General features: G+C 52.0%; 56 protein-coding genes, 2 rRNA genes and 1 riboswitch (2 of these 59 only partly in view). Of the genes, 3 read left to right on the top strand and 55 right to left on the bottom strand.

Annotated elements, in window-relative coordinates; genetic code table 11:
• The 29 genes from R70723_RS00340 to pth all read right to left on the bottom strand — a co-directional run.
• Positions 1 to 434, bottom strand: the 5' end (the start) of a protein-coding gene (locus tag R70723_RS00340; RefSeq protein WP_039868915.1) for an aminotransferase class IV. The gene continues 448 nt to the left of window position 1, outside the view; 434 of the gene's 882 nt are visible here — the first part of the coding sequence; the start codon lies at positions 432 to 434; the stop codon falls past the left edge of the window.
• Entirely contained in the window at positions 431 to 1,012 is a 582-nt protein-coding gene (pabA, locus tag R70723_RS00335; protein ID WP_039868914.1) for an aminodeoxychorismate/anthranilate synthase component II, read from the bottom strand. Before pabA ends, R70723_RS00340 begins: the two co-directional genes overlap by 4 nt.
• Positions 1,009 to 2,640, bottom strand: coding sequence for an anthranilate synthase component I family protein (locus R70723_RS00330; protein WP_039868913.1), 1,632 nt, complete (start codon positions 2,638 to 2,640; stop codon positions 1,009 to 1,011). Before R70723_RS00330 ends, pabA begins: the two co-directional genes overlap by 4 nt.
• Positions 2,641 to 2,911: 271 nt before the next feature.
• Positions 2,912 to 3,850 (bottom strand): cysteine synthase A, encoded by a 939-nt coding sequence (cysK, locus tag R70723_RS00325; RefSeq protein ID WP_039868911.1) that lies wholly within the window; start codon positions 3,848 to 3,850, stop codon positions 2,912 to 2,914.
• Between the two features lie 196 nt (positions 3,851 to 4,046).
• The gene (locus tag R70723_RS00320; protein ID WP_081957125.1) at positions 4,047 to 5,003 is read right to left on the bottom strand and encodes a peptidylprolyl isomerase; all 957 of its coding nucleotides are present in this window, start codon (positions 5,001 to 5,003) and stop codon (positions 4,047 to 4,049) included.
• Between the two features lie 9 nt (positions 5,004 to 5,012).
• Entirely contained in the window at positions 5,013 to 5,897 is an 885-nt protein-coding gene (hslO, locus tag R70723_RS00315; protein ID WP_039868910.1) for an Hsp33 family molecular chaperone HslO, read from the bottom strand.
• 47 nt (positions 5,898 to 5,944) lie between these two features.
• Entirely contained in the window at positions 5,945 to 6,712 is a 768-nt protein-coding gene (locus R70723_RS00310) for a type III pantothenate kinase (RefSeq protein WP_039868909.1), read from the bottom strand.
• Complete coding sequence (gene nadC, locus R70723_RS00305; RefSeq protein ID WP_039868907.1) at positions 6,709 to 7,584, bottom strand: carboxylating nicotinate-nucleotide diphosphorylase; 876 nt, start codon at positions 7,582 to 7,584, stop codon at positions 6,709 to 6,711. Before nadC ends, R70723_RS00310 begins: the two co-directional genes overlap by 4 nt.
• Positions 7,574 to 9,190 carry an L-aspartate oxidase gene (gene nadB, locus R70723_RS00300; protein WP_039868906.1) on the bottom strand — a complete coding sequence of 539 codons (1,617 nt, stop codon included), beginning with the start codon at positions 9,188 to 9,190 and terminating at the stop codon, positions 7,574 to 7,576. Before nadB ends, nadC begins: the two co-directional genes overlap by 11 nt.
• A gap of 39 nt (positions 9,191 to 9,229) precedes the next feature.
• Positions 9,230 to 10,168: a quinolinate synthase NadA gene (gene nadA, locus R70723_RS00295; RefSeq protein ID WP_039868905.1), complete on the bottom strand. Its 939-nt coding sequence runs from the start codon at positions 10,166 to 10,168 to the stop codon at positions 9,230 to 9,232.
• 252 nt (positions 10,169 to 10,420) lie between these two features.
• Positions 10,421 to 12,475, bottom strand: coding sequence for an ATP-dependent zinc metalloprotease FtsH (ftsH, locus tag R70723_RS00290; RefSeq protein ID WP_039868904.1), 2,055 nt, complete (start codon positions 12,473 to 12,475; stop codon positions 10,421 to 10,423).
• 110 nt (positions 12,476 to 12,585) lie between these two features.
• On the bottom strand, positions 12,586 to 13,125 hold the full coding sequence (gene hpt, locus R70723_RS00285) for a hypoxanthine phosphoribosyltransferase (RefSeq protein WP_039868902.1): 540 nt from the start codon (positions 13,123 to 13,125) through the stop codon (positions 12,586 to 12,588).
• Positions 13,126 to 13,170: 45 nt separating this feature from the next.
• A complete protein-coding gene (gene tilS / locus R70723_RS00280; protein WP_039868900.1) occupies positions 13,171 to 14,613 on the bottom strand; it encodes a tRNA lysidine(34) synthetase TilS in 1,443 nt (480 codons plus the stop codon).
• A gap of 40 nt (positions 14,614 to 14,653) precedes the next feature.
• The gene (locus tag R70723_RS00275) at positions 14,654 to 15,592 is read right to left on the bottom strand and encodes a serine/threonine protein kinase (RefSeq protein ID WP_039868898.1); all 939 of its coding nucleotides are present in this window, start codon (positions 15,590 to 15,592) and stop codon (positions 14,654 to 14,656) included.
• Positions 15,582 to 16,313 carry a vWA domain-containing protein gene (locus R70723_RS00270; protein ID WP_039868897.1) on the bottom strand — a complete coding sequence of 244 codons (732 nt, stop codon included), beginning with the start codon at positions 16,311 to 16,313 and terminating at the stop codon, positions 15,582 to 15,584. Before R70723_RS00270 ends, R70723_RS00275 begins: the two co-directional genes overlap by 11 nt.
• Positions 16,314 to 16,750: 437 nt before the next feature.
• Positions 16,751 to 19,261, bottom strand: a complete 2,511-nt coding sequence (gene spoIIE, locus R70723_RS00265) for a stage II sporulation protein E (protein WP_039868895.1) — start codon at positions 19,259 to 19,261, stop codon at positions 16,751 to 16,753.
• A 435-nt stretch (positions 19,262 to 19,696) separates the two neighbouring features.
• Complete coding sequence (locus tag R70723_RS00260; RefSeq protein WP_039868893.1) at positions 19,697 to 20,197, bottom strand: S1 domain-containing RNA-binding protein; 501 nt, start codon at positions 20,195 to 20,197, stop codon at positions 19,697 to 19,699.
• Between the two features lie 124 nt (positions 20,198 to 20,321).
• Positions 20,322 to 20,657, bottom strand: a complete 336-nt coding sequence (locus tag R70723_RS00255; protein ID WP_039868892.1) for an FtsB family cell division protein — start codon at positions 20,655 to 20,657, stop codon at positions 20,322 to 20,324.
• Positions 20,658 to 20,679: 22 nt separating this feature from the next.
• A complete protein-coding gene (gene yabQ, locus R70723_RS00250; RefSeq protein ID WP_039868891.1) occupies positions 20,680 to 21,243 on the bottom strand; it encodes a spore cortex biosynthesis protein YabQ in 564 nt (187 codons plus the stop codon).
• Positions 21,240 to 21,524, bottom strand: a complete 285-nt coding sequence (gene yabP, locus R70723_RS00245; protein ID WP_039868889.1) for a sporulation protein YabP — start codon at positions 21,522 to 21,524, stop codon at positions 21,240 to 21,242. Before yabP ends, yabQ begins: the two co-directional genes overlap by 4 nt.
• 135 nt (positions 21,525 to 21,659) lie before the next feature.
• Positions 21,660 to 21,938 carry an RNA-binding S4 domain-containing protein gene (locus R70723_RS00240; RefSeq protein WP_039868885.1) on the bottom strand — a complete coding sequence of 93 codons (279 nt, stop codon included), beginning with the start codon at positions 21,936 to 21,938 and terminating at the stop codon, positions 21,660 to 21,662.
• The gene (locus R70723_RS00235; RefSeq protein ID WP_039868883.1) at positions 21,938 to 22,210 is read right to left on the bottom strand and encodes an HU family DNA-binding protein; all 273 of its coding nucleotides are present in this window, start codon (positions 22,208 to 22,210) and stop codon (positions 21,938 to 21,940) included. Before R70723_RS00235 ends, R70723_RS00240 begins: the two co-directional genes overlap by 1 nt.
• Positions 22,211 to 22,533: 323 nt before the next feature.
• Positions 22,534 to 24,030 carry a bifunctional methyltransferase/pyrophosphohydrolase YabN gene (gene mazG, locus R70723_RS00230; protein WP_039868881.1) on the bottom strand — a complete coding sequence of 499 codons (1,497 nt, stop codon included), beginning with the start codon at positions 24,028 to 24,030 and terminating at the stop codon, positions 22,534 to 22,536.
• Positions 24,031 to 24,073: 43 nt separating this feature from the next.
• Positions 24,074 to 25,759, bottom strand: a complete 1,686-nt coding sequence (locus R70723_RS00225) for a putative polysaccharide biosynthesis protein (protein ID WP_039868880.1) — start codon at positions 25,757 to 25,759, stop codon at positions 24,074 to 24,076.
• 138 nt (positions 25,760 to 25,897) lie between these two features.
• Positions 25,898 to 26,440: a stage V sporulation protein T gene (gene spoVT / locus R70723_RS00220; RefSeq protein WP_039868879.1), complete on the bottom strand. Its 543-nt coding sequence runs from the start codon at positions 26,438 to 26,440 to the stop codon at positions 25,898 to 25,900.
• Positions 26,441 to 26,721: 281 nt separating this feature from the next.
• Positions 26,722 to 27,771 (bottom strand): peptidylprolyl isomerase, encoded by a 1,050-nt coding sequence (locus R70723_RS00215; RefSeq protein WP_039868878.1) that lies wholly within the window; start codon positions 27,769 to 27,771, stop codon positions 26,722 to 26,724.
• On the bottom strand, positions 27,758 to 31,282 hold the full coding sequence (gene mfd / locus R70723_RS00210) for a transcription-repair coupling factor (RefSeq protein ID WP_039868877.1): 3,525 nt from the start codon (positions 31,280 to 31,282) through the stop codon (positions 27,758 to 27,760). The genes R70723_RS00215 and mfd overlap by 14 nt, the downstream gene beginning before the upstream one ends.
• Before the next feature lie 136 nt (positions 31,283 to 31,418).
• Positions 31,419 to 31,649 carry an anti-sigma-F factor Fin gene (locus tag R70723_RS00205; protein WP_039868876.1) on the bottom strand — a complete coding sequence of 77 codons (231 nt, stop codon included), beginning with the start codon at positions 31,647 to 31,649 and terminating at the stop codon, positions 31,419 to 31,421.
• A gap of 91 nt (positions 31,650 to 31,740) precedes the next feature.
• A complete protein-coding gene (pth, locus tag R70723_RS00200; protein WP_039868874.1) occupies positions 31,741 to 32,301 on the bottom strand; it encodes an aminoacyl-tRNA hydrolase in 561 nt (186 codons plus the stop codon).
• Between the two features lie 93 nt (positions 32,302 to 32,394).
• Here pth and R70723_RS00195 point away from each other — a divergent pair, with 93 nt between their 5' ends.
• The gene (locus tag R70723_RS00195) at positions 32,395 to 32,595 is read left to right on the top strand and encodes a hypothetical protein (protein WP_039868872.1); all 201 of its coding nucleotides are present in this window, start codon (positions 32,395 to 32,397) and stop codon (positions 32,593 to 32,595) included.
• 107 nt (positions 32,596 to 32,702) lie between these two features.
• On the opposite strand, the gene R70723_RS00190 is transcribed toward R70723_RS00195, so the two are convergent.
• The 13 genes from R70723_RS00190 to R70723_RS00130 all read right to left on the bottom strand — a co-directional run bounded on the left by R70723_RS00190 (position 32,703) and on the right by R70723_RS00130 (position 45,200).
• On the bottom strand, positions 32,703 to 33,656 hold the full coding sequence (locus tag R70723_RS00190; RefSeq protein WP_039868871.1) for a ribose-phosphate diphosphokinase: 954 nt from the start codon (positions 33,654 to 33,656) through the stop codon (positions 32,703 to 32,705).
• 98 nt (positions 33,657 to 33,754) lie between these two features.
• Positions 33,755 to 35,146, bottom strand: coding sequence for a bifunctional UDP-N-acetylglucosamine diphosphorylase/glucosamine-1-phosphate N-acetyltransferase GlmU (gene glmU / locus R70723_RS00185; RefSeq protein ID WP_039868868.1), 1,392 nt, complete (start codon positions 35,144 to 35,146; stop codon positions 33,755 to 33,757).
• A 171-nt stretch (positions 35,147 to 35,317) separates the two neighbouring features.
• The gene (gene spoVG / locus R70723_RS00180; protein WP_020425826.1) at positions 35,318 to 35,605 is read right to left on the bottom strand and encodes a septation regulator SpoVG; all 288 of its coding nucleotides are present in this window, start codon (positions 35,603 to 35,605) and stop codon (positions 35,318 to 35,320) included.
• A gap of 210 nt (positions 35,606 to 35,815) precedes the next feature.
• Positions 35,816 to 36,643 (bottom strand): pur operon repressor, encoded by an 828-nt coding sequence (purR, locus tag R70723_RS00175; protein WP_039868860.1) that lies wholly within the window; start codon positions 36,641 to 36,643, stop codon positions 35,816 to 35,818.
• A 116-nt stretch (positions 36,644 to 36,759) separates the two neighbouring features.
• Positions 36,760 to 37,614: a 4-(cytidine 5'-diphospho)-2-C-methyl-D-erythritol kinase gene (ispE, locus tag R70723_RS00170; protein ID WP_039868858.1), complete on the bottom strand. Its 855-nt coding sequence runs from the start codon at positions 37,612 to 37,614 to the stop codon at positions 36,760 to 36,762.
• A gap of 156 nt (positions 37,615 to 37,770) precedes the next feature.
• The gene (locus R70723_RS00165; protein ID WP_039868856.1) at positions 37,771 to 37,953 is read right to left on the bottom strand and encodes a small, acid-soluble spore protein, alpha/beta type; all 183 of its coding nucleotides are present in this window, start codon (positions 37,951 to 37,953) and stop codon (positions 37,771 to 37,773) included.
• A 153-nt stretch (positions 37,954 to 38,106) separates the two neighbouring features.
• Positions 38,107 to 38,382 (bottom strand): biofilm formation stimulator Veg, encoded by a 276-nt coding sequence (veg, locus tag R70723_RS00160; protein WP_039868855.1) that lies wholly within the window; start codon positions 38,380 to 38,382, stop codon positions 38,107 to 38,109.
• Between the two features lie 275 nt (positions 38,383 to 38,657).
• Positions 38,658 to 39,557, bottom strand: a complete 900-nt coding sequence (gene yabG / locus R70723_RS00155) for a sporulation peptidase YabG (RefSeq protein WP_039868853.1) — start codon at positions 39,555 to 39,557, stop codon at positions 38,658 to 38,660.
• 60 nt (positions 39,558 to 39,617) lie between these two features.
• The gene (gene rsmA / locus R70723_RS00150; RefSeq protein WP_039868852.1) at positions 39,618 to 40,502 is read right to left on the bottom strand and encodes a 16S rRNA (adenine(1518)-N(6)/adenine(1519)-N(6))-dimethyltransferase RsmA; all 885 of its coding nucleotides are present in this window, start codon (positions 40,500 to 40,502) and stop codon (positions 39,618 to 39,620) included.
• A complete protein-coding gene (gene rnmV / locus R70723_RS00145; protein WP_039868850.1) occupies positions 40,499 to 41,050 on the bottom strand; it encodes a ribonuclease M5 in 552 nt (183 codons plus the stop codon). Before rnmV ends, rsmA begins: the two co-directional genes overlap by 4 nt.
• 156 nt (positions 41,051 to 41,206) lie before the next feature.
• Entirely contained in the window at positions 41,207 to 42,373 is a 1,167-nt protein-coding gene (locus R70723_RS00140) for a resuscitation-promoting factor (protein WP_039868849.1), read from the bottom strand.
• Positions 42,374 to 42,664: 291 nt separating this feature from the next.
• Positions 42,665 to 42,893: riboswitch (cyclic di-AMP (ydaO/yuaA leader) on the bottom strand.
• Positions 42,894 to 43,091: 198 nt separating this feature from the next.
• On the bottom strand, positions 43,092 to 43,862 hold the full coding sequence (locus tag R70723_RS00135) for a TatD family hydrolase (protein WP_039868848.1): 771 nt from the start codon (positions 43,860 to 43,862) through the stop codon (positions 43,092 to 43,094).
• A gap of 54 nt (positions 43,863 to 43,916) precedes the next feature.
• A complete protein-coding gene (locus R70723_RS00130; RefSeq protein WP_039868846.1) occupies positions 43,917 to 45,200 on the bottom strand; it encodes an HD domain-containing protein in 1,284 nt (427 codons plus the stop codon).
• A gap of 306 nt (positions 45,201 to 45,506) precedes the next feature.
• Here R70723_RS00130 and R70723_RS00125 point away from each other — a divergent pair, with 306 nt between their 5' ends.
• The gene (locus R70723_RS00125) at positions 45,507 to 45,761 is read left to right on the top strand and encodes an AbrB/MazE/SpoVT family DNA-binding domain-containing protein (RefSeq protein WP_019914502.1); all 255 of its coding nucleotides are present in this window, start codon (positions 45,507 to 45,509) and stop codon (positions 45,759 to 45,761) included.
• A 762-nt stretch (positions 45,762 to 46,523) separates the two neighbouring features.
• Here the strand turns inward: R70723_RS00125 and rsmI are convergent.
• The 10 genes from rsmI to R70723_RS00075 form a co-directional block, all read right to left on the bottom strand.
• Positions 46,524 to 47,435, bottom strand: a complete 912-nt coding sequence (gene rsmI / locus R70723_RS00120; protein ID WP_039868842.1) for a 16S rRNA (cytidine(1402)-2'-O)-methyltransferase — start codon at positions 47,433 to 47,435, stop codon at positions 46,524 to 46,526.
• Positions 47,432 to 48,208: a tRNA1(Val) (adenine(37)-N6)-methyltransferase gene (locus R70723_RS00115; protein WP_047170983.1), complete on the bottom strand. Its 777-nt coding sequence runs from the start codon at positions 48,206 to 48,208 to the stop codon at positions 47,432 to 47,434. The genes rsmI and R70723_RS00115 overlap by 4 nt, the downstream gene beginning before the upstream one ends.
• A gap of 68 nt (positions 48,209 to 48,276) precedes the next feature.
• Positions 48,277 to 48,642 carry a DNA replication initiation control protein YabA gene (yabA, locus tag R70723_RS00110; RefSeq protein ID WP_039868839.1) on the bottom strand — a complete coding sequence of 122 codons (366 nt, stop codon included), beginning with the start codon at positions 48,640 to 48,642 and terminating at the stop codon, positions 48,277 to 48,279.
• Between the two features lie 28 nt (positions 48,643 to 48,670).
• A complete protein-coding gene (locus tag R70723_RS00105; protein WP_039868836.1) occupies positions 48,671 to 49,471 on the bottom strand; it encodes a PSP1 domain-containing protein in 801 nt (266 codons plus the stop codon).
• A 142-nt stretch (positions 49,472 to 49,613) separates the two neighbouring features.
• Entirely contained in the window at positions 49,614 to 50,588 is a 975-nt protein-coding gene (gene holB / locus R70723_RS00100; RefSeq protein WP_039868833.1) for a DNA polymerase III subunit delta', read from the bottom strand.
• Positions 50,589 to 50,606: 18 nt separating this feature from the next.
• A complete protein-coding gene (locus R70723_RS00095; RefSeq protein WP_039868832.1) occupies positions 50,607 to 51,050 on the bottom strand; it encodes a YaaR family protein in 444 nt (147 codons plus the stop codon).
• Between the two features lie 24 nt (positions 51,051 to 51,074).
• Positions 51,075 to 51,404, bottom strand: a complete 330-nt coding sequence (locus R70723_RS00090) for a cyclic di-AMP receptor DarA (RefSeq protein ID WP_039868830.1) — start codon at positions 51,402 to 51,404, stop codon at positions 51,075 to 51,077.
• Positions 51,405 to 51,481: 77 nt separating this feature from the next.
• Positions 51,482 to 52,123, bottom strand: coding sequence for a dTMP kinase (gene tmk, locus R70723_RS00085; RefSeq protein ID WP_039868828.1), 642 nt, complete (start codon positions 52,121 to 52,123; stop codon positions 51,482 to 51,484).
• Positions 52,124 to 53,878, bottom strand: coding sequence for an aminotransferase class I/II-fold pyridoxal phosphate-dependent enzyme (locus tag R70723_RS00080; protein ID WP_039868826.1), 1,755 nt, complete (start codon positions 53,876 to 53,878; stop codon positions 52,124 to 52,126).
• 209 nt (positions 53,879 to 54,087) lie between these two features.
• Positions 54,088 to 54,273 carry a sigma factor G inhibitor Gin gene (locus R70723_RS00075; RefSeq protein WP_039868824.1) on the bottom strand — a complete coding sequence of 62 codons (186 nt, stop codon included), beginning with the start codon at positions 54,271 to 54,273 and terminating at the stop codon, positions 54,088 to 54,090.
• Between the two features lie 206 nt (positions 54,274 to 54,479).
• Between R70723_RS00075 and R70723_RS00070 the strand changes: the two genes are divergently transcribed.
• A complete protein-coding gene (locus R70723_RS00070; RefSeq protein WP_039868821.1) occupies positions 54,480 to 55,004 on the top strand; it encodes a hypothetical protein in 525 nt (174 codons plus the stop codon).
• Positions 55,005 to 55,098: 94 nt separating this feature from the next.
• Here the strand turns inward: R70723_RS00070 and R70723_RS00065 are convergent, their stop codons facing one another.
• The 3 genes from R70723_RS00065 to R70723_RS00055 form a co-directional block, all read right to left on the bottom strand.
• Positions 55,099 to 55,515 carry a hypothetical protein gene (locus R70723_RS00065; protein WP_039868819.1) on the bottom strand — a complete coding sequence of 139 codons (417 nt, stop codon included), beginning with the start codon at positions 55,513 to 55,515 and terminating at the stop codon, positions 55,099 to 55,101.
• A gap of 248 nt (positions 55,516 to 55,763) precedes the next feature.
• Positions 55,764 to 55,880, bottom strand: a 5S ribosomal RNA gene (gene rrf / locus R70723_RS00060).
• A 76-nt stretch (positions 55,881 to 55,956) separates the two neighbouring features.
• Positions 55,957 to 57,671: ribosomal RNA gene (locus R70723_RS00055) — 23S ribosomal RNA — on the bottom strand; it runs 1,212 nt beyond the window's last position.

Genomic DNA, 57,671 nt, shown 5'->3' with positions numbered 1-57,671 from the left:
GGACCTTCCGGTGTATTGCGCGGTGTGTTCAGTAATTGCAGCCCTTTGCCTTCCAGGTATAGCGCCGGATCCAGCTTTGGCAGCTCCTTGATGTACAGCAGATGATTAGGCTGGCGGTACTCTCCCGCCGGAAGCCCCAGTATATCCTCTCCCGCAGTAACGGTATAACGGATATATGCTTCCTCCAGCCCGTTAGCCTCCATCACTTGCGTAATCCATTTGCTGAGAGATGCTTCATCCGCCTCAAAGGGAATGCCCAGCTGTCTGCAGCCGTCAGCGAGTCTCTCTAAATGCTGCTGCAGCAAAAAAGGAACTCCGCCGTAGGTGCGGAAGGTTTCAAACAGACCCATGCCGTACAAAAAGCCGTGATCCAGAGCGGACACCACGGCGTCTTTGGCTTCAACTGCTGTATGGTTTAATCCTATATATTTCATGCCGGCTCTCCGGCTCTCCGTTTCAGGAAGTTGCGGAGCATCGTATGCCCATGATCGGTAATGATGGATTCCGGGTGGAATTGTACGCCTTCAATCGGGTATTCCTTATGGCGCAGCGCCATAATTTCACCTTCGGCTGTCTCTGCAGTAATCTCCAGGCAGTCCGGCAGGCTCTCCCGCTCAACGATCAGCGAGTGGTATCTTGTAGCCGTGAACGGCGATTCCATACCCTCGAAGACAGAGGTGCCGTTATGGTGGATCGGCGAGGTTTTGCCGTGCATCAGGCGCTCCGCACGGATCACATTCCCGCCAAAGGCCTGTCCGATTGCCTGGTGTCCCAGACATACGCCAAAGATCGGGATTACACCCTTAAAGTGCTGCAGCAGCTCAAGGCTGATCCCCGCTTCATTCGGTGTACACGGTCCCGGTGAAATCAGGATATGATCAGGCGCCATGGCTTCAATCTCCCCGATTGTAATCTCATCATTGCGGTGCACCTTCACATCCTCCCCAAGCTCTCCCAAGTATTGCACCAGGTTATAGGTAAAGGAATCATAGTTATCGATGACCAAGATCATAGTGCTGCTCCCCCTTTGGCTCTGCTAGCGGCCAGGGATTCTTGCTGCAGCTCGCTGCAGAGAACCGCCTTGACCACTGCTTTGGCTTTGTTATGGCATTCCCGGTATTCGCGGTACGGCTCGGAATCGATCACAATGCCCGCACCTGTCTGAATGTAGCCTGTCCCGTCCTTCACAGCCAGTGTTCTTATTATAATATTTAATTCCATATTGCCGTTATAGTCAATCCAGCCCATGGAGCCCGTATACGGCCCGCGGCGTACCGGCTCCAGCTCTTCGATGATTTCCATTGTGCGCACCTTGGGCGCGCCGGTAATGGTGCCGCCGGGGAATAAGGCGGCCATCACAGCATAAGCATCCTTGCCGGAGGCGATGCGGCCCTCCACCTGCGAGACGAGATGCATCACATGCGAGTATCGCTCGACGGTCAGCAGCTCAGGCACGCTGACCGACCCGTACGCAGCGACACGTCCGATGTCGTTGCGCTCCAGATCGACAAGCATGATATGCTCGGCGATCTCCTTCTCGCTCCCGCGCAGCTCCGCCTCCATGGCGGCGTCTTCCGCGGGAGTAAGGCCCCGGCGCCGGGTGCCGGCAATGGGGCGGGCAGAGACCTTGTCCCCGTGCAGCTTGACGAGCAGCTCCGGCGAAGCGCTGGAAAGCGCGAAGCCAGGCGAGCGGAGCAGCCCCATGTACGGGGATGGGTTGAGCCTGCGCAGCCATTCATAAACATCCTCCGGTGGGGATTTCAGCTGCGCCTCCTGACGCAGCGAGAGGTTCACCTGGAATACGTCGCCCTGGCGGATGTATTCCTGAACATCCTGCACAGCCTGCTGAAACTGCTCCGGAGAGAAGTCTGACTGCATGCCCGGCCATTGACCGGTCAGGCTCCCGTTTTCTTCAACTGCAGCAATGATGCGGCTGTAATCCTGCGATAAATATTCCTCCGGCACCGAAGCAGCGCTGAGCTGCTTCCACTCTCCAAGCATCTCTTCTGCGCGTATCACCGCCGCTTCATAGAGAGCCTGCAGCGCTGACGGATTCTGTCTGGAATCATCAGTAACCGGGCTATGAACCGTGCAGTAAAGGCTATTATCCTCATGGTCATAGATCCAGAGCTCTTCAAAGCGCATAAACAGATAATCGGGAAAACCCGGGTTGTCTGCAGCCAGAGAAGGCAGCAGCTCAAGGGAGCGGACTACATCATAGCCAAGAAAGCCGATACAGCCCCCGGCAAACGGCGGCAGCCCTGGTGTATTCACAGACGGAGATAGATATGGCTTCATCCAGCCATTCAGCACATCCAGCGGTTTGCCATGCAGCTCAGCAGGGTCCGCCTGAAAAGCATCAGCAGCGTTGTCTGCTGTCATCTGCAGTATCCGGACCTCCGCTCGTCCGTCCTTCCCCTCCAGTACAGAAACAGGCTGCAGTCCCAAATAGGTATACCGGCCGCCCTTTCCGCTCTCCAGCACTACTGAGTAAGGTGAGGCCTGCTCCCAGGCGCTTATCCACGATGCCGGAAGTCCAGGCTGCTCCTGCACCGACCGTATAATTAAAGGCAGAAGGCTCCAGCTGCCGTCAGCCCATTGTTCCCAATCCTGATACGCTGTTAAAATCTCCAAAGCCATCCTCCTAAAAGTTTTGTGAAGCTGACGCTTCTTTGTTCTACTTCGCAGCAAAACTCATCTCGTTCATCATATATTGCCTGTCAGTATACTGTACTTCCGGCTGGTTTGAAAGCCCCGGATGATGATTTCAGCAAAAATAAACAGGATTGTGCACAAAATCATTTTTCTAAAAAAGCAATCACTTCATTTTCATCTACAGCATACACCAAAAAGAGCCCTCACTATCCTGCATAAGCAGATAGGAGGGCCCCCGTTACATATTCGCCACGAATTAAACTTCGAAGTTATAGAGTGGAGTGCTCAGGTAACGCTCGCCGTTACTTGGAATGACAACAACCACTTTCTTGCCTGCGCCAAGCTCCTTGGCAACCTTCAGCGCCGCGAAAACAGCAGCACCGGAGGAAATACCGGACAGTACGCCTTCTTCTTTAGCTACACGGCGCGCTGTTTCGAATGCTTCGTCGTTCTCAACATGAATGATCTCATCATAAACGTTCTGGTTGAGGATCTCAGGAATGAAGTTAGCACCAATACCCTGAATTTTGTGTGGACCGGGCTTGCCGCCGGCCAGAATCGGAGAGGCTGCTGGTTCTACAGCATAAACCTTCACTCCAGGATATTGTTTCTTCAGCACTTCGCCGGCACCGGAAATTGTTCCGCCTGTACCGATACCTGCAACGAAGGCATCCAGAGGCCCGCCGATGGATTCGATTGCTTCTACAATTTCAGGACCTGTAGTTTCAAGGTGAATCTTAAGATTGGCTTTATTCTTAAACTGGTCTGCAAGGAAGTAATCCGGATTCTCGGCCAGGATCTGCTCGGCTTTCTTAACTGCGCCGTTCATCCCTTCGGAGCCCGGAGTCAGTACGAGTTCAGCACCATAGGCACGAAGCAGGTTCCGGCGCTCAAGGCTCATCGTTTCAGGCATAACAATGATCGCTTTATAGCCTTTGGCAGCAGCAACCAGCGCAAGACCTATACCGGTGTTACCGCTTGTAGCTTCCACGATCGTGCCGCCCGGCTTAAGCAGCCCTTCCTTCTCAGCCTCTTCAACGATGCTGAGGGCAATGCGGTCCTTAACGCTGGAGCCCGGGTTCTGGTATTCCAGCTTCAAATAGATCTCTGCTGAACCTTCCTGAGCAAGGCGGTTCAGACGGACGAGCGGGGTGCCACCGATCAGATCTGTTACACTGTTAACGACTTTAGCCATGAGCAAAAAACCTCCTTGGAATAGTAAATGATATATGAGTACATAACTTGTGACAGATGTCTTCAGTATGTAATACCTTCACCAGGATATCAGTACCGCAGCGCCAAGTTATAACGCTGTACAGCGGCTATCTTGTGTCTTCTGCCGCCGATCATTCCCGACTAAAACAGTAGGTTTTACATTTATCCTCATATTATCAATCTTGCAGGCCATTGTCAATATCATTGTCAATATATATCGCTGTATCATATTTCTTGCGCAGGTCGCTTTCCACCTGCTGAAGCGGGGCTGCCTGCCCCAGCGCCAGCTCCTGCCTTACCTGCTCCCGGATCTCTGCCTTATCCGCCCCGGGAGGCTCGATAATCCGTTCAAGCCGGATTACAGCATAATCCTCCCCGGCGGATAGGGGCCCCGCAATATCACCGGATTCAAGCCCGGCTGCTGTCCTCAGCAGCTCGGCCGGCCAGAACGGATCATCTTCCTCCACCGTCCCGATGCTCCCGCCGTGCTCTCTGCTCTCGGCATCCGTTGAGACCTCAGCGGCTACAGCCGCGAATTGCTCACCCTGCGCCAGCCGGTCCATTACAAGATCGGCCTCTTCATAGGTATTCACTCTAATGATGGACAGCTGCAGCTGTTTCTTAGGTGCAAAGCGCTCTGCATTCTCCAACAGATATCGGTCAATTGCCGAATCGCTAATCGTTATGTCCGCTGTCGCCACTGCCTGAAGCGTAAGCCGGTAAACCGTCTCTTCGCGTACCTCCTGGCGGGACAAGCCCAGCTCTGACAGCATTTGCGCGTAATACTGCTCCTCAGACCCGTATCCGGCCATGCTGCGCCGGAGCTCCTCCTCAATATCAGCATCCGTTACAGTAATGCCAAGCGCTTTGGCTTCTTTTGCAACTACAATGTGATTGAGCATGGCCAGCAGTACTTCATCTCCGTGTTTTTTGGCAAGCTCATCCATCCATTCCCGGTCCGTTACCGGCTGTCCGCCCGCTGTGGCAATGTCTGCCGGCTCTCCCTCCACAGCTTCTCCCTTCAGAACAGCCATAGCCCGCAGGCTCCAGAAGAGCAGTCCGCCAAGCACCATAGTACCGACCGCAAGGATAACAACGGCATTTCGCAGCACGCGCTCCTGTCTAGTCATCATCGCACAGCCCTACGATCTTGCTTGATCCAGGATCGCCTGCATTTCGTCCTTCTTAAATAAATAGGCTTCGTTGCAAAAATGGCATACAACCTCCGCCTCATCATCCTCTTCAATTAACCGCTCCAGCTCAGCCTCGCCCAGACTGATCAGAGTCTGCTCAACCCGCTCGCGCGAGCATTGGCACTTAAACACAATATCAAGCCCGTCAAGAATAACCGCATCCGGCAAAAGATAGGTCAGCATCTCCTCAGGCTCAAGTCCCTGATCCAGCAGCGCCGTAACAGAAGGCATCGTGCTCAGTGTCTGCTCAATTTCGCTGATTTCGGCATCTGTAAGACCCGGAAGCAGCTGAATAATAAAGCCGCCTGCTACACGTACCGAGTTATCAGTCTCAACCAGCACGCCAAGCCCGACTGCTGCAGGTGTCTGTTCAGAAATAGCAAAATAGTACGTAAAATCATCGCCCAGCTCACCGGAAACAATAGGTACACTGCCGCGATACGGCTCCTTAAGCCCCAGATCCTTGCTGACATCGATGAACCCTTCCGTTCCCACAGCGCCTGCGACATCCAGCTTCCCAAGGCTGTTGCTCGGCAAATGAACATGCGGATTGCTTACATAGCCCCGCACTTCCCCCCGGGCATTAGACTCAGCGGTAATCTGTCCAATCGGACCGTTGCCTTTAACCATTACTGTGAGCTTCTCTTCTCCCTTAAGCATAGCGCCCATCATGGCTGCAGCGGTTGCTGTACGGCCCAGCGCAGCCGTGGCTGTCGGGTAAGTGTCATGTCTGCGCCGCAGCTCATCAACAAGCTCTGTCGTCCGGACCGCAAATGCCCTCACTCTGCCGTGGAGTGCAGTTCCCCGTACCAGCCGGTCTTTTTTATTATCCATTGGGTCATACCCTCCTGTCTCTGAGCCTGATTCAGGCTTCTTTATCTTTATTGATTACGGTCATAAATAATACGCAGACCTTCAAGTGTAAGCATCGGGTTCACTTCATCTATGCAATCCGTCTCTCCGGCAATAAGTGTAGCCAGCCCTCCGGTCGCGATAACCTTCAGCACGGGTGCGTTCATCTCCTGCTTGATTCTCCGTACAATTCCCTCAACCTGTCCGGCATAGCCAAAAATAATTCCGGCCTGCATAGCATGCACGGTATTGCGCCCGATCACTTTCTTGGGCTTCTCCAGCTCAATGCGCGGCAGCTTTGATGCCCGCTGGTACAAGGCTTCGGTAGAAATCACAAGGCCCGGAACAATGGCCCCGCCCAGGTAATTGGCACCGGCATCAATACAGTCGAATGTAGTCGCTGTCCCGAAGTCTACCACCACTAGCGGGCATTTGTATTGTTCGATGGCGGCAACGGCATTTACAATCCGGTCAGCACCGACTTCACGGGGATTCTCATACCGCAGGTTAAGCCCGGTCTTGATACCGGGACCTACAAGCAGAGGGTCCTTGCCGATATATTTTACACACATCTCCACAATGACCTGAACAAGCGGAGGTACGACAGAGGAGATAATGACACCTTCCACGTCCTTAAAGGACATATTCGACATCTGGAACAGATTGTGAATCAGCACACCGTATTCATCAACTGTGGACTGGCGGGCCGTGCTGAGCCGGAAATGATGCAGCAGTTCACGCTTCCGGTATATGCCGAGTACGATGTTAGTATTGCCGATATCGACTACAAGCATCATGAGAGCGTTCCCTCCTTCCGGGCATTCAGATCCAGACTGATATCCAGACTGTTAAAGGAATATGTCAGTCGTCCTACAGAAATCACATCCACACCAGATTCAGCTATGCCGCGTATGGTTTCAAGCGTTACGTTGCCGGAAGCTTCTGTTTTGACATGAGGAGCTTTGGTTTTAATTCTCCGGACTGCTTCCTTCATCAGATCGGGCGCCATATTGTCCAGCATAATAATATCTGCACCGGCTGCAAGCGCCTCTTCCACCTGCTCAAGGCTCTCTGTCTCCACTTCAATAGTCATGGTATGCGGGATATTCGCTCGGGCCCGGCCGACTGCCTGAAGAATGCCGCCGGCTCCCTTGATATGATTGTCCTTAATCATTACGGCATCATATAAACCGAACCGGTGATTGGCACCGCCCCCGACGCGGACAGCATACTTCTCCAGCATCCGGTGACCCGGCGTTGTTTTGCGAGTATCTACCAGCCTTGTCTTTAGACCATCGAGCTCTTCAACAAAAGCGGCAGTCCGGGTAGCTATACCTGATAACCGCTGCATTAGATTAAGCGCAAGCCGCTCACCGGTCAAAATGGCATGCGTACTTCCTTCCACCTCGGCAATTACTGTCCCTTTCGACACAGCCTGGCCATCCTGAACCTTGGCTGTGAATCTGAGCGACGGGTCGACTACTTCAAACACCAGCTCAGCTACAGGCAGACCGCAGATGACACCGGCTTCCTTCACATGGATTATACCTTTAGATTCATGGCCTGCCGGTATCGTTGTCCGGGTTGTAATATCACCCGAGCCCACATCCTCCTGCAGCCAGCTTTTAATCAGCTGTACCAGCTCTTCATTATAACCGTTAAACATCATCGCTAAATTCCTCCACTATGCCCAGATCACGGATCTGGAGCAAATGTTTCTGCCAGTTTGCATCATCCCGCAGCGGATAATCCTCCCGGTAATGGGCTCCGCGGCTCTCCTGCCGTGCCAATGCAGACTCTGTAATCAGCAGACAGCAGGTAAGCATATTGGCGAACTCATATTCCTCACGTCTGGTGAGTGCAGCACCGAATATCGGCAGCTGCCGCTTCAGCTCATCCAGCCCTTTATTAAGCATTCCCTCATTACGCCGCAAGCCGGCATAACGCACCATAACCTTCTGCAGCTTCAGCCTGCGCTCCACAATAGCCTGAATCGGAGCTTCTGTACGTCCTTGATTGCAGCCGGCAGAAAGGCTGGTCCAATCAGCCGGAGCAAGCCCGCGGATGCGTTCCGTAATCCGCCGTCCGAATACAATGGCTTCAGACAAAGAGTTGCTGGCCAAACGGTTCGCTCCCTGCACTCCGGTCGAGGACACCTCACCGCAGGCAAACAGCCGGGCGATATTGCTTTCACCGTTCAGATCAGTTTTGATGCCCCCCATCATATAATGCGCAGCAGGAGCCACAGGAATCCAGTCACTCGTAATATCGAGTCCATAGCCCATACAGGTCTCATAAATAGTCGGAAAACGGTGCTTCACCATATCAGCTGGCTCATGGGTAATATCAAGGTAGACGAAGGTTGACTTGGTCAGCTCCATCTCACTGACAATAGCCCGGGCGACAATATCACGCGGTGCAAGCTCAAGCAGCTCATGATACCGCTCCATAAAGCGTTCTCCATGAATATTCCGCAGTACAGCACCCTCCCCGCGCAAGGCCTCCGAGATCAGAAACCGCGGTGCTCCGGGATAGCTCAGCGCAGTCGGATGGAACTGGATAAACTCCATATCACGCACATGGGCCCCTGCCCGGTAAGCTATCGCAACGCCGTCACCGGTGGCTACTTCAGGATTGGTTGTATATCGGTATAACTGACCTGCTCCTCCCGAGCAGAGCACGGTGGCGTCTGCCTGCAGGAACAGCCGCTCCCCGTTAGGCCGCAGCACCAGCGCTCCGGCACATTCACCGTTGTCTGTAATCAGATCGATGACGAAATGATCATCCCAGACCTCAATATTCTTTTCCTGCTTCACCTGCTCTATAAGCGCACGTACAATCTCATACCCGGTAGCATCTCCGTTGGCATGCAAAATACGGCGGTGGCTATGCGCCCCTTCCTGGGTTAAAGCCAATACACCGTTCTCTTCATCGAATATGGTGCCCAGCCGGATTAGCTCATGTACACCCGCGGGCCCTTCATGAACCAGTACATCAACTGCCGATGAAGAGTTAAGCCCGGCACCTGCCAGCAAAGTATCCTGCCGGTGATATGCCGGTGAATCCTCCTTGGAGAACACCGCGGCAATCCCGCCTTGTGCATACCGGGTATTGCTCTCCATCAGCGATTTCTTGGTAATCACAATGACCTTCCGGTCCTCCGCGGCTTTAATTGCAGTGAACAAGCCTGCTATTCCTGAACCGATTACAATAACATCTGTCTTGACTGAAGGAAGCTCGCGAACATTGAAATCTACTAAATATTGTGGAATCATGACCGCTAATCACCTGTTTCAACGAAAGAGTAGCGCATGCTACCGGACTTGTAGCATGCGCTCTAAGGAGGTTCTGGCTTTGTCGGCGACAGCGGGCGGTACGTAAATCTGCGGCTTCATCGTCTCCAGGCATTTTACCAGTTTTTTTAGGTTGTTTACCTTCATATTAGGGCAGACAAGGAATTTTGTAGCAAAATGGAATTCCTTATCCGGACTGTCCTTGCGCAGCTGGTAGCCTGTTCCGTCCTCTGTTCCAACGATGAACTGCCGGCGGTCCGATTTCCGGCAATAATCGATAATCGACGTCGTGCTGCCAACATAGTCTCCCATTGCAACCACTTCAGGCCGGCACTCCGGATGAACCACAAATTCAGCCTCCGGATATTTGGCTTTCATCTCGATCACATCTTTAACCGTAAGCATATCATGCGTGTTGCAGTAGCCTTCCCAGATAATCAGCTTCTTGCCGGTCTTCTCCTGGACGTAATGTCCGAGATTCTTATCCGGTACCCAGATAATTTCTTCCGCATCCAGTGATTCTATGACCCGGACAGCATTCGCCGAGGTACAGCAAATATCCGTCTCTGCTTTGATTTCGGCGGATGAGTTGATGTACGTTACAACCTTGGCATTCGGATGCTGGGCCTTGAGCCTGCGAAGTCCGTCCACGTTGACCATATCGGCCATCGGGCAGCCCGCGCGTTCATCAGGAATGATTACTGTTTTGTTCGGAGCAAGAATCTTAGCGCTTTCCCCCATAAAATGAACGCCGCAGAACACGATAACCTCTGCATCCGTCTCCGCCGCCTTTTGAGCAAGCAAAAAAGAATCGCCCCGGAAATCCGCTACCTCCTGAATTTCATCACGCTGATAATAATGAGCCAGAATAATTGCATTACGTTCCTTCTTAAGCTGTTCGAGGCGCCCACGAAGTTCGCGGTTCATTTCCTGCTTGCGCTCAAGCGCCAGAGCTTCCACGGTTAAATTTCCCCCTTAATTCTATTGGCTTCTACGCCTATTTCATGGATTTTATATAATTTAATAGTTAATCACTAATGTACACAACGTAATCCCCACTGTCAATGTAACGAAACGGAATCTGCATGCTTCCGGAATAACAAAATGTCAGAATGACAATTAGCGGCGAAGCAAGCTCCAGCCTTTTACTCCATAAAAAAACCGGAGAACCAACTGGTTCTCCGGTGTGCGATCCTTCCGTATTACTATACCTTAGACGAGGTTGCCGCCTCCGTCTTTGTTGCCGCCGTTCGGATCATTATCTTCTCCGGAATCCGGCTTGTTCGGAATGTCCTTGGTCAGATCCGGCAAGGACGATGGTGTTTCGTCGTTTTTGCCTTGGATACGTACCTTTACATCACCGATTGAATCAATAACAGGCTCGCCTGCTTCATGAGTTACGGCCGGAACCTCTGACGGCTCGCCGTCTTCAGTTAGGTAGCCCTGCTCAATCAGCTCTCTGATCTGATCAAGCTCCAGCGTTTCCTTCTCAAGAAGCGTGTTCGCGATCAGATGCATTTCCTTGGAGTACTTGGTCAGCAGCTCACGGCAGCGCTCATAGCAGCTGCGGATAAAGTTCTGCATTTCCTGATCGATTTCATATGCGATGGAATCACTGTAGTTCTGCTCATGCCCGATATCACGGCCCAGGAATACCTGGCCCTGGGAAGTTCCGAACTGCATTGGTCCCAGCTTATCACTCATACCGTACTGCATAATCATGCTGCGCACGATGCTTGTTGCCTGCTGGAAGTCACTATATGCGCCAGTACCGATTTCACCGATGAACATCTCTTCGGCAACACGTCCGCCGAGGAGTCCGGTTACCTTATCAAGCAGCTCCTGCTTGGTAACCAGCATCCGGTCTTCCTTCGGAAGCATAATGACATATCCGCCTGCGCGTCCGCGCGGGATAATAGTAACCTTATGAACCATGTCCGCGTGCTCCAGGAAGTAGCCTGCAATCGTGTGGCCTGCTTCGTGGTAAGCCACGATGCGTTTCTCACGGTCGCTGATAATCCGGCTGCGTTTCTCTGTACCAACGATTACACGGTCGATTGCTTCATCTACCTCGCGCATGCCGATATCCTTGCGGTTACGGCGGGCAGCGAGCAGGGCTGCTTCATTAAGCAGGTTCTCAAGGTCCGCACCGGTAAAGCCGGTAGTACGCTTCGCAATGACATCAAGCTTAACATCCTTGGTCAGCGGCTTGTTGCGGGAGTGAACCTTCAGTACAGCTTCACGGCCTTTTACGTCAGGGCGGTCAACCGTAATCTGACGGTCAAAACGTCCCGGACGGAGCAGCGCCGGATCCAGTATGTCTGCGCGGTTGGTTGCCGCGACGATGATAATGCCTTCGTTACCGCCAAAGCCGTCCATTTCAACGAGCAATTGGTTGAGTGTCTGTTCACGTTCATCATGTCCGCCGCCGAGTCCGGCGCCGCGTTGACGGCCCACTGCATCAATTTCATCGATGAAAATGATACATGGAGCATTCTTCTTGGCGTTCTCGAACAGGTCACGTACACGGGAAGCACCGACACCGACGAACATTTCTACAAAGTCGGAACCGGAAATGCTGAAGAATGGAACGCCTGCTTCACCGGCTACTGCACGGGCAAGCAAGGTTTTACCTGTACCCGGAGGGCCGACGAGCAGCACCCCTTTAGGGATACGCGCACCCACTGCAGCAAACTTGCGCGGGTCCTTGAGGAATTCAACAACCTCGACGAGCTCCTGCTTCTCTTCATCCGCACCGGCAACATCCTCGAAGCTGATCTTCTTCTTTTCTTCATTGTACAGGCGGGCTTTGCTCTTGCCAAAGTTCATCACTTTGCCGCCGCCGCCCTGTGCATTGTTGAACAGGAAGAAGAACAGGATGAACATAATTACCAGCGGGATAATGGAGGACAGGAATGTCAGCCAGATGCTGTCACCCTCCATTTTCTTCTGGGTCAGCTCCACGCCCTGGGAATCACTGGCGGCAATGAGCTCATTGATCGCTGCATCTGTAGGAGGGACATATGTGGAAAAGTTTTTCGATTTGGTATCAGCCGGCAAATTTTTGTATTCACCGGTAACCAGGAAGGCGTTGCCTTCAAACTGAATCGTCATGCTCTTCACATTGTTAGCCTTGATCTCCTGCCGCAACTCATCGTATCTAGGGAAATCGGCGGATTCATTTCCATTGCTTACAAACTGGACAATGCCCACCACGACTAAAAATAAAATCAAATAAAAACCAGAATTCCGGATGAACCGATTCATCCCCTACCTCCTCTCACAACGCTCAAGTTATTGTACCATAGCCTGCCCGGGGTCCTCAAATAACGTCAGGCCCGGGAATCTGATCCTTGGATCTAAGGCTGTCGAATCGATTATTTAGTGTAAATTTCAGGCTTCAGCACACCGACATAAGGGAGGTTCCGGTACAGCTCGGCATAGTCCAGACCATAGCCTACCAGGAAAGCATCAGGAATCACAAAACCGGTGTATTCGGCTTCAAGAGTAACTGCGCGGCCTGACGGCTTGTCGAACAGGGTCACTACTTTAATGGAAGCAGCATTACGGCCCTGCAGCATATCAATCAGGTAGCTGAGCGTGAGACCACTGTCAATAATGTCCTCTACAATCAGAACATCGCGGCCTTCCACCGAGGTATCCAGATCCTTAATGATTTTGACGATGCCGGACGACTTGGTCGTACCGCCGTAGCTGGATACTGCCATGAAATCCATTTCAACAGGTACTGTAATGACTTTAACCAGATCTGCCATAAAGATAAACGCGCCTTTAAGTACACAAATGACTAAAGGCGTGCGTCCTGCGTATTCTTCGCTCAGCTGGGCGCCAAGCTCCCTGATTCTTTGTTGAATTTCCTCTTCGCTGATCAAGATTTCCTGAATATCATTCTGCAACTTGCGAACCTCCTAAGTTATACTATGAAAGACTTACTTCGACCATTACGCTTCTTCGCTTTTCTCCAGATCTTCCAGAGTCAAGAGCAGAACCGAGGCCGTGTGCCGCCCTACTGCGGCATGCATCGAGCGCCTAACGCCCGGAATCCAGACGATATTGCCTGCAGCATCACAAACAAGGGGAATCACAGAGCGTTCGGAAGAAGGTATTTTATCATCAATATAAATATCTTTTACCTTTTTGCTTCCGTTTAATCCCATAACCCTTATGGTATCTCCAGGCAATCGGGAACGGACGGTCAGCGGCATGGCCAGCTCATCACTGTCAAACCAGGCTGATGTCTTCCCGGAATCCTCCCCCTGCAAAGCAAAGCTTTCCCTCTCCAGCACCGTCATCGTCATTGCTTTTCCAATCTCCTCAATGTCAAGGCGGGAATGCGGCAAAGACAACCGATATGTATAGCTAACCTTCCGAGGCTGAGGCTTGGACGAGAACAAAATAGTATCGTACTGCCGCACACAGATCATTCCCCCGCCCAAATCAAGATTCCATCCGGTGGGTTGTTCCTGCAGCGTTCCCCGGCGTACTGCTTCGATCTTGGAAAAATCGGGTGATAATGCATCCGCCGACAGATAATTTAATATTAGTTTAATCAAACGCCGTTGTAAAGCGGACGGCAGCGCAGTAAATGAAGCTCTTTTCAAGGTGTATTTTCCATGCTCCGCCAAAACAAGCTCCTGGAAGCATTTTTGCACATTCGCCTCCATATACTCGTCTTCTGCCCCGGTAATTTCGGATAGCTGCAGCAGCGACTGCTTCACTCTGGGATTATATCTCTCCAGCATAGGAAGCAGGTCCAGCCGGACAGCATTACGCGTATAATGGGTCAGCAGATTGCTGGCATCCAGGACGTAGTCATACCCCTGCTCCTGGCATAGGCCGGTAAGAGCTGTTTTGTTAATACGAAGGAAGGGCCGGATGAGTTCCACCTTTTTTTCGGTCCGTTTCCAGCGCATTCCGGCAAGTCCTCCAGGACCGCTCCCGCGCAGCAGCCGCATAAGCACTGTCTCTGCCTGATCATCCGCATGATGCGCCAGCGCGACCGCACGCGCACCGTAACGCCGGGCTGTTTCAATCAGAAATCCATACCGCTTCTCCCTTGCTGTCCCCTCCGGCCCGAGTCCGCTGCCTTTTGCAATTGCAGGGATATCGAACTCAGCCAGCTCAAACGGGATTCCGAGCCCTTCGGCAAGTGTGCGGACAAATTCGGCCTCTTTGGCCGATTCCTCCCTGAAGCCATGGTTTACATGGGCACACACCAGCTTTAGAGGTGTCCATTTCTGTGATATTTCATGCAGAATACGCAAAAGAGCCACAGAGTCCGGTCCTCCGGAAACTGCGACTACGAGGGTGTCATGGGGCGACCACAGCTCATGCTCCTCCGCGGACTCCATTACGGACTGCACCAGTTCATTCATCTGCTCCATCTGCGGATTCCTTTCCTGCCTGTTAATCTTATGTATAATGTCAAAACCGGATTACCCAGTAAATCGTAAAGGCCAGCACAAATAATGATATGGCAAAAGCATTCTTAAGCCAGCGGGGTGTAACTGCAGTTTGTCTTTCCGGCTTGCGCTGCCCGTAGATATGCTGCTTCCAGACCGCGGCTGCCTGTGCGGATCCTGGGAATCCGCCCTTCAGTGCAAGACAAAGCCAGGAGGACAGCTTTTTGTCGGGAAGATTTCTGGCCAGCCTCATCAGATCGTCCACACTCCGGGTCTGCGGCAGCTGCTGGGCACAAGCCTTCAGTGCACTCTCATTTAAAAGGCGCAGACATAATACAGCAAAAGAAAACAGGTCATAGCTCTCATCACCCGTACGGCTGCCTGCATTCCAGAACCCGCGGTCATGCCATTCGGTAAACTGCTTTACGCTGCGCCCCATCGGGCTGGCCCCGCCATAATCAATCAGCTCGGCCTCCCCGTAATCCGACACCATCACATTCTCCGGCTTCAAATCGCCAAACACAAAGCCGCATTCATGCAGCTTCTCCAGCTTCTCCAGCACCCGGAGGCCGACCAGCCCAAGCCATGATGCGCCTTGTCTTGCCAGAAAATGATGCAGCGGCCTCCCTTCAACGTAACGCATAACGTAGAACGGCTCATTCACCTTGTCCTTAAAATCATCTGATTCCAGTAAATAGGAAGATAGCGGAGATTCACGGCGGGCCCGGTGCTCACTGCGCTTCCGGCAGGATTGAAGGGTTGTAAGCACGTTGATCTCCGACTGCAGCTCAAGCGTATCGTTACCGACCTTAAGCGCATACTTCTCCCGTCTGCCTTCCCGCTGTACAAGATATACGGTTCCGTTCGCCCCTTTACCCAGCAGCCGTTCGACGACATAGCGGTTGCCCCGCCATTTGCCTGTAATTACCGTGCCGACTGGATAGGGTGGATTAGACAACATACCCACCAATCATCCCTTCCCGTTCATCCTGCTCCCTGCGGTGTTCATCCAGTTTATCATATCGGTAATGCTCAAGCACTCTGAAAATTGCCGGTCCGGTCGGAGTAGCCCCCCTCATCTTCATTCTGCTGAAAAGCGAGCGCACCTCCGATACGTTGCTGCTCCAGTCCATATCAAGCGCCGCATCCTCACTGCTGCTGCGCCCCGGGAAATGGAATACGGCAATTTCGCTGCTTCCCTCGCGCGCTTCCAGGCTAAGCGCCAAGTCGCGGATGGCTTCTTCCACCGCTGCAAGCTTGGGCTTCATGCTGGCACTGGCATCAATCAGCAGCGCAATGCGCAGCGGCGTTGTTTCGGTAAGCTCATCCACGACAGTAACAACCTGGGAACGCTTTGCCGGCGGCAGATCCTCCAGCGAGCCTTCACCCAGAATTTTTTTTACCTCTTTATTAACCGCCTGCTGAATGGTCTGAACCACGGTTTTGCGTGTCATCATCTGCATGGTCTGCGCCAGCTGCGGGGTCCCGACAATCCGGCTTAAACCCCCGCCCGCCTTGGCAATATCTGCAATTTCCCTGCTGCCCAGCTCCCCGATCGTTCCATAATCGATAATACCGACCACGTTAACGGTGATTCCCTCCTGCCGGGCATGCGCCGCAGCCATCACCGGACTTTCCCCCACGTTTGAACAGCCGTCAGTAATGAGCAGAATTTGTCTCATAACCCGTTCACTCCCCTTTGCCTTGTCTCTGTTTCTAGCATATCCAAGGTTGAGAGATTTCAAACGCCGCTTACGCAAGATTTTCCAGGTAAAAAGCAATCGTTAAATATAGGGTAAATCCAGGGCCCGCCAAAGAGAAGACTCAAAACTGCCGCAGAGTAGCCTCTGCTAATTTTAAATAGAGAGTGAGCCAACTAGTGGGAAAAACGACAGCTATTTTAACAGATTTGCTCTGCTATTAGAGATTAGATGTAAAAAAGCTATCTAATACTCTCAAAAGAAGCCTTTTAGCTTAAAGGACCGGAATCAGGTGAACTTTTTCCCACTAAATTCAGTTTAGTCATAAAAATAAGCAATGTAAGTGGATTCATTCCACTAAATATTTTCCACTAAAGTCGAACTGCCTCCAGCAGCGTACCTCACCAGATAACAGCTGATCAGCTTACAGTCCGCGGGCGCTCCATCCGGCCGATTCCGGGCAGATGCAGGCTGGACCATTGCGGATGATAATGATCCAGGCGGCTGACTACAATTGTCATGTCATCATGAATCTCATTGCCCTGGTAGCGGATGACCTTCTCCAGTAGCTCATCGGCCATATCCTGCGGATCATCACCCTCCAGCTCCTGGATCAGCCGCTTCATCCATATCTCTTTATTAACGGCATATCCGGGCGCATCATAAATACCGTCGGTCATCATAATGAGAATATCACCCGGCCGGAGTTGCATGCTGATCAAATCCACCTCGATATCCTTAATGATTCCGATAGGCAGGTTACTTGAGGTAATCGGAATCACCTCACTGCCCCGGCGGATAAAGCTGGGAGCGGAAGCGATTTTCATAAAGGTGGTCTGTGCAGAGTATTGGTCAATCAGCGCCATATCGACCGTCGCATAGAACTCCTCCGGTGAGCGCAGCAGCAGAATGGAATTTACCGATTTGACCGCCAGCTTCTCGTCCATTCCGGACTGCAGCAGCTTTTCCAGCATTGACAGCGCAGCACTGCTCTCCATCCGCGCGCGTTCCCCGTTCCCCATCCCGTCACTGATCGAGACAGCAAAGGTTCCATTCCCCAGCTCTACCGTGCTGAAGCTGTCTCCCGACAGCATATCCCCGCCCTTGGCTGCACCCGCCACCCCGGTACTGACTTCGTATGCCTTAGCCGAGCCGAAGGTAACCATGGACAGTCCCTCCCGCGGATGAACCGCTGTTTCATTGACGACAGCAATGTTCTCCTCAAGAATGTCCGAGAGCAGCGGCGCGATCATTTTACGGCATTCGTCGAAGCCTCTTGTATAGGCATGGACAATTTCAATCTCTACACGCCCCGGGTCCAGACTGAGAATTTCAATGCTGTGGATGGATAAGCCCAGCTTCTCCAGCGCCTCACGGATCTGCCCCTCCTGTCGGTACATGGCTTGTCCCTCACGTTTAATTTCCCTGGCCAGATCCTCCATGACCTGGGAGACACCGGACAGCTGCTCGGCAACAAATTGGCGGCTGTCGTATATTTGCCGCTTCCAGCGCATATCATGCTGGTATAGCTCATATTGGCCTTTCATAACCTCCAGCACCTCAGCCGTTTTGCCACAGATGCGGTTCCATTCCGGTGGAAGCTGGGCGGCTGTAATATCCGGGCATTCTTCTACCGTGGTCATCATATCGGTCATATACCGGTAGGTCTGATAAAATTTCGCATCCCAGCAGTGTGTCCGCCGGATGCAGCCCGCGCAAGCGCCTTCAGTTACAGTGCTCATAAAATTCTCCATTTCACGGTCACTTTTACCGGCCTCTGCGGCACGGGGAATCTGTCCGAAGCTGCTGGACAGCTGCTGGAAAATCTGAGAGAACTGCGTAACCCGTTCCGCTGTAATATCCCGGACCCTCCGGGCATATTCATGCTGGGTACGGCTGTGATCGGCAGTGCCAGGTACGTATTTGGCTATTGCCGTAATCATCCCTTTCGGTGTTAGAAGAAATAGAAGCACAGCAGCGCAGGTTTCCCAGGTGGATGACATCACATCACCGGGCCCCAGAAAGTATACAGAAAGAATTGTTGAGCCGAGCAGCATTCCCATAGCTACCGCCCCTTTACGGCCTGACTGCATCATGCCTGCAAGCATGCCGGAGAAAGCAAGCAGGCTCATCTGATAGATGGCCCCGATGTCCGCAAGGCTGAGGATCAGGCCGGTGACAACTCCGACTGCAGCACCAAGCGGAGCTCCCCCTGCAAGGGCAAAGAGCAGAATCAGATACCGGGACAGAACATGCTCAAGCGATAGGCCGCCAACTGTCCAGCCTACTAAGCCTGTCATAACCGATGCAAGCAGAATAATCAGGCAGAGGACCTCATCGCTGCGCAGTGCACGGCTTTTCATTTTGAATGTAAACAGCGGGAGAGCCTGAAGAAATACGAGTGTCAGTACAAACCCAAGCAGAGCATCAACGGCAGCCATCATCAGCGGGTACCAGGCGATCGAGGGCCCGATTACGACCCGGAACAGGCCGACCATAAACGATGATACAAATACCATAAGCGGGGCATAGGATAAGTCTACCCGCTGAAAGTTCTCCATCCCCTTGTAAATCAGGAAAAGAATAATCAGCTCTGAAGCCACTACAATGGCTCCGGGGAAGGGTGTGAACAGGCTGCCGAGAATGATTGCAGCGGCCACAGGCAGTATGGAGTCTTTTCTCATAAAGACAATTACAGCGAAATAAGCTACAGCAAAGGGTGAGAGCTCGTCCAGAATCATGGCCCGTCCCAGTAAAAAGCCCATCAGACTCAGCAGCAGTGTCCATTTCTTCACCGATATCAGCTGGATTAGCGGCTGCTTCATACCCCAGTTCTTCACACGCGTGCTCCAGGCTTCTTCCTTCTGCCCCTTGTCCTTGCTTCCGGCTCTGGTCCACTCCGGCAAATTCACCACATTGCTTTTGTTCATTCCTTCGCACCACCCGTTTGAGAATTTATGGTTCTCATTATAAGCGGACGATTCTATGAAAGTTTGTCAGAAACAGAGAGCAGCCTTTAAGAAATTTCCGACAAAAAAGCCTGAGCCGACATTATCTGGAAATTATCTCTCAACCCTTGCGGGTCACTGGTTTGACCCGTCTGAAAGCCTCCTGGACATCCGGAAGTGTTAAACCTGACAGCGGATATTCGTCAGCGATTGCCCCGGAGATATGTGAAATCGGCAAGGATGCTGTCGGCAATTTATTTTGCAGCGACAAATTAACCCCCGTAGAGCGGGGGCCTTAACATGGAAGCTGGTTCGGGCAACTTCCAAGACTGCCTTGGCTAGTAAATAATAATCTTACAAAAAAACCGCAGCGGCATATTATGCCACTGCGGTTATTTATGCTGTACAAGTATCGGATTACACGCGTTTGGCTCCACGGCCGCCGCGTTTTCCTTCTGTGTTCTTCTTGATCGAAGATATCCGTTCTTCGCTATCTTTCAGGAAGCGTGACATTTTATCCTCGAATGAAGGTTTACCGGCTGCAGGCTTGAATGGACGCCCTCCCCGTTCACGATTAAAACCACCGCCGCCTCCACCGCCGCCGCTGCCTCCGCCGAAACGGTCTCCGCCGCTTGGACGTTCTGGTCTAGGAGCTCTGGGGGGACGTACTTCTGATGCCGGCTTATCAACAGCCTGCTTAATGGAAAGTCCGATCTTGCCGTCCTTGTCAACATTGATCACCTTGACGGTTACTACATCAGCAATCTTCAAATGATCGTTAACATCCTTGACGTAGTTATCAGCGATTTCCGAAATGTGAACGAGACCTGTGACACCTCCTGACAGATCCACAAATGCTCCGAAATGCGTGATGCCTGTCACCTTGCCCTCTAACTTGGTGCCCACTTCAATTGCCATAGAATAAAATGATCCTCCCTTAAAAATATACAGACGAATATAAACTCTATCCATTCTGCGGTGATTTGATTATACAGTAAAGAGCAAATCAAGGCAACACAGCTAAAGCCTGATTTGGCCTGCTTTATTGCCCTGATTGCTCTGTACGGATTGGCAGTTCGCCCGGAAGATACATATTGTACCATTTCCGCGCCAGTTGTCCGATATACTCATCATCATTAAGCCTGGAGACCTCGTATTTCAGCTGATTAAGTGAGGTCGTAACACCCTCGTTGCTTGCCTGTTTCTTGGCAAGCACCTCACTCTTGTCCGCTATTGAAGCGCTCTGGACAACGAAAATGTAACCGGACCAGCTAAAAAATACAGTCATTACCGCAAGCCATATGAACTTTCTTCTCTTCGCACCTGCGGCCACAACCTTGCTTGATGTTCCCTTCTCTTCCGCAGTAAATCTGTTCATGCGTCGTACCCCCATTGTAAGGTCAGCGTTTCCGCCATGCGGTTATCCAATCCATAGATCTCTTAATCCAGGCAACTTCCCCGAGCCTGAATACATAAGGAGAGATCCATCTTACTGGAAATACCCAAATTGGCTTCGTTAGACGCAAGAGCAGCTTAAGAATAAATAACAGGATGCGTCCGAGCAGCAGCAGCGTCCCTTTGCAAAGCCGCCAAAGCCAGCGCAGCGGTACCCCTATTAAGATTTCAAGTGCTCTCCATAGCAGTCTGCACGTATACTGGACCGACTGAATTAACATTACCACAAAACGCCGGACCGTAACACTGAAGATCAAAAAATAGATCCATACGCCTAGGAAGAGCCCTAAAAAGACATAAAACCTCAATTGACCCTGATTTCCGGCATACAGCATGCGAAACACAAGTAACGCAGCCCATATCCAATACAGCAGGTCCAGCAGCGCATTGAGCCATTTGGGAAAGCTCAGCTTCAGCGACAGCACCCGGTAGCTGTCATAAGCCACGCCCATAGCTATACCGGCCAGTATCATATAAATCAGGGTCATCCATTGAACTGCGGGATTCATTTAAACAGCTTGCCCAGTATGCCCTTGTTTTTCCCCTGTGTTCCGGGATCCAGATAAATCAGGGAATGGACATTGCCTTCCAGCGACAGAATGCCGTTTTCGAGGCTCAGGTTTTTGATATGTAAATGATTCCCCCGGATGGTGAGATGGCCAAGCTCCGTGCGGAGCAGAAATTCCTCGCTGTCGAAGCTCTCTACATTCTGCACACCCGTCAGCTCCAGCTGCTTGCGGCTGCGCATGTGCAGATCATGCTGCTTATTGACTTTGACTGGCTCGATCATAGCATGTACCCCTCCTTCTTGATTCTAATCTATGGCGGGGGGAGAGGTTATAGAACTTGACGATTCTCCTGAAAATATAAAAAAGCACAGCTTTACATAAAGTAAGGCTGTACTTGTGTTTATAGCTATTTGCTTCTACCAGTCGAGTCCGCTGCTTTTGGCAACAGGCTCTTCACGGAGCAGTGTATACATGCCGGCTGCCTCATCCTTGCGGGTGGTTTCAACCAGCTTTTCCACCTTAACCGTTACAAGCTTCTGACCGAACTGCACTGTAATTTCGTCACCGAGCTTTACCGTGCTGCTTGGCTTGGATTCCTTACCGTTAATCAGCACCCGGCCTTGCTCGGACACATCCTTAGCCACTGTGCGGCGCTTGATTAAACGGGATACCTTCAGATACTTGTCAAGACGCATTAGTTAACGGCTTCTTTGAGCTTGTTGCCAGCCTTGAAGGCCGGTACAGTCGATTCAGGAATTTCAATAGGCGTGCCCGATTGCGGATTGCGGCCGGTACGGCCGGAGCGCTTGCGTGTTTCAAAAGTACCGAAGCCGATCAGCTGTACTTTATCACCCTTGGACAAAGCATCGGTAATTTCGCTAAGTACACCGTTTAATACGGCTTCTACATCTTTTTTGGCCAATCCGCTTTTTTCGGAAATGTTGTTTACCAGATCTGTCTTGTTCATAATTAGAAGTTCCTCCTAGGATACAAAAAATAAAATGAAACGCGATCATCTGCCAAAATCTGCCTCAAATCGTCATTTCGTCTTTATGATATTCTTGATGCCGCCCGGAAATCCTGCCGCAAACCGCCGTTTTTTTGAAAAATCGTCTTCTTTGGCTCCAGGCACTACTACATTATAAACCTGATTGGGCATTTGAAACCAGGGAATGAAGCCTCATTCACAGCATTGCCGCTTCTATCGGCAGCCATACAGCCAAAACGCCTATTTTGTGGAAAAACAATCCATTTTAAAGCAGTTTAACTCTTCTCAGCCGTGCAGCAGGCTTACTTCCGCTCCTCGGCCTTTGCTTCCTGCCATAACAGCTCCATGTCGTCCAGGCTGCTCTCCTTCACACTGGTTCCCCGGGCAAGCAGCTGCTGCTCGATATAGGCAAAGCGGGACACAAATTTACGGTTGGTGCGGGTCAGTGCCTCTTCAGGGTCTGCTCCGATGAAACGTGCGGCATTGGTTGCCGCAAACAGCAGGTCGCCCAGCTCCAGCATCTGCTCCTCCGCCGCAGCTCCGTTCTCGATAGCCTCCTGGAGCTCATCGACTTCCTCACGGATTTTGGCCAGAACGTCCGTTACATTATCCCAGTCAAAGCCCACCTTCGCTGCCTTCTTCTGCAGCTTGTAGGCCTTCATGAGGGCAGGCAGATCACGGGGAACGCCGCTGAGCGCCGATTCCGACTCCGGCTTCACGCCCTTGAGCCGCTTCTCCTCCGCTTTCATGCCGTCCCAGTTCTTCAGCGCCTCCTCGGCGTCTGCCGCGCTCTTATCCCCGAACACATGCGGATGACGGAAGATCAGCTTGTCATTCAATCCCTCGATGACATCAAAGACGCTGAATGTGCCGAGCTCCTCTTCGATCTGGGAATGGAGCATAATCTGCAGCAGCAGATCCCCCAGCTCCTCCTTCATGTGGTCCGGATCATCCTCATCGATTGTCTCCAGCACTTCGTAGGTTTCCTCGATCAGATTTTTGCGCAGCGATTCGTGCGTCTGCTCACGGTCCCACGGGCAGCCCTCCGGGCTTCTCAGGGTATCCACAATCTCATGGAGCCGGGCAAAGGTGCGTCTGCGCGCATTCTCTGCACGGTTCGCAGGGACATAGACAAGGGACAGATTGCCATATCCCTCGATCCGGTCAAGCTCATACAGCGGCACCCGCAGAATCTGCTCCTCCTGCTCCACTCCAAGTGCATGGCCCACTATCACTTCGTACTCCGGCGGATACAGCTCCATCAGACACAGCTTGGTCTCCGAGGCGGTAAAGGTATCATAGACCTGTCCAATGAGTGTATGGAGCTCTGGCTGCAGCTGAGAGCTTCGGATGCCCGAGGCGTCCAATAGCTGGAAGCCTTCGATCGGATCGAAGCCAAGCCGCACGAAAGCTTCATCCAGGAAGCTCTCCCCGCCAAGAATCTGCAGCTCTATGCCGGCTTCCGGGCAGCGGAGGCGCAGCTTGGATACTGCTGATTCCGCTACCATCGGATGTCCCGGAACGGCATAGACGATTTCAGCACCCGCAGGTGCGGCCAGCGCTTCCCCGATTAATTTTGCGGTGATCGCTTCATACACCTCCGGAAAAGAGTCCAGCGACTCGTACAGCCCGTCAAAGGACTGTGAAGCAATCTTGAGCTCCGTCAAAGCCGCCATCACCGGATGCTCCGCGGTCCGTACATAGACGGCTGCAGCCGCCTGCAGCTTCTTAATAATACCCAGCGTCAGGCGGTCCGGGTTACCGGAGCCCAGGCCAACCACTGTTAATTTTGCACTCATGCCGTTTCACTCCTTCTTCGTTGGTCTCTTGCTGCCGGCTGCCTTAAGGAAACAGGCGCAGCTTCCCAAGCTTGTCCGCAAGCTTAGGGCCGAAGCCCGGCAGCTGGCGCAGCTCGCTCTCGCTTAGCAGCCGCAGCCTGACTGCGCCTAGCGCAAAAACAAGGCAGCCCGCCAGCACGCCCAGCAGCGTCTGTGCCAGGCTGGCCATCCGCCCGCCGCCCAAGCCGGCGGCGTCAAGCGCCAGGGCCGCGCCGCTGCTCACGGCGGCGGCAGCAAGCCCCAGGCCCGCGAGCAGCAGCGCGGGCCGCAGCAGGGCATCTGCGAGGCGCAGCCGCAGATGGCCCTGCCGGTGCAGCAGCAGCACGTTCAGCGCTGCTGCGAACCCGTGCGCCGCCACGCTGGCGATGGCGGCGCCGGTAATGCCCTGCTGCGGCACCAGCAGCAGGTTGAGGGCCGCCTTCAGCACGGCGGCGGCCAGCAGGTGCAGCGCCGGCGCGCGCACGGCGCCCAGGCCCTGCAGCAGCGCGGCAGAGATGATGCTGACGGTACCGCCGGCGGCGGTGAAGGCCAGCCAGATCATCGTGCCGCTGCCTGCGGCATCGCCGTACAGAGCCACGTTAACCGGCTCTGCCAAGACCGCCAGGCCGACCGAAGCGGCCAGGCCCAGCAGCCAGAACCAGCGCAGCGACAGGCTGCAGCGGGTTCTTATCAAAGCGTCATCCCCGCGGTACTTCGCCTCCGCGAGGGCGGGAATGAAGACGACCGCCAGCGAGGTCGCCAGCATTGTCACGATCTGCACGAGCGGCAGACCCCGGTTATAGATGCCGAACTGGGACATTGAAGCCGTCTCGCCGTAGGCAGAGGACAGCAGCCTCGGGACGGTGAACACATCGACCAGCCCGATCAGCGGCACAGCCAGCGCCCCCAGCATCACCGGCAGCCCGTAAGCCAGCAGCTGAAGGGCGCCCGCCCGTTTGAACCCGCCCGCAGCCGCAGTAGTAGAGCGGTCGCTTACAAGCCTCTCATCAGCCGGCTCGGGCAAGGCAGCACCGTCCTGGCCGGAGAGCCGTCCGTCCGCATGCTTGCTGTGCCTTCTCCAAAATAGCAGCATGACCACCAGTCCGGCTGCACCGCCAGCTGCCGAGCCGAGCAGCGCACCTGCTGCAATCTCCGCTGCCCCGGCCCCGCTGCCGGTCAGATACAGCAGCAGTGCAATCATGACAATGACACGCACCGACTGCTCCGTAACCTGTGAAACGGCTGTGGGCACCATATTATGTAGCCCCTGAAAATAGCCGCGCATGGCAGCCATAAGCGGAACAACCGCCAGCCCCAAGGCACTGGTATGCAGAGCCGGAATAATATGTGAGTTTCCGACCCAGCCGGCAATAACAGGAGCTCCGGCATAGGTAAGCAGCCCGATAAGCAGTCCGCAGGCGGCGGTTAGAACCGCCGACAGCCGGAGAATCCGTCTTCCCTCGGCCTCGCTCCCGCCGGCTGAGGCCTCGGCTACAAATTTGGAGATGGCTGACGGGAGGCCCAGCATGGCGATTGTTATCAGCATGGTGTAAAGCGGATTTACTGTATTATAGATGCCGAATACAGCATCACCGCCCAGATTCTGCAGCGGAATTTTTTGCAGCGTACCGATCAGCTTGGAGACGATCGCTGCCGCACTGAGAATAAAAGCCCCCTGCAGCAGCTTGGAGCCTGATGTGCCTGGTTTCATAATTTACCTGCTTCTGCAGCCATAACCGCTGTAATAGAATGAATTTCTCTATTATACCGCAAGCGGACAAACGGCAAAACCCCGCCTCCCTTTGATTATTCAATCAAAAGGAAAGCGGGGCCGGCAGCGCCAAGCCTTCTACTGCTCCATTTGCTTGCCCAGGAAAGCGGCAGCAGTCTCAGCCATCTTTACTTCCATCTGCGACATTTTGACGGATTCATCCTTGTTCATCAGCACCACACAGCCGATCGGGTCACCGCCCGAAATAATCGGTGCAGCAACATAGCTGGACAGCAGCTCCGAATGATCCTTGCTGATGTCGTAATTTCCGTTGTTTGTCTCCAGCATGGTTTTACGGCTCTCCATAACCTTTTCAAGCAAGACTCCGACCTGCTTATCCAGATAATCCTTTTTGGAGCCGCCGGCCACTGTGATGAAGCTGTCTCTGTCCGTAATCATTGTAATATGTCCGGTACCCTCGTAGAGGGATTCCGCGTACTCTTTGGCAAAGTCGCCAAGCTCCCCGATCGGGGAATACTTCTTCAGTATGACTTCACCGTCGCGATCAACGAATATCTCCAGCGGATCACCTTCACGGATACGCAATGTACGTCTAATTTCTTTAGGAATAACAACACGGCCCAGGTCATCAATACGGCGAACAATACCAGTAGCTTTCATTTCACATGTTGCCCCGCTTTCTTAAGAAGTATGGTCCAACTACTGTCCATTAAGGGAAAGGATAATCCCAGTGATTTATCGTAATATCTGACCATAGTATTCATCTCTTCCCAGTTCCTTATACATTGCCGTACCTTAATTAAAATAATCACAAGTACAGGCGCTTTCCCCGGGTATTCATTCCAAGCTTGTGTTTGTTTGCGCTTTCGTATACATAGGGGCTAATACAAAAAAGCCACCCCTCGCCTGGAAGCGTCAGGATGGCTTGTCCGTTTAGTTGTTTATTGGGCTGCTTCAGTAGCTGCCGGTGTTGCGCTTGGTGCTGCGGTAGCCGCAGCTCCGGACTCATCAGCAGCTGCAGTGCTCTTAGGCAGATTGATTTCAATCTCCAGGGAGTCGAGCTCCTCATCAAGGAACTTCTCAAGGTTCTTTGAAGCAAGTGTGCTCTTGACCGTCTCCTTCTGCTCATCAGACAGCGAATCAAAGGCTGTCTCTGTCCGTGATTCCACTTCCATGATGTGATAACCGAAGCTGGTCTTTACCGGTTCGCTGATGGTATTCAGCGGCAGCGTCTGGGCAGCCTGCTTGAACTCTTCCACATAAGAGCCCAGTGCCTTATCTTTATATTCACCGCCTGCTTCAACAGAGCCGGTGTCATCGGAATACTCCTTGGCAACGGCAGCGAAATCTCCGCCGGCGTCAAGCTTGGCCTTAACTTCATTCGCCCGCTTCAGCGCATCCTCGTCGGTCCGTTCCTTGCCGTCGGCATCAGTCAGGCCAACCAGAACATGCCGCAGGGTAGCAACGGTATAATCACCTTTGGTCGCTTCGAATTCAGCCTTCAGATCCTCGTCGGTAATCTTGAGCAGCATATCCTGATACACAGTAAGCACCCGCACCATATAAGAGCGGATTTCCGCTTCGGTCAGATTCTGTTCCTTCAGCGTGCTTTCATAGGTGTCCCCAAGCGCCTCTTTCAGTGAGCCTACCTGCTCATCCGCTTCCTTCTCAGCCTGCTTCTTCGCATCTTCAGAGGCTTGTCCGGCCAGATACTCGAAGGCAACCTCCTGTTTCAGAATCGATTCCTTAAAGGCATCGATTTCCAGGTATGCTGCCTGCTGCGGGGACAGGAACTTCATAACCCGGGTGTCCAGATCAAATTCCTTCTCTGTAATCGTTCCGTCCTTGTAGGTTGCAACAGCCTGGCTGGTATCCTCGGCTGTATTAGCCGCATTGTTATTGCTGCTGCATGCAGACAGCATAGTGAAGGAAACGGCTGCGGCTAAAGATACCAGCAGCACTTTCCATGATTTCGCTTTATTTACTGACATTGTGTAGTTCTCCCTTCAATTTTAGCGACTCTTTCGCTGCAGCCAAAAACTGCTCCAGCTGATCAAGCAGCTCCTTGTCACTGAGTTCCTTGACCTTTATACGGATGCCGGCCTTGGCCTCCCTATCAAATTGTACACGTCTTTCGAATTGATTACCAACTTTAGCGAGCTTTGCGGTATCAAATGCGGCCGCACTCCCTTCATGGAAGTTAAGGGACACCTCATCACCGCGCCGGATCATGGATTCCATGCCGTACAGCTTGCCGTATACCTTCAACCGGGCAACCGACAGCAGATTAACGACGGCCTCAGGCAATTCGCCGAACCGGTCCAGCAGCTCATCCTCAAGCTCGTTAGCATCTTCAAAAGCAGTGACAGCGGCAACCTTTTTATAAATTTCGATTTTCTGGATGCTGTCGTAAATATACTCGGACGGAAGATACGCGTCAATCGACAAATCAATGACCGTATTGCCCTGCTTAAGCGAGGTATCCTCTTCTCCGAGCACCGTAACCTTCCGTTTGCGGATTTCCTCCGCAAGCATCTGGGAATACAGGTCGAAGCCGACAGATGCAATGAAGCCGTGCTGCTCTGCACCGAGCAAATTCCCTGCGCCGCGGATGGACAGATCGCGCATCGCTATTTTGAAGCCGGAACCGAGCTCCGTGAACTCTTTAATGGACTGCAGGCGCTTCTCGGCAACCTCTGTCAGCACTTTGTCCCGCTGGTAGGTGAAATAAGCATAGGCAATCCGGTTGGAGCGTCCGACGCGTCCGCGCAGCTGGTAGAGCTGGGACAGGCCCATTTTGTCGGCATCATGCACAATCAGAGTGTTTACGTTCGGAATATCGACCCCGGTCTCAATAATACTGGTGCTGACGAGCACATCATACTCCCCGTCGAGAAAATCAAGTATCGTCTTTTCCAGCTCGGATTCCGACATTTGCCCGTGGCCCACGCCAACCCGCGCTTCAGGGACCAGCATGGAAATCTGCGCTGCCATCTCATGAATGCCCTGCACCCGGTTATAGAGGTAATACACTTGTCCTCCACGGGCCAGCTCACGCTCTACAGCTTCACGGGTAAGGGTCTGGCTATGCTCAACGACATACGTCTGCACGGGAAAGCGGTTCTCCGGTGGCGTCTCAATGACTGACAAATCCCTTACGCCCAGCATAGACATGTGCAGTGTGCGCGGTATCGGGGTTGCGGTAAGTGTCAGGACATCGACATTTGTTTTCAGCTTTTTAAGCTTCTCTTTATGGGTTACTCCGAATCTCTGCTCTTCATCGACAATCAGCAGGCCCAGGTCTTTAAAGACCATATCCTGGGATAGCAGCCGGTGTGTTCCGATGACTACATCCACTGTCCCCTGCTTAACGCCTTTGATCGTTTCATTCTGCTCCTTGCGGCTGCGGAACCGGCTGAGCACCTGAATGTTGATCGGATAATTGCCAAAACGCTCGCGGAAAGTCTCGTAATGCTGCTGGGCCAGAATAGTCGTCGGCACCAGCACAGCTACCTGCTTGCCCTCAATAGCTGATTTGAACGCAGCGCGGATCGCCACTTCAGTCTTGCCATAGCCTACGTCCCCGCACAGCAGCCGGTCCATCGGACGGTTCTGCTCCATATCCTTCTTGATCTCTTCAATCGCCCGGAGCTGGTCGCGCGTCTCCTCATAAGGGAACATTTCCTCGAACTCACGCTGCTCCTGTGTATCCTTCTCGAAGCCGTAGCCCAGGGCGCTCTGCCGTTCTGCATACAGCTTGATCAGGTCATCGGCAATGTCCTGGACGGAGGAACGCACCTTGCTTGTGACCCTCGTCCACTCATTACCGCCAAGCTTGTATACCTTTGGCTCCTTGTCTTCCGAGCCGACATACTTCTGGATTAGGTCAATCTGGTCAATCGGCACCGACAGCTTGTCGCCGCCGGCGTACATGATGTGCATATAATCGCGGTGAATCCCGCTGACCTCAAGTGTGCCGATGCCCATATATTTACCGATACCATGATTCTGGTGGACAACATAATCACCAATTTTGAGCTCGGTATAGCTCTTGATCCGTTCAGCGTTGTCGATGCCCTTGGTCAGCTTGCGTGCTTTGCGCTGCTTCTGTGAGAACATTTCGCCTTCAGTGATAACGGCCAGATGAATGGACGGCAGCTCAAAGCCTGAGCCCAGATTACCCTGCAGCAGCGTCGGCTCCTCAATGCCGTAATCGTCGAGCACACGGCGGATGCGTTCCATCCGCTCTTCGCTGCTGGCCAGCATTACAACCTTCACGCCTGACTTGTGCCAGCGCTCCATTTCTGATTTCAGCACATTCATCTGCCCATGGAAATCCTGCATTCCGCGGCTGATGAAGCCAAGAATGTTCTGCGGCTGAATATGGGGAACCTGGCGCAGAAAAATCGACATAAACAGGCTCTGGAACGGCCTACGGTACATAACGGTATCATTATCAACGGAAAGATGCAGATCCGGCAGATTTTTGCCGTTCTGAAGCAGGTGAAGATTCCATTCTGACTCGTCGCGCTCCAGCTGCTTGGCTGTCTCCAGCAGTCTGGCCGGCTCATCCAGCACCAGCAGAGTGTCCTCAGCCATGTAATCATACAGATGGGTCCGCTCAGGATATAAGAGGCTGATATATTTATAGATTTCAGGGAAATAGGTGCCTTCCCGCAGCATTTCCAGCTCTCGGCCCATTTCCTCGCGCAGGCGCAGCTTGGCCTGACGGTCAGTCATCTTCTCCAGCTGATGCTCCAGCATCGCTGCAGCCGCCGATGCTGCCGAATCCAGCCGGGGCTGGTCTGCAATGATCTCTTTGGCAGGAGTGACTGTTACACTGCGGACTTTATCAATGGACCGCTGATCCGCAGGATCAAAGGTCCGGATGGAATCAACTTCATCATCAAACAGCTCCACCCGGTAAGCAAGCGGTGAGGTCATAGGATAGAAGTCAATGATGCCTCCGCGTACGCTTAGCTCGCCGCGGTTCTCTACACGTTCCACCCGCTCATAACCCATCTCAATCATCTTCATCAGGAAATCATCAAGCGCGAGAGTCCCGTCCTGCGATACAGTCAGCTGCGCCGCTGCCATTACATGCGGTGCCGGCAGCAGCCGGCGGACGCCGGAATACGGAACGACAACAACTCCGCGGAAGCCCTGGGCACACCGGGTAAGCACGTCAATCCGTTGGGCAAGCGTCTCCGGGCTGGAGACAGCCGCTTCGGCAGCAACCAGCTCGTTGGCCGGGTACAGCAGCACGCGGTCAGGGGAAAGCGCTTCCTGTAAATCCTCAGCCATCTTCTGGGCAGAGAACATATTATGGGTCACTACAAGCACCGGACGGGCGAGCTCTTCATGCAGCGCTGCCAGCATGATTTGTCTGGCTGAGCCGGACAGCCCCGAGATCAGCTGCTCCTTCATGCCTGCAGCTACACCGCGGGTAACCGATTGAAAATCAGGATCCTTGGAAAAAGCCTCTATAAGACCATGTAACAACTAAAGACACCTCTCTTACTGAACAGGCCGGGCAGTGACTGCTAGGTCACTGCCGCCCGTTTATGATGGGAATTGAAAACAAGCCTTAGCTTTTAAGGCCAAGGCTTACGGTTGACGACAGAGACAGCCGCTTCATTTACTGAAGCGGACTGGCCAGCAGGCTGAGCTCAGGATTGTTATCCAAGGCCTCTTTGCAATAATCGCAAGTAACCTTCACCGTGATTTCGCCGTCTGAATCATACGCTATGATCTCTCTGCGTTCCGCAGGGGTCAAGGAGTGCAAGCCCAGCTGCATTTCTGTGGTGCTGCTTTGGTCGATGCTCCCCAGAAATGTGCGGCAGTGCCTGCACACGTAGTGTATTGCCATCTATATGCCTCCTGAAGGTAGTATATACCCTTCAGTATGCCCCGTACGGGCTGTATTTAGCCCGGATCCGGGGACGTGGCCGCCGCTTCAATCAGCCGTTGAATTTGGCCATTGTCTGTTCAAAGGTATGCTGGAGACTGAACTCCAGTGCATCACAGGTATCCAGAATCATCGTTTTCAGCTTGTCAGCATCCTTCTTCGGGAAGCCGGACAGCACATAATCTACAATGGCATAGCCCGGCTCCGGCCGGGAGATCCCCATCCGTACCCGGTTGAAGCTCTGGGTGCCGGTATGCTGGATGATGGATTTGATTCCGTTATGCCCGCCGGCGCTGCCTTGATAACGCAGCCGGATTTTTCCGATTTCGGTATCCAGATCATCATATACTACGATCAGATCCTCAAGCGCCACTTTATAATATTCCATATAGGCACGGACCGCTTCTCCAGACAGGTTCATATACGTCATGGGCTTGATCAGGACGGTTTTGACCCCGCCGATCACCCCTTCACCAATCACCGATTTGCATTTGTTCTGGTTAAAGGCTATTCCGTTTCTGGCCGCAAGCTCGTCCAGTGCCATGAATCCGACATTGTGCCTGGTCTTGGCATACTGTGTTCCCGGATTTCCGAGTCCAACAATCCATTTCATGATTCCGGCCTATCCTTTCTATCCTCTCGTAAGCAGAAGAGTTCCGTTTTTGGTACAATAAGCTTTATACACTCCACAGACAGGTGATGAACGATGCCACATCAGGGAGAAATCTTAACGCTTCAGCGCCATTTCCAGTATCACATCCAATACGCTGTGCCTGTAGAGATCTACAGGGACGATGTATTCGTGGCAATTGGTGTAGTGACGGCCGTTGACGAGGGCTTTGCAGAGCTGGAAGGCACTCTTTACAACCGCGGCATCTTCACCTTTATTTCCCGTCCGGGGTACTAGGGGGCGTGTATACGCCGATAAGGGTTACATCTTCCGTCATCGGAGGTGTAACCCTTTTTTTACATATCAGAAGGTCAATTTATTCTTTATCGTCTTTACGGCTTGTCCTACTCAATCTCAAACAATTTACTGATCGACAATTCCTCATGGACACGGATAATAGCCTCACCCATCAGCGGAGCGACGGACAGCACCTTCAGCTTGGAGGTCGGATTATCGCTGCGGATCGGAATGGTATCGGTCACGATGATTTCCTTAATCGGAGAATTCTCCAGACGCTCGTGTGCCGGACCAGACAATACAGGATGGGTGCAGCAAGCGTAAACTTCCTTCACGCCGCCTTCCATCAGGGCATTGGCCCCGAGTACAATCGTTCCGGCTGTATCGATAATATCATCGATCAGAATCGCTGTCTTGCCTTCGATGTTACCGATGATGTTCATAACTTCACTGACATTCGGCTCCGGACGGCGCTTATCGATAATCGCCAGCGGTGCGTTAAGGAAGTCAGCGAGCTTTCTTGCCCGTACTACGCCGCCGTGGTCAGGCGATACAACAACCGGGTTCTCGATTTGCTTGGAGCGGAAATACTGGGCCAGAATCGGAACGCCCAGCAGGTGGTCCACAGGAATATCGAAGAAGCCCTGAATCTGCATAGCATGAAGGTCCATAGTAATGACGCGGTGCGCGCCTGCCTTCTCGATCAGGTTCGCTACCAGCTTGGCCGTAATCGGATCACGGGAACGTGCCTTGCGGTCCTGGCGCGCATAGCCGTAGTAAGGAATAACCACGTTGATGCTCTTAGCCGAGGCGCGCTTGAGCGCATCCACCATAACGAGCAGTTCCATCAGGTTATCGTTGACCGGGCCGCAGGTAGACTGGACAATGTAGACATGGCAGCCCCGGACACTTTCCGAAAGCTTAACCTGGATCTCTCCGTCACTAAAGCTTGTAGTGTGTGACTCCCCCATCGGAATGCCGATGTAGTCGGCAATCTGGCTGGCCAGCTTAGGATTGGAGTTACAAGTAAAGATCTTTAATTTGGAATCGCAATAAGTCATAAAATATAAACCCTCCGTGACGGAATTTAACTTCCAAGCAGCGCCGGAATGAGCCTCTGGGCATCGTCCGGCGCTTTGGCTTTGGCCTTTACGATGGACTAGGACTGGTCTTTCTTGGATTTGGCGCGGGCGCGGATCTTGTCTGCATACCCCGGCTTATTCTCCTGCCTTACTCTGGCTACTGCCAGATCATTATCCGCAACAGAGCGTGTAATCGTCGACCCTGCCACAACAAAAGCTCCCTTGCCTACCGTTACAGGAGCAATCAGATTGACGTTGCTGCCTATAAAGGCGTCATCCTCAATCGTTGTCTTTGATTTATTATATCCGTCATAGTTGACAGTAATAGCACCGCAGCCGATATTGACGTTCTTGCCGACTGACGCATCGCCGACATAGCTTAAGTGGGATACCTTGGAGCCGTCACCGATCGTGGCGTTCTTGACCTCGACAAAATCACCGATTTTCACTTCTTCGCCAAGCACCGCACCCGGCCGCAGGTAAGCGAAAGGTCCGACAGAGGCACGTGCCCCTACGATGGCCTGGCTCAGCACGGACTGCTTCACCGAAGCTCCGTCGTTAATTTCGGAATCTTCAATATCACTGGATGGGCCGATAACACAATCTTCCCCGATTACAGTCTTGCCCTTGAGCACTGTTCCCGGATACAGGATGGTATCTGCACCAATCACTACCTCTGCTCCAATGTAAGTCGAAGCCGGATCAATGATGGTGACTCCGTTCAGCATATGTGTCTTGTTAATCCGCTGGCGCATATGTCCCTCTACCTCAGACAGGGCGAGCCGGTCATTAACGCCAATAGACTCCGCAGCATCATGAGCCTGATATCCCAAAACGATATCCCCCTGTGCCCGGAGTATGCCGATACAATCGGTTAAATAGTATTCCTGCTGGTTATTGTTGTTCGTCACCTGCTCCAGCGCAGCGAACAGCTTAGCATTATCAAAGCAGTAGGTGCCTGTATTAATTTCCTTAACAGCCGCCTCTTCCGCATTGCAGTCCTTCTGTTCAACAATCCTCAGAACACCGCCGTCATCCCCGCGGATAATCCGTCCATAGCCGGCAGGCTGATCCATTACAGCAGTCAAAATCGTTGCTGCCGCCTGCTGTCCTTCATGCAGCGCCATTAATCCTTCCAGCGTTTCAGGCGTAATAAGCGGCGTATCCCCGCAAATGACAATCGTCGTGCCTTCTTCACCGCCAAGCAGCTCCTTGGCCTGCTTCACGGCATGCCCGGTTCCCAGCTGGGTTTCCTGAAGCACATATTCAGCGTTCCCGCCGATATAAGCCTTCACTGTTTCTGCACCATGTCCGACTACTACAATATTGCGTTCACATCCGGTCGCCTTAACGGTATCAAGCACATGCCCTACCATCGGCTTGCCGCAGACGGGGTGCAGTACTTTATATAATTTAGATTTCATGCGCTTGCCTTGACCTGCAGCAAGTACAACAGCCATTCTTTTCAAGAATGCCAACCTCCTACTTCTTGAGCTCACTACTGAATATATCTCATTCCGGGCAAAAAGAAAAGAGAACCATGCTGCCATGGTTCCCTTTTCTTCGAACCCCAATTGAAAACGGCCTGACCTTACGCCACCCCTTACGGGCAGGCGTTCTTCAGAGACAGCGCTTTACGCTTATGCTCCCTCTTCGATAACTTCCTCTTCTTCCGTAGCGGCGCGATCGTACTCGGCCAATACCGCAGATTGAATCTTCTCGCGTGTTCCCGAAGAAATCGGGTGTGCGATGTCGCGGAATTCACCGTCTGGTGTACGCTTGCTGGGCATCGCAACGAACATCCCGTTATTACCGTCGATGACGCGTATGTCATGAACAACAAACTCGTTATCGATGGTAATGGATGCGATTGCTTTCATTCTCCCCTCAGAGTTGACGCGGCGGAGTCTGACATCCGTAATTTGCATGTGTGTGTTCACCACCTTTTTCCATCAGAGACTTGGTGTATAATTCCACACAGCAAGGCAAATTCCTTCTTTTTGATTCCAAAAAATGACTGCTAAAGAAGATTATTTTTGCGATACCATTGTTTTCGACACATTTCGTGCTGTTTTCTAATGATTCCTCATATTTTCGACACTTTACTGCAAGATGCTAAACTAGGGCTTTATCCGACGCTAAGAGGAGAAATAGTTGCCGGGATGTGCAGAAATTCTCCGCCCCTTGGAATCCACCTCAGTCAGCTTCACCAGCGATACATAGTCATGCAGCAGACGCTCTTCAGTCTCCACTGCTCCTGACTCGACCAGCACACCTACTCCGGCAACCTCTGCGTTGAATTCGCCGAGCAGATCCACCATACCGCGTACAGTGCCGCCCGCCTTCATAAAGTCATCGACAATCAGCACCCGTGACTTCTCACGCAGCGCACGTCTCGACAGGGACATCGTATGAATGCTCTTATGCGAGCCGGACACATAATTAATGCTCACTGCTGAGCCTTCTGTCACCTGATGGTCACGGCGCACCAGCACTACGGGCAGGCCCAGCTGGGCTGCTGTAGCGTAGGCGAGCGGGATTCCTTTTGTCTCAACGGTCATTACGACGTCAATCTCCACACCGTAGAAGGCTGTTGCAATAATTTTGCCGGCCTGCTCCATTACTGAAGGAAGGCCGAGCAGATCGGACATGTACAAATAACCGCCGGGCAGAATCCGGTCACTCTGCTCCAGCTCCCCGCACAGACGGTTTACAAATTCCAGGGCCATCTCTGCAGGTATACGCGGAATATAACGGACCCCTCCGGCCGCACCGGCCAGTGTCTGCAGCTCGCCTATACCTTCACCTTCAAATACCTCTTTTATAATAGCCAGATCTTCACTAATGGATGACTTTGCCGCACCATACCGGTCCGAAAAGGTGGACAACGGCAGCAGGTCATGCGGCTTCTCAAGTAAAAACTGGGTCATATCAACCAAACGCTGGCTTCTTTTTAATTTTTTCACAGAATACTCCTCGCCAAAACCGAATATTATTAAAAATAATATCATTTTTGTACGGAATTACACAAGAAGAAACGGTTATGCCGCTCTTTTAGGGAGGATAACCGTTTCTGCATGGATTAAGTCAGGGAACGTACAGCATACACTTCCTTGCAAAAGCCGCGCAGCCCGTTGTAGATTCTCGCAACCTTGGACTGCTTCGAAACCAGGCCGAACACAGTCGGCCCGCTGCCGGACATCAGCACTCCGTCTGCTCCCAGCTTCACCATAGCTTCCTTGAGCTGCTGGACCTCAGGGTGCAGCTTCAGGGTCACATCCTCCAGCACATTGCCAAGACCGGCACAGACCGCCCCGAAGTCGCCAGCTTCAATCGCCTGCTGCATACCCGATGCGGAAGGATGCACGGCGATCTGATTAGCCCGCACGCGCCCGTATACCTCAGCAGTAGAGACGTTGATCGGAGGCTTGGCCAGAATGACCCAGCACTGCGGCGGGTTCGGGATCGGCGTGAGCTTCTCCCCCCGTCCGGTAGCCAGAGCAGTGCCTCCTGTGACACAGAACGGAACGTCGGAGCCAAGCTCGGCTCCGAGCTCCTGCAGCTCCTGAGAAGGAATACCAAGCCGCCAGAGCCGGTTCAGGCCGCGCAGCGTGGCTGCGGCATCACTGCTGCCGCCGGCAAGCCCGGCGGCAACCGGAATTCTTTTGTCCAGATGAATATGTACTCCGCTCTTTACATTGTAGCGGTCCTTAATCAGCCTTGCAGCCTGAAAGGCCAGGTTCTTCTCGTCTAGCGGAATATATCCGGCCTGGCTTGAGATGATAATGGAATCACGCTTCAGCTCCGACAGCTCCAGACGGTCCGCCAGATCGACCATTGTCATTATCATTTCCACTTCATGAAACCCGTCAGCGCGCTTACGAAGCACATCCAGCATCAAATTGATTTTGGCCGGCGCTTTCTCATACATTTTCAAGGCGTTCACCCACCCTCAGCTTTTCCCGTAAAAACAACTTAACATATTATATGAGAAACTTGTAATGAAGTCCATGATCAAAAGTCTTTATGGGAAAAAGAGGGGCTCCGCCACCAGGGCAGCCCCCCGCTTCCGGTACCGGCAAGAGCCTGCGGACTACAGCTCTGACTTACGGGCAGCCTGCTCGGCAAGCTGTATAGCCCGCTTCACCATATTGCCTGCATCCTTGGCCCGGATCCCGCCCCAGCCGTCCTTTTGCACCGTGTCATAGAAGCCAAGCTCCTTGGCCAGCTCTGTCTTCAGCTCCTCTGACATCATACCCCGTTTTCTGCGGCTCATAGGCTAAAGCCCTCCTTTGCAGTATTGGATAATAAGCTTATAGCCCTTATAGTATGCTGCCGCAGCCCCCAGTCCATTCCCGGTACCACCACTTACATCAACGCATCATTTCAAAACAAAAACAGTCCCTCAAAGGGACTGTCCTGTAAAACATTAAGCTTTAATATACACAACCTGCATCTGCCCGTCATCTTCACAGACTGTGATTTCCACAGATTCGGTAAGGATATCGGCGTAGCTATAGGAGACACGCTTAAAGGTCTGCTGCTCCTGATCCAGTTTGACAATAAAAACAGAAGGGTACGTTTCTTCCAGGACACCGGTGCGTTCAACAGTCTTACGGCGGCCACCGTTAGCCCGCAACGTAATTTTATGACCGACATGAGCTTCGAGACTGCGTTTAATTTCCAACAGCGCGTTATTAGCCATTACCTGACGACCACCTCTTTCCTTGTCCCATTATACAACTTTTCACAAACTTTGTCAAAACAAATAATTAATTATAGTTGATGCTAAAATAGTTGTCAACGGGATTTTTTTGAGATAATAGATTACCGTTTTATTGCAACTGTTATCTGCAACACAGGTATGATCAATATGAGGAAAGGTCACAGGTATTATGGAACCAAAAAAAGAGGAAGGACAGCATTAAGCTTATCCTTCCCCTCATATGCTTTTGTCATTCCCCGTACTGCCGAAAAAAGCTAAATGACCGAGGGCGTTACCTTCAGCGTAGACAGGTTCTGCAGCCGCGGCATGCCGATTCTGAAGCTTCCCCGTGTTTCAATGCCGCCCATCCCCTTGCTTCCGCTAATGGTGTGATTCAGCACATCTCCCAGGTTCACTGTCTCACGGACCGAGGTAAAAGCAGCCTTGGCTGCAACATAGACCGGGTCCAGCGCATGGATCAGGATTCTCCCCGGCGAGCTGGCAAAGTTGGCTCCAGTGCCAAGCAGCGCTTCAAAGTGGGACTGGCAGGCTCCGGCTACAATCGTAAGCGCATCAAAATTACGCTCATACTCCCGGGCGGCCTGAATTGCCGCTACAAAATGCTGTGAATTTTTGTAGCTGTTCAGGCTGTAAAGATCATAAGTATGGGTTTGCTTAAGCACACCGTCATGGCCTGTGATAACCACGATGTCCGGACGGACACGCGGAAGCAGCCGGTACAGCGTATCCGCCATTTTGGATTCATGCACGTGATGCCCTTCCGCCGGAATCCGCAGCTGCTCGTAGAGGCTCAGGCTTTTCCGCAGATAGAGCGGGTCCCCGTCCAGGTGCAGCACCTTGCCCGGCACTTCAAAATACGCTGCTTCCTTAGGGGCCTGCGCCCAACCTCCGGCCGCACTCTCGCCGCTGCGCTCGCTCTGCTCCTGGCGGTCCCTGCGCAGCTTGCTAAGGGACTCTGTAGCCTTAATCTGAGCCTGCTGCCCGCGCTCGGTAATCCGGGTAGGCGGCACCTGCACCAGATCATCCAGAGGGGAATCCGCCAGCAGGCGGAACTCAGTCCCCTTGATAACAGCTGCATTCTGCACTATATTTTCTACCCGGAAGGTCACATCTCCGCCATATGATTTACGAACGACCAAGTCTCCTAAATTCATTACAACACCACCTCTACCCCATCGTATGGGCAAAGGCCGCTGTTGGTTCATAAAAGGGCGCTATTTAACACCGGCAGCCAGCAATACCTCACTCAGCCGCGCATACTCGGCAATACTCAGCGTCTCGCCGCGGCGCACCGGATCAATTCCTGCTTCAGCCAGCAGCGCCTCCAGACGCTCCCGCCCCTCTCCCGGAAAGAAGCGGGCCTTAAGGTTGTTGGCAATGGTCTTGCGGCGCTGCGTAAAGGCGGCTTGCACCACATCGAAGAAATGCTTCTCATCGGCTACCTCCACAGGAGGCCGCTCACGCACCTTCAGCCGGATAACCGCAGATTCAACATTAGGCTGCGGAATAAACACAGTGCGGGGCACGATACAGACCAGCTCCGGCTCGCTGTAGTATTGGACTGCAATGCTGAGGCTGCCGTATTCCTTGCCGCCCGGTGAGGCTACCATACGCTCGGCTACCTCCTTCTGGATCATAACGACGATATTATCAAGCGGCAGCTTCTCCTCCAGCAGCTTCATAAGTATAGGTGTTGTCACATAATAAGGCAGATTGGCAACAACGCTTACCTTGTCCACTCCGGCAAAATCCTCAGCGAACAGCTCCTGCAGATTCACCTTTAATACATCATCATTGCGGACTTTAACATGAGGATATGCCGCCAGCACATCCCGCAGAATCGGGATCAGCCTGCGGTCGATTTCCACCGCTGTAACTGCGCCTGCCTCAAGGGCCAGCCGTTCTGTCAGCGCCCCGATGCCAGGCCCGATCTCAAGGGCACCTGAAGCTGAGCTGAGTCCGGCTGCGCCGACTATCTTGTCCAGAATGTTCTGGTCAACCAGAAAGTTCTGGCCCAGGCTTTTTTTAAATGAAAATCCGTACCGCTGAATAATTTCCTTCGTCCTTGTCGGGGACGAGATATGGTCATGTCCGCTCATGTAATGTTGCCTCCCTGATCAATTTGCTTGAGAGCCGTTTGAAACTCTTCCGGGGTGATCCCGAACATGGCCAGCCGCTTAAACAGCTGCTTGCCGTTACAGTAGCCAATGCCAAGTACATTGCCAAGCGCCATTCTCCGCTCTGCCGCTCTCGGGTGTACCAGCATCCCTGCAGCCATAAGCTCGTCCAGCCCGATTAGCGCAGGCGCTCCCTCAAAGGAGGTGTGCACATTGGCAAGCGCATGGCGTATCGCCTCTGGTGAAGCATTCTCCACTCCAATATCGCCCTTTCGGGTTGCGTCCTTCTCCGGAATAAAAGCATGCTTGCAGCCCGGCACCTTGGACGAAACAATCTTGCGTATGCGCTCACCGGCATGGTCGGGATCAGTTAGGATAATAATCCCTCTGCGCTCCATGGCCAGCGCAATTTTGGCAATGACCCTGCGGTCCACCGCAGAGCCGCCCGTCTCTATCGTATCGGCCTCTACCGCCCGCTTGACGGCAACCGTGTCGCTTTTGCCCTCGACTACAATCAGTTCTTTAATCATTGTTAAGCTCCCTTCGCTTACAGCAGAAACACAAAAAGAAGAGGATTCGCTCCCCTTCTTTTTGGCTAAAGAATGTATAAGTGATGAGCTAGCCCGTTCATAAAGTGCTACCCTCACTATATCGTATAAACCGTTAATTTGCAAAAGACTGCCGCCTTAATTCAGTTCCGGCTTCACGGGTCCAATCACATAGACTGTCCGGGATTTGCGTCCGAAATTACGGGCGTGGCTCAGTGAATCGTAGTAAACATCGATCTTATTGCCTTTAATGGCACCGCCTGTATCCTCTGCACGGCGGAATCCCAATCCCTCAATGTACACCCACCAGCCGATAGGAATAACATTTGGATCAACAGCAATAGTACGGCCTTCAGTTACGCGTGTTCCGGAAGCCGTTTTGGTTCCAATGCCTGGCTCTTCAGAAGAATATGCAGTCATCGATACATTTTTAATCATTTTCTTATACTGGAAATCTACGCCTGCCTTGTGCACGACGTTGGTTGTTGCCGCTACTTTTTTAGCTGAGCTGGAGGTAGTTGACTTGGTTTTCGTAGTGGTTGTCGCTGCAGCAACAACAGGTGTCGGAAGCTTCTTGGTACCAACGGCAATAATCTTGTCTTTGGTAACGGTCTGCACTTCCTTGCCGATCATGGTCTTGGAGACCAGCTCACCATCCTGATAGATCTTCTGGTAATGCTGGATGATGGCACCCGGCTTGCCTGCCTGTGCAACTCTTACGTCTCCCTTATACAGGGAAGGATCTGCGGTTTTGATGACCTTGAAGGGCAAGCTTACTGTCTGCTGTACCGTTTGCTTGGTAATACGGACAATCTTGACTTTCATGTCAGGTGTCACTGCGGTATCTAGCGAAGGGAAAATCTTGTCGTCGCCGTCCATGCTGTAGCCCAGCTTGGTAATGGCATCTCCGAGTGAGTCCTCGGTGGTATAAAGCGTCTTGGTCGCGCCGTCTGCAGTAAGCGTAAGCTTCTGGGCACGGGTAATGGTAACACGGTCGCCATCCTGTATTTCAGCGGTAAGGCCTATAGATACTACGTCATGCGGCGTCAGCGTAATCTGCTCCTTGGCCAGCACGTCGCTGAGCAGTGCTTCACGCGTTTCGAGCGTACGCACTTCTCCGTCTATTACTAAGTTAATTACTTTATTTCCCTGACCGTATACGTAGAGCATAATTAACAGCGCGATAACAATCGATACCGCACCTGCAAGCGAAAGTACGCGGGGATTCACTTGCTTTAACCGTAATGCGAAAGACCTGCTGGATGATTGCGAATCATGGGATACTTCTGGTTGGAATACGCCCATTCTCTCCATCCTCCTTACATAGCCCCGTCGTCCAAATAGTATATCAAAGTTGACTGAATCATATCTGACGAAACTAAGTTTGAGATTGCAACAGGATACGCCCGCATAACTTCAGCGTTTCCTGCTCATGGATCGCCTGCCCGGCATAAAGACTCCCAGAACCTGTTATATAACAGTATGCTGGGTACATCCGCGTTATTCATAACAAAAAAAGCCCAAAAGAGTTCTATAGAGGACTCTTTCGTGGCTTCTCCGGGTGTTAAGATACGCGGGAATGTGTATGCACGAGGTTTCCTCTCTTACTTGCGCTTACGGGGTTAGCTGTCGGGTTCGGGCATAAGAGAGACGCCCTATCTCAGGTCACCCGCTCACGGCGGTTGCCCTCAAATTCACCCCAAAGACCACGTGAAGAAATCAAATAAAGTCTGCGGCATTTCTCTGTTGTACTCTATGTACGCCCATGCGGCAGTGCATTATTGGTTCCCCCGTTCTCCATACGGAGACTCAGCGAGACGATTCATGATTCAGTGACTGTCACAGTAACAACAGCTCACTGCACTGAAAAGATGATATCCTGTTTTGATGCATGTTGTAAAGGACGGTTCAACCACGTTTACGCAAAAAAATGATTAAAATATTGTAATATTCGGCCATTTTAAGATTAAAAAGATTTAATATATCGCTTATACTTCTTTTTTCACCTGTTTTTCTCCGGATTTCAAACAATCCCAAATCGTTCCAGTGCGTTCGCATACGTAATTTCCGCTAATTCCTGTAAATCAATCCCTTTTATTTCCGCCGCTGCTTCTGCAACTAATTTTACATAACTGCTTTCATTCCGCTTGCCTCTGAAGGGGTGCGGAGTCAGATACGGGGAGTCTGTTTCGATCAGCAGCCGGTCCAGCGGAGTCTTAGCCAGCACCTCTTTTGGCACCCTGGCATTCTTAAACGTGACCGGTCCGCCGAAGCCCAGATGGAAGCCTAGATCAAGACACATTTTTGCCGTTTCCCAGCTTCCGGAGAAGGAATGCATAACACCGCCCACTTCATTGGCCTTCTCCTCCCGCAGAATCCGGACGACATCCTCATGGGCGTCACGGTTATGGATACAGATTGGCATGTTCAGCTCGCGGGCCAGCCCGATTTGCTTACGGAGCACCTCATGCTGCACTTCTTTCGGGGAAGTATCCCAGTAATAATCCAGCCCGATTTCCCCGATGGCCACTACCTTGGGGTGACTGCAGAGCGAAGCGATCCATTCCAGATCCCCGTCCTTCATGTCAATCGCATCGACCGGATGCCAGCCGACGGCTGCATAAATATAATCATAGGTCTCTGCCAGCTTCATGGTGGTCGGGATCGTCTCCCGGTTGAAGCCGATATTAATCATCTTCGTCACTCCGGCCTCTCTCGCCCGGGCGATAACCTCCTCGCGGTCCTCGTCGAATTGCGGAGCATCCAGATGGGTGTGTGTGTCAAATAAGCGCATCATGCAGCTTCCTTTCTGTCCTTATTTCTATGATGAATACCAACTTTTTTTGTATTATTTTGCAAAAATCTCAGCGATGGAGGGCGGCAGCTGTGAAAGAGCTTTCTGCAGCTTATCCTGCGGGAAATAGAGATGATACCTGCCGCGGTGAATCCCGCTTATAGAGCGGACAATATCAGAGACCTCGGAGATTTCCTTCAGCCTGTCATGGCGGTCAAGCAGCAGAATCTGTTTGCTGTCAAAAGCATCACCCGGCCGGAATACATCATAGGGGAGATCTGTCGGAAAATCAATTTCCAGGTCATATTCTGCATTCAGCCCGGCTGCGGCAAAGCTGCGGCGGATTTCGTCAATTGTCTCGGTATCCAGATTGTCGGTCTGTACATATTTATACAGTTTACGATGTATAAAACGGCTGCACAAGTCGCTTAGCAGCTCATCCTGCTCAAGGGTCCACTGCATAAAGGCGGTCTGTATCATCGCTTCATCCAGCAGCAGGTACTGCTGCACGGTTACCTCGCTTCTGAATAAGTCACTTAGCGGTTCAATCATGAAGCCGAAGGAATATCCTGACTGGAAGAGCTCCTTGGCTCTGCGCAGGATCTGCCGCAAAATAATCTCCGAGCTGCGGGTCACCGGATGAAAATAGACCTGCCAGTACATCTGGTAACGGGACATCAGATAATCCTCTATGGCATGCATTCCTGATTCCTTAACCACAACCCTGCCATCATAGGGGCGCAGCATTCTTAGAATCCGGTCAATATCAATCGTTCCGTAGTTAACTCCGGTGTAATAGGCATCCCGCAGCAGATAATCCATCCGGTCGGCATCAAGCGGGCCCGATACCAGATTGACGACAATCTCATGCTCATAGGTTTTGGCGATTACCGAAGCCACCTTCTGCGGAAAATCCTCGGCTACCTCCTTTAGAATTGCTGTAATTTCTGTGTCCTCCAGAATAATCCGGCAGGTCCAGTCCTCATGATTCATTTCAAACGCTTCTTCTATAGAATGGGAAAACGGGCCGTGTCCCAGATCATGCAGCAGGGCTGCACACAGGGTCAGCAGGCTTTCCTCCGGCATCCAGTCCTTATAACCGCTCCGCTCAAACTGTGAAATAATTCTCCTTGTAATTTCGTACACTCCCAGCGAGTGAGAGAACCGGCTGTGCTCCGCACCGTGAAAGGTGAGGTAAGAGGTGCCGAGCTGGCGGATCCGCCGCAGGCGCTGGAACTCCTTCGTATTAATCAGACGCCAGATAATCGTTTCCTGAACATGAACATAATTGTGAACCGGGTCTTTAAAAACCTTTTCCTCTGACAGCAGCTGTTTCATGGGATCAACTCCTTTTCCATAATTTAATTAGTAATTGATTGGAATTAAGTCTATAATAATGAATTATGTCATAGTTTGTCGAATAATGACATTTTAGATATTCACAAATCGACAACCGATTTTAATGCGCTTTTCCGGGGAACCGGGATAACTGCAGGGATTACAAAAGTTTTCTATCAAAAATTCCTTAAAATTAGTCACAAAAAAGGTTGACTGTTTTGGGAATGGTTGGTATTATAAGTATCATAAAACGGTGAACAATGTCGAATAATGACGCTTTGGAACTTTGAGAGGAGCAAGATTGCAATGATGAAATCAACAGGAATTGTAAGAAAAGTAGACGAGCTTGGACGGGTTGTTATTCCGATCGAATTGCGCCGTACGCTGGGCATTGGAGAAAAAGATGCGCTCGAAATTTACGTGGACGGTGAGCGGATCATGCTGAAAAAGTACGAGCCTGCCTGCATTTTCTGCGGAAACGCCGAGAACGTTACTTATTTCAAAGGAAAAATTGTTTGTCACGAATGTATTTCTGCTATCCCTACCCCTGTGACAAATTAAAACAAATCGGTTATAATAAGAACTAATCCAATTGTTAATTCTAACCTTTTTAATATCTCCTTGGCCTCCCGTTGATGCGGGAGGTATTTTTTTGCGTTTATGATGGAGGCTTCTAACGGGGGCTCCCCCCGTTATCCCCCTTTATTTTAAGGGAGAATGATTAAATAAAAATAATTTAATGGAAAAATTAATAATCAGATTAAAAAATTTCTTTCTTACCCTCCCCAACCCTCCCTGACAGGGAGGGACCCAAAGGGCCCCGGCCCTCTGGACACCCGGAAGCTTGTCTGATTTGGCAGCAGCGCGGACAAAAGGGATTGTTCGACGGAAGACCGGCCCTCTTTCGGGCAAATTCTCAGGGCCTTGCCATGCGAGGGACTCCCTCATAGGCGGTTTACCTATGAGGGCTACGCGATTTACAGGCCGCTCCGGCGTTACTGCCGAGCTGGAGCGCTGTCCCTTCGTGAATCGCTGAACTGCGGCAGTTGCGAGTGATTTGAGCGCTGACTACTTTACTGCCGGAGGCGCTCACCCTTTGGGAATCGCTTACTGCAGCAAATAACTGTACTTTTTGCAGTTAAATTACTCCAAATTGGTTGGTAAATATTTTTAATTGCACTTTGTACACTTATATCCATATAAATCCTCATTATTAAGTATTTTCTTAAAATATAAATGTACAAAATACATCTATATCTAATAAAAGGGATTATCGGTGCCAAATAAGTGTACAAAATGCAGTTATTTCTATATCTGACTTGTTTACTCCCGCTCCAGCAGAGCATTATAAATATCCCGCTTAGCCAGCCCGCGGTCGGAGGCCGCTTTTTTCATCGCATCCTTACGTGTAAGGCCGGATGTCTCATAGTGGGTTACATGCTCTCCGATGCTGAGCTCACGCCACCAGGAGGACTCGGCCAGCTCGGCTTCCTCCTTGCTTTCCCCCTCAACCACGATGACATATTCGCCAAGCGGCGGATGCTCGGACAGCCAGGAGATACACTCCTCGATTGTGCCCCGCAGGAATTCTTCGTAGCGCTTAGTCAATTCACGGGCCAGGACTACACGGCGGTTACCGAATGCCTCCTGCAGGTGAACCAGCGTCTTAGCTACTCTGTGCGGTGATTCATAAAAGAGCAGAGTACTTTGCACAGCACGCAGGCCGGATAGTACAGTACGGATATCCTTACGCTCACGCGGAAGGAATCCGATGAAGGTAAAGCCTGCAGTCGGCAAGCCGGAAGCAATTAAAGCTGACAAAGCAGCGTTAGCTCCGGGTATCGGAATCACTGGAATACCATGGCTGACAGCCAGTGCAACAAGGTCTGCACCGGGGTCAGAAATCGCTGGCAGACCGGCGTCGCTGACCAGTGCGAGATTTTTACCTTCTATTATATAGCGTATTAATTCGGGTCCGCTGGCTGCCTTATTATGCTCATGATAACTGAACAGCATCGAGGGGGTTATTTCAAAATGGCTCAGCAGCTTGCGCGTCTGTCTTGTATCCTCAGCGGCAATAATGTCACACTCCTGCAGTGTACGCACCGCGCGGTAGGTCATGTCCTCCAGATTACCGATAGGAGTAGCAACCAGATACAGGCAGCCGCTTCCTTCCGGTGCACCAGAGCCCGCTTCTGTATTCTTTTGAAAACTGCTTTGGCAGGTTATTGTCATTGGCTGTTATCCTCTTTATTCCCATAATAAATGTCCATAATTTCCGGACAGTATTGATTGTCATCATTATATACGATCAGCGGCGGTTGTAAACGTACCTCAGGCTTGCCGTCACGCGCCGCTTCAATTAATACCATATTGGCCTCCAGATGGGCCCGCGGATGAACAAAACGGATAAGCTTCGGCTCCAGCCTGTATTGTCTCATCAAACTGATAATGTCCACCAGCCGCTGGGGCTTATGCACCATGCTTACTTTGCCTCCAGTACGGACAAGGCGTACACAGGCCTGAATAACCTCTTCCAGCGTACATCCGATTTCATGCCGGGCCATGGCCTGGTGAGAATTCAGCTTGAGATCGCTTCCGTTAAGCGGCATATAAGGCGGATTGACCGTTATTGCATCATAGACGCCGTATCCGGCTACAGTATGCAGCTCGCGCAGGTCTCCTTCATGAATCTGCACCCGGTCCTCAAGGCCATTCAGGGCAACACTGCGGCGGGCCATATCCGCCAGACGCGGCTGAATTTCTATTCCTTCTATAGAAGCTTTGGTGCGTGTGGTCAGCAGCATGGGAATAACCCCGTTTCCGGTACATAAATCAAGCACCCTGCCCCGCGGAGGAATCCCGGCAAACCGGGCCAGCAATACAGCATCCATTGAGAAGCTGAATACCTCATCACTCTGAATAATCCGCAAATCATGAGTCAGTAAATCATCAATCCGCTCTGACGGCTGCAAAGGAACAGGCAATTCATTAAAAGAATTCATCATCATAATCTCCTAAGGTGTATAAAATTCAAAAAAAACCGTAGGCGTAAATCTCCTACGGCTGGATATCCTCATTTATTAAGAAAAGAAAGACAGAACAGACAGTCACCCTCTGTACGTAGATGCCCAAAATAGACATTGCAGATGTGAAAGCCTTCATGGTACAGGCGGGCCAGATTATCATAACCTTCCCCGACGACCTCCTCTGTTCCTTCAGCAGCAGCCAGCAGCGCTTCTGCTTCAGCTGTATCCACGGCCGGGTCCAAAGGTGCTTCCCTTTTCAGTATTTTGCGGAGCTGTTCATTTTCCAGACTGAGCCTTTGATTGGCTTCCATCAGTTCCTTGACCGTCTGTTTCCAATCTCCGAGAGTGGCGCGCATTGTTTCCATCTGCGCTTCCATCTCCTGCATGTGTGCAAATATATTTTTCTTCTCCAAGTTTCCACCCCGAAAGTAACCTTATGGTTTACTTGACGACAACATCATCCATTGGAAGTTCCTTAACTTTGCCCACTTCAAACAGCTGTACATGAACCGTACGGCTTCCGGCATTGATTCCAACCACCTTGCCTTCTCCCAGTGAGGTTACGACAAGCTTACCTACCGCCGGCATTTCTTCCTTCGTGCTCTCATAATTATCATGCTCAAACTTCAGACAGCACATTAGTCTTCCGCATAAGCCCGAAATCTTAGTCGGGTTCAGTGAAAGATTCTGGTCCTTAGCCATCTTAATTGACACCGGCTCAAAATCTCCAAGCCAGGAGGAGCAGCATAATACCCGTCCGCAGGGTCCAAGTCCGCCCAGCATCTTCGCTTCGTCACGGACACCGATCTGCCGCAGCTCAATCCGGGTCCGGAAAATACTCGCCAGATCCTTAACCAGCTCACGGAAATCGACGCGTCCCTCAGCCGTGAAATAAAAAATAATCTTGTTGCGGTCAAAAGTGAATTCAACATCCACCAGCTTCATTTTGAGGCCGTGATCGCGGATTTTATTTAAACAGGTGTTGAATGCGTCCTTTGCTGCACCCTTGTTCTCTTCCACCACACGTGCGTCGGTTTCACCGGCGATCCGCATGACTTTCTTGAGAGGCAATACAACATCAGCTTCCTGCACCTCTTTTTTGCCAACGACAACCTTACCGTATTCAACCCCTCGTGCTGTCTCCACTATAACGCACTGATCACGTTCAATCGGGAAATCAAGCGGATCGAAATAATATATTTTACCCGCTTTTTTAAAGCGGACGCCTACTACGCTGTACAAAAATTAACCCCCTTGTTTGCCGGTAAAAGGAACCCTTAAGCAAATCCGCTCCCTGGTGATCTATGCTTGTCCTTCCTCATCCGTTAAACCTTTAGTTCCAGGCTGAAGCGCTGATCCGGAGGATTATATTATGTCTAAGCCTTTACCCTTCCAATCGGATTAAAAACTGCTCCAGACAGAGTCCTGCATTGGCGTTGGAACGGAGCTTGCGCTTGCTCTCCGCTGCGGATTCCATATAGGAGACCCATTGTTCCGTGCTCCGCTCGCGGGCATGTCTGGAAATAAAGTCTAACTGATCTATGAAAACGATGCTTTCGTGTCTGCGGTACAGGAAGTAGAGCATATCTTTGAACCAGAGGTGGAACATGCTGAACAGAGTATCCATATGTTCACCGAGTCCGGTCTTGGCCAGCTTCTGCCCGGCGGTTGCCACTGCAGTGCTGCCCTTGCCCATAGACTCCTTTGCTAATTGTAACACTAGATTTCTCATTTCTGCAAACCAATTCTGTGCCAAAAGTTCCCTGCACCCGTCGAGTCCCGAAGTCAGTGAAACGGCGCACCGGGCCAGCGGCACCGGAACCCCTTCACCGGCTAACGCCTGGAGCATAATATCCGGATGCAGCGGGCTGAACGGGATGCGCTGAGTCCTCGACTGGATCGTAGGCAGCAGGGAACTGCTGTTGTCCGAGATTAGAATGCCTACTGCCGGAGCAGGCGGCTCCTCCAGAAATTTGAGCAGACTGTTGGCGGCCTGAACCGTCATTTTATCTGCTCCCTCTATAATATAAACCTTGGGGTTAACCCCCTCAGACCGGTAGGAAAACACTCGCTGGAGCTCACGGATCTGATCGATTTTGATGCTTGCCCCGTCAGGCTTCAGCAGCGTCAGATCAGGATGGTTGCCATGCTCCACCTTACGGCACTCCAGACATTCACCGCAGGCATCATCTTTAAGGCCGGTACAGAATATGGCTTGGGCAAACATCAGCGCTGTCTTCAGCTGCCCGCTGCCGGCAGAGCCGGTGAACAGGTAAGCATGACTGACGGCGTCCTTGCGGAGCGCATTCTGCAGCAGACGTTTTGCATCCTCCTGCCCTAAAATATCATGAAAAGGCATAAATTCCTCCAACTTCTTTTAAAAAGAAAGATTAATCAGCATTCCGCGGATTTCACCGACCCGGCCCAGCAGATCGATCCGGCCCTGCTCACTCTCAAGCAGATCATCGGCCAGATTCAGCAAGGCGGCATCAATCTCCTCAAGCAGCTTGTAGCGCTTGCCGCGGCCGCGGCGGTCCCAGCCTTTGGTTTCTCTCAGAACTACACCCCGCCGCGCCGTTTCCTCCAAAAAGCGTTTGACCATATTTCTATATATGGCAAGCTCGCGAACCGTCATTGATTTGGCCAGCCGGTCGCCCTGCTGCTGAATATCCTTGATCTGGCGGTTCAGCTCATCCAGTGTTTTTTGCTCCCCCTGCTGCTGAAATACGTCGTTGAAGCTTTTCTGCTGTACAGGCCTGCGCTCTGCATCAGCATTCAGGAGTTCACTTTTTAAGGGCCTGTAGCCCGGGTTTATTTTCAAAGGTATCTACCGCCCCTATTATGCTCAATAATGCTCAAAACGATCGACAGGAAGAACAAATACTGTTGCTCCGCCCACCTGCACTTCCACCGGAAGCGGCAGATAGGAATCCGTAGTACCGCTCATCGGAGTTACCGGAGTAACGAGCTGTTCGCGCACCTTGCAGCTATTGCGGATTACACTGAGCACCGCATCCACCTGGGAGTCGTCTACACCAATCAGGAATGTCGTATTGCCTGCCCGCAGAAATCCGCCTGTACTGGCCAGCTTGGTGGCACGGAAATTAGCTTTGACGAGTTCGCTGGACAACCGGTTACTGTCTTTATCCTGGATAATTGCAATGATTAGATTCATCTTCGCATTCCTCCTAATTGTTTGGTAAGAAACTTATTAAACAGCAGTGTGCTTACTGTAATATTTGACATGCTGCCTTAAAAATCCTTTAATATGCGCTCCTGCAGCGTCCGGACGATATCCTGCTCAACCATATGGATCGGCCGGTTAGCATCCAGCACTACAACACGCTCCAAATCGGACTGCACCACCAGCTGATAGCCCTCGCGCACCTTCTGGTGAAAATCGAGCTTTTCCAGATCAAGGCGGTTAACCTCCCTGTCCTGATTGGCAGCGATCCGCGATAAGCCAACCTCGGGGTCTACATCCAGATAAAAGGTGAGATCCGGCTTGCGTCCGCCTGTTGCGAACTCATTAATACTTCTGACCCTCTCAATGCCGAGCCCCCGTGCATGCCCCTGGTAAACAAGACTGCTATCGACAAAGCGGTCACAAAGTACAGTAAGGCCCTGCTGCAGTGCCGGCTCTACCACTTCAGCCAGATGCTGGCTTCTCGCAGCCGCATACAGCAGTGCTTCCGTCCGTGCATCCATCGCTGTATGGGCAGGATCAAGGATGATGGAGCGGATTTTTTCGGCAATCTCAATGCCTCCGGGTTCCCGCGTAATAATATAAGGCATGGAATGGTTCTGCAGATAGGCTGCTACTCTGCCCAGTACGGTTGTTTTGCCTGCTCCATCGCCTCCCTCCAAAGTAATAAAAAAGCCCTCACGTCCCACTTATACTTCTCCGCCCTTCTGTATGTTGTAGACCCTGATGTGCTGCAACGCCGGGTCAGCACAGGCCTGAAACCTGGCTCCCCCCCGGCTCAGAGCCTCCAGCCTGCTGCAGGCTGCCTTTGTTATAAATTCTCCCGGGTATAGCAGCGGAATTCCTGGCGGATAAGGGATTACCATCTCCGCGCATGTTCTTCCTATACTGTATTCGAGAGGTATGCTTTCGGTTTCAGCCTGAGATACCGGCTTCATGGCGAACCTTACCGGCTGTGAAAACAGCTGCCCGCTCAAAATGTTCCACGTGGAAATATTGGCCTGCCGTGCTGCTTCAGTATGACCCCGGTTAGGAGATGGAGCTTCTGCTTCGTTATGACCCGGGTTAGCGGATGGAGCTCCCGCTTCGTTAAGACCCGGGTTAGCGGACAGAGCTCCTGCTCCATTAAGACCCGGGTTAGCGGGTAGAGCTTCCGCTTCGTTAAGACCCGGGTTAGCAGACAGAGCTCCTGCTTCGTTATGACCGGGTTGGACTGCTGCTGGCTCCTCGGCCTCTATGCTGCGCAGCGCGTCCAGCAGCGCGGCGGTCTCTTCAGCCTTCGAGCCGAGGCTGAAGGCCAGCACTACGTGCCGGTCGTCGCTCATCTCCGGCACGATGCCCTTCTCTTCGAGCCTGCGCTGCAGCTCGAAGCCCCCCAGGACCCCGGCGGCGTCATAAATGACCGCCTTAAAGGGGTCCTGGGCCGTGTACGCCGCCCCGCTGGCTGGCGGCGCGGGTGCTCCGGCGGCTGTACCAGCGCCGCCGGGGGTACGCTGCTGCGCCGCAGGCTGCAGCAGCCCGAAGCGCGGCAGCTCCGCCAGGCCGCGCCTCAGCACTTCCACGGCGGCGAGCCCCGCCGTGAAGGCCCCGGCGCGCCCGGTATGCACTAGCCGCCGGGCCAGGTCGAGCGAAGCCATCAGCGGATACGATGGGCTGGAGCTCTGCACCATAGCCAGCCGCTGCCGCAGCAGCGCGCGGTCAAGGCGCGGCCCCTGTACGTGCAGCATGGCACCCATGGTCAGTGCCGGCAGCATCTTGTGCGTGGACTGCACCACGCCGTCCGCGCCGCAGGCAAGCGCCCCGGCCGGCAGAGCCGGGTGCTGCCCGTAATGCGCCCCGTGCGCCTCGTCGACCAGCAGCGGAACGCTGTGGTCATGGCAGATGCGCGCGAGGGGCGCCAGGTCTGCTCCCATGCCGTAGTAATTCGGCATGGTCACCAGCACGGCAGCGGCCTCAGGGTAGGCTGCGAGAGCAGCCTGTACCGCCTCAGCCGCCGGAGCGACCGCCAGGCCGCTGTCCGCATCCAACTGCGGCTCCAGAAAAACTGCATTCACACCGGCCAGTATCAGCCCGTGAATAACTGACTTATGCACGTTTCGCTGAAGAATCAATGTCATCCCCGGCTCGGGACATACAGTAAGAATGAGTGCAAGATTACCGGCAGTGCTGCCGCCAACCAGCAAAAAGCTCTCCTCCGCCCCAAAGCAGTCAGCAGCCAGCTCCTGTGCTTCCTTAATAACCCCCTCAGGATGATGAAGATCATCCGTTCCGGTAATTTCAGTAACATCGTACCTCATAATCTCATCGAGAAAGCCTGCCCCTCCGCCAGCGCTGTACGCATTACCGTTCTTGTGGCCGGGCACATGATAAGATATATTACCCTTAAGTCTATATTGTTCCAGCATTTCATATATAGGTGCCCTGCCAGGCTGTAGCTTGTCCATGTTCATATCCTTCCCTGGGGGTTACCTCTATTTTAACGCAAATATGCCCAAACGCCTATAATACTGTACCAAAAGCTAAATTACACAACAAAACGGCCCCACCGCATCAAAAGAGAACGGGGAACCGTTATATGATTATCCTGATATGCAGCCATTGCGACACAAATCCACCGCACTCTCTTTTTCACCATTATTAGTCTCTGGTCTGGTTAGGCGTTCTTTTGCAATCCGATTTTCTTCATCCGGCCGATAAAAAAGCGGTACTTGATATCTTCAGCATCAGTACGCACCATCTCACTCTCGCAATCTTCACAAATAAAGTGCGAGACAATCACAATTCCTTCCTGCTTCATCTGTCCGCAAATAATGCAGGACTGCTCAGTTTGCTGTTCCATAATCATCCCACCTTGACTCTTTTAAGAACAGTATGTTACACCTTCTATCATTTTAAACCTTTTCATAGTTTTTTCCTATCCTGCCCAGCCATAATATATATATTCTGTAATCACCGCCAGGTGATTATGCCGGCGAAGTTTAATAAAACACCGGATCCGTCCGATATTATTAACATGAGCATTCATGAGGAGGCCTAACTTTCGCTATGGAATCTAACCCCAAAGGCGCAGCTACATTCTATCAATACAAGCTTATCAAAAAAATAAATCTGACGAATACGAAACTCCGTATATATTATCTGCTTCCCCTGGTATTTCTGGTATTGGAGACTGTGTTCCTCTCCTGGTGGAGCTTCGTGTATATGCTTATTGCTGCTCCTGTTGTTTTATGGATTCAATATGTAATTTCGCGTTCAGTGCTGCTTATCACCGGCCATCCCATTGCAAAACGCTGGAAAATGACCCTGCGTCTGCCCTGGCTAGGCTATATGCCCGAGCAATATATCAGCTACAGCATCTTCCGCAAAGTACAGCTGCATAACTTCTGGATCGGCCTGTGTATTGCTGCATTGTTTATTGTCTGGGTGCCTGCTGCATTTACAGCCTCACTCGCTATCTGCCACCTATGGCTACTTCTGCCCCGGCTGTACACACTTCTGAAGCTCCGGCGCAATGAAAAAAGCGGAATGCTCAAATTCAGCACTGGCGACGTCTCCTATTATGCCCAGTAATCCAAAGAGCCGTATACATACTATAACTACTGACCGGTCAGCCTCATTAGTTTAACAACAATAAAGAATCGCCGTCCAAGCAGACGGCGATTCTTTATTTACTCTTCAGACCCTTAATGGCAATCTTCTTTTCTTTAGGAATCATAACTATAAAATAACCGTCATGTACGGTCAGATGTATAATCAGGCTGTCCTTTTGAAAAACACGGGAATTCCCCGCATCCTCAGCGCTTTTTTGTTCCTTCCAGCCCCAGGCTTCAATAGCTTCCAGATATGGATCCGGCAAGCCCTCTTTCTCCTTTAGACCGGATAATGAATAACGGACGTAGTCCATCGCAACATTTGTAGTTGTCTTGTCAGGCGAGCTTGCTTCCACCGGAACAGGAAAGCTCTTCTCAATCAGTGCTCCCTCAAAGCTATCCCATTTGGGCTCCTTCGCTCCACAGCCGATGAGTGCAACACTCAATATACATACAACAAGTAGTATCCACAAGGGCCGGTTCTGCTTCATACCTTAAATCCTCCTTACCACTACCATGCATCAAAAGACACAAGAAAAATTCAAAGTTAGAATTAATCAGTAGTTCAATCGTATTAAGGGCATGCCTGATATTTGCACATTTCTATTATACTTGGATAACACATATCGTCGGTAACAAAAATGTCACTCAAATGAAAGCGTTTTATTACAAAACATTCTCTTTTTTTGCTGTTTAAAACAAAAAAGCCATTGTCGATTACTCAACAATGACTTTATGTGCTTGGCGGCGTCCTACTCTCCCAGGACCCTTCGGTCCAAGTACCATCGGCGCTGGAGGACTTAACGGTCGTGTTCGGGATGGGTACGCGTGGAACCCCTCCGCCATCGCCACCAAACGGGCATTTACAGCGTAAATGCTTCAGGAACTTGATTCCTGAAAACTGAATCCGAAACGAATCTGCGTCTTAAATATTGGATAAGCCCTCGACCGATTAGTATTGGTCAGCTCCATGCATTGCTGCACTTCCACCTCCAACCTATCTACCTCGTCGTCTTCAAGGGGTCTTACTAATTGGGAAATCTCATCTTGAGGGGGGCTTCACGCTTAGATGCTTTCAGCGCTTATCCCGTCCGTACGTAGCTACCCAGCCATGCTTCTGGCGAAACAACTGGTGCACCAGCGGTACGTCCATCCCGGTCCTCTCGTACTAAGGACAGCTCCTCTCAAATTTCCTGCGCCCACGACAGATAGGGACCGAACTGTCTCACGACGTTCTGAACCCAGCTCGCGTACCGCTTTAATGGGCGAACAGCCCAACCCTTGGGACCTACTTCAGCCCCAGGATGCGATGAGCCGACATCGAGGTGCCAAACCTCCCCGTCGATGTGGACTCTTGGGGGAGATAAGCCTGTTATCCCCAGGGTAGCTTTTATCCGTTGAGCGATGGCCCTTCCATGCGGTACCACCGGATCACTAAGTCCGACTTTCGTCCCTGCTCGACTTGTAGGTCTCGCAGTCAAGCTCCCTTATGCCTTTGCACTCTTCGAATGATTTCCAACCATTCTGAGGGAACCTTTGAACGCCTCCGTTACTCTTTAGGAGGCGACCGCCCCAGTCAAACTGCCCGCCTGACACGGTCCCCGTACCCGTTAAGGGCACCAGGTTAGAACCTAGATACGATCAGGGTGGTATCCCAACGGCGCCTCCACAGAAGCTTGCGCTCCTGTTTCTACGGCTCCCACCTATCCTGTACAGATCGTACCCAAATTCAATATCAAGCTGCAGTAAAGCTCCATGGGGTCTTTCCGTCTTGTCGCGGGTAACCTGCATCTTCACAGGTATTAAAATTTCACCGGATCTCTCGTTGAGACAGCGCCCAAGTCGTTACGCCATTCGTGCGGGTCAGAATTTACCTGACAAGGAATTTCGCTACCTTAGGACCGTTATAGTTACGGCCGCCGTTTACTGGGGCTTCGGTTCATAGCTTCGGATTGCTCCTAACCACTCCCCTTAACCTTCCAGCACCGGGCAGGCGTCAGCCCGTATACTTCGCCTTGCGGCTTCGCACAGACCTGTGTTTTTGCTAAACAGTCGCTTGGGCCTTTTCACTGCGGCCCCCTCGGGCTATTCACCCTACCGAGGCACCCCTTCTCCCGAAGTTACGGGGTCATTTTGCCGAGTTCCTTAACGAGAGTTCTTCCGCGCGCCTTAGAATTCTCTTCTCGCCTACCTGTGTCGGTTTGCGGTACGGGCACCTTCTCCTGGCTAGAGGCTTTTCTTGGCAGTGTGAGATCATGACCTTCGCTACTATAATTTTCGCTCCCCATCACAGCCTGGCCTTAACAGTGTGCGGATTTGCCTACACACCAGCCTCACTGCTTAGACGGACATCCATCAGTCCGCGTCACTACCCTCCTGCGTCACCCCATCGCTCATAGCGGATTACGGTGGTACAGTAATTTCAAACTGTTGTCCTTCGACTACGCCTATCGGCCTCGCCTTAGGTCCCGACTTACCCTGAGCGGACGAGCCTTCCTCAGGAAACCTTGGGCTTTCGGCGGATCAGATTCTCACTGATCTTTTCGTTACTCATACCGGCATTCTCACTTGTATGCTGTCCAGCGCTCCTTACGGTACACCTTCAACCCACATACAACGCTCCCCTACCCCAGATGCAAAGCATCTA

The organism is Paenibacillus sp. FSL R7-0273, from assembly GCF_000758625.1.
GTDB lineage: Bacteria > Bacillota > Bacilli > Paenibacillales > Paenibacillaceae > Paenibacillus_AQ.
This window is presented reverse-complemented; position numbering and strand designations above follow the sequence as displayed.

Bases quoted from the DNA above. Each gene is read 5' to 3' on its own strand.
- R70723_RS00130 (WP_039868846.1), bottom strand. From the start codon at position 45,200: ATGAAACAGCTGCTGTCAGAGGAAAAGGTTTTTAAAGACCCGGTTCAC.
- hslO (WP_039868910.1), bottom strand. From the start codon at position 5,897: ATGGATAATAAAAAAGACCGGCTGGTACGGGGAACTGCACTCCACGGC.
- nadB (WP_039868906.1), bottom strand. From the start codon at position 9,190: ATGATTCCACAATATTTAGTAGATTTCAATGTTCGCGAGCTTCCTTCA.
- R70723_RS00125 (WP_019914502.1), top strand. From the start codon at position 45,507: ATGATGAAATCAACAGGAATTGTAAGAAAAGTAGACGAGCTTGGACGG.
- veg (WP_039868855.1), bottom strand. From the start codon at position 38,382: ATGGCTAATAACGCGCTGTTGGAAATTAAACGCAGTCTCGAAGCTCAT.
- rsmA (WP_039868852.1), bottom strand. From the start codon at position 40,502: ATGAGCGGACATGACCATATCTCGTCCCCGACAAGGACGAAGGAAATT.
- pabA (WP_039868914.1), bottom strand. From the start codon at position 1,012: ATGATCTTGGTCATCGATAACTATGATTCCTTTACCTATAACCTGGTG.
- mazG (WP_039868881.1), bottom strand. From the start codon at position 24,030: ATGAGTGCAAAATTAACAGTGGTTGGCCTGGGCTCCGGTAACCCGGAC.
- spoVG (WP_020425826.1), bottom strand. From the start codon at position 35,605: ATGCAAATTACGGATGTCAGACTCCGCCGCGTCAACTCTGAGGGGAGA.
- R70723_RS00260 (WP_039868893.1), bottom strand. From the start codon at position 20,197: ATGGCAATTGAAGTGGGCACCAAGTTAGAGGGCAAGGTGACAGGCATC.
- R70723_RS00270 (WP_039868897.1), bottom strand. From the start codon at position 16,313: ATGAGACAAATTCTGCTCATTACTGACGGCTGTTCAAACGTGGGGGAA.
- R70723_RS00225 (WP_039868880.1), bottom strand. From the start codon at position 25,759: ATGAAACCAGGCACATCAGGCTCCAAGCTGCTGCAGGGGGCTTTTATT.
- R70723_RS00090 (WP_039868830.1), bottom strand. From the start codon at position 51,404: ATGAATCTAATCATTGCAATTATCCAGGATAAAGACAGTAACCGGTTG.
- rsmI (WP_039868842.1), bottom strand. From the start codon at position 47,435: ATGACAATAACCTGCCAAAGCAGTTTTCAAAAGAATACAGAAGCGGGC.
- yabG (WP_039868853.1), bottom strand. From the start codon at position 39,557: ATGAATTTAGGAGACTTGGTCGTTCGTAAATCATATGGCGGAGATGTG.
- R70723_RS00275 (WP_039868898.1), bottom strand. From the start codon at position 15,592: ATGTTGTCTAATCCACCCTATCCAGTCGGCACGGTAATTACAGGCAAA.
- ftsH (WP_039868904.1), bottom strand. From the start codon at position 12,475: ATGAATCGGTTCATCCGGAATTCTGGTTTTTATTTGATTTTATTTTTA.
- holB (WP_039868833.1), bottom strand. From the start codon at position 50,588: ATGCCTTTTCATGATATTTTAGGGCAGGAGGATGCAAAACGTCTGCTG.
- yabQ (WP_039868891.1), bottom strand. From the start codon at position 21,243: ATGAATCCCGCAGTTCAATGGATGACCCTGATTTATATGATACTGGCC.
- R70723_RS00190 (WP_039868871.1), bottom strand. From the start codon at position 33,656: ATGACTTATTGCGATTCCAAATTAAAGATCTTTACTTGTAACTCCAAT.
- R70723_RS00065 (WP_039868819.1), bottom strand. From the start codon at position 55,515: ATGAAGCAGAACCGGCCCTTGTGGATACTACTTGTTGTATGTATATTG.
- pth (WP_039868874.1), bottom strand. From the start codon at position 32,301: ATGAAATGGATTGTTGGACTCGGAAATCCGGGAACACAGTATGCCAAG.
- R70723_RS00255 (WP_039868892.1), bottom strand. From the start codon at position 20,657: ATGAACAGATTTACTGCGGAAGAGAAGGGAACATCAAGCAAGGTTGTG.
- tilS (WP_039868900.1), bottom strand. From the start codon at position 14,613: ATGGAGCAGATGAATGAACTGGTGCAGTCCGTAATGGAGTCCGCGGAG.
- R70723_RS00240 (WP_039868885.1), bottom strand. From the start codon at position 21,938: ATGCGTCTTGACAAGTATCTGAAGGTATCCCGTTTAATCAAGCGCCGC.
- nadC (WP_039868907.1), bottom strand. From the start codon at position 7,584: ATGATGTTTAACGGTTATAATGAAGAGCTGGTACAGCTGATTAAAAGC.
- R70723_RS00075 (WP_039868824.1), bottom strand. From the start codon at position 54,273: ATGGAACAGCAAACTGAGCAGTCCTGCATTATTTGCGGACAGATGAAG.
- R70723_RS00205 (WP_039868876.1), bottom strand. From the start codon at position 31,649: ATGGCAATACACTACGTGTGCAGGCACTGCCGCACATTTCTGGGGAGC.
- R70723_RS00215 (WP_039868878.1), bottom strand. From the start codon at position 27,771: ATGTCAGTAAATAAAGCGAAATCATGGAAAGTGCTGCTGGTATCTTTA.
- R70723_RS00320 (WP_081957125.1), bottom strand. From the start codon at position 5,003: ATGATGACTAGACAGGAGCGCGTGCTGCGAAATGCCGTTGTTATCCTT.
- R70723_RS00135 (WP_039868848.1), bottom strand. From the start codon at position 43,862: ATGCGCTTATTTGACACACACACCCATCTGGATGCTCCGCAATTCGAC.
- R70723_RS00310 (WP_039868909.1), bottom strand. From the start codon at position 6,712: ATGATGCTTGTAGTCGATATCGGCAATACTAACATCGTACTCGGCATA.
- rnmV (WP_039868850.1), bottom strand. From the start codon at position 41,050: ATGATTAAAGAACTGATTGTAGTCGAGGGCAAAAGCGACACGGTTGCC.
- R70723_RS00195 (WP_039868872.1), top strand. From the start codon at position 32,395: ATGCCACATCAGGGAGAAATCTTAACGCTTCAGCGCCATTTCCAGTAT.
- cysK (WP_039868911.1), bottom strand. From the start codon at position 3,850: ATGGCTAAAGTCGTTAACAGTGTAACAGATCTGATCGGTGGCACCCCG.
- R70723_RS00165 (WP_039868856.1), bottom strand. From the start codon at position 37,953: ATGAGCCGCAGAAAACGGGGTATGATGTCAGAGGAGCTGAAGACAGAG.
- R70723_RS00330 (WP_039868913.1), bottom strand. From the start codon at position 2,640: ATGGCTTTGGAGATTTTAACAGCGTATCAGGATTGGGAACAATGGGCT.
- R70723_RS00080 (WP_039868826.1), bottom strand. From the start codon at position 53,878: ATGGACAAGCTACAGCCTGGCAGGGCACCTATATATGAAATGCTGGAA.
- R70723_RS00115 (WP_047170983.1), bottom strand. From the start codon at position 48,208: ATGATGAATTCTTTTAATGAATTGCCTGTTCCTTTGCAGCCGTCAGAG.
- R70723_RS00070 (WP_039868821.1), top strand. From the start codon at position 54,480: ATGGAATCTAACCCCAAAGGCGCAGCTACATTCTATCAATACAAGCTT.
- yabP (WP_039868889.1), bottom strand. From the start codon at position 21,524: ATGATCGAGCCAGTCAAAGTCAATAAGCAGCATGATCTGCACATGCGC.
- spoIIE (WP_039868895.1), bottom strand. From the start codon at position 19,261: ATGAACAAAAGCAATGTGGTGAATTTGCCGGAGTGGACCAGAGCCGGA.
- R70723_RS00140 (WP_039868849.1), bottom strand. From the start codon at position 42,373: ATGGGCGTATTCCAACCAGAAGTATCCCATGATTCGCAATCATCCAGC.
- spoVT (WP_039868879.1), bottom strand. From the start codon at position 26,440: ATGAAAGCTACTGGTATTGTTCGCCGTATTGATGACCTGGGCCGTGTT.
- R70723_RS00235 (WP_039868883.1), bottom strand. From the start codon at position 22,210: ATGAACAAGACAGATCTGGTAAACAACATTTCCGAAAAAAGCGGATTG.